The following is a 57,025-nucleotide window of genomic DNA, read 5'->3' as shown; positions in this document are numbered from 1 at the left end:
GCCATTGCCACGATCAAACCCAGGGCGACCACCGAAGCAAGGATCGCCGGCTCGACGAAGGGCAGGGGCGCTCCAGTGATGGCGAGCGCGAAGCCGAGCGTCATGGTTGCGACAAAGGCGACCGGAACCGCCCAAAGTGCCCGCCCGCCGGTCTGCGCCGCCCAAAGCCCGACGGCCACCATCGCGAGAACATGGTCGGCACCGAAAAGCGGATGCGAAAGGCCCGCCACCAGCGAACCGTGCGCGGTCGGGTCCAGATGGGCGAAAGCCGGTGCGGCGGAGGCCGTGAGCGCGGCGGCGGCGATGACAAGCTGTTTCTTCATTCTGGTCCCCTGTCGACAGGCCATCGGAGGCAGCCTGCCCTGTTTTCCCCGAGCGGCAAGGCGAACGGCACTCGCCACGATTGCTGACGCGCTGATCTTATTGGGCTTTTTTCCGCTGTCCATACGACATTTGCCGCCCGGCACATTCGCCGACCGCACAGCGGCAGCTGGACCCGGCGTGCTTCGCCCGTTTCATTGCATTGTTTTCGCTGTCGAGTCGCATTATCTGACTTTGAGACATTTCACGAGGAGTCCGGAGAATGCGGATGAACGACGACGAACAGGAAGAGAAAAAGACCGAATTGCCGCTTGGCAAAGAAACGGAGGCGAACCTTTTCAAGTCGCGTTCGATTTTCATTTACGGAACGATCAACCAGGAACTGGCGCAGAAGGTCTGCTCGCAGCTCGTGGCGCTTGCCTCGGCCAGCGACGAGGATATCCGCATCTTCGTCAATTCGCCGGGCGGCCATGTCGAATCGGGCGACAGCATCCACGACATGATCAAGTTCGTGAAGCCGAAGGTCTGGACGATCGGCACGGGCTGGGTCGCCTCGGCCGGCGCGCTGATCTTTGTCGGTCCGCCCAAAGAGCGCCGCCTGTGCCTGCCGAACACCCGTTTCCTCTTGCACCAACCGTCGGGCGGCACTCGCGGCATGGCCTCCGACATCGAGATCCAGGCGCGCGAAATTATCAAGATGAACGAGCGCCTGAACAAGATCTTCTCGGAGGCAACCGGCCAGCCGGTCGAAAAGATCGCCAAGGACACGGATCGCGACTACTGGCTCGGAGCGGAAGAGGCGAAGGCCTATGGTCTCGTCTCGCGGATCATCACCTCCGTCAACGAAATCTGATGTCGAGCTCCCGGCCGGGATGAGCAGGCGACTGCCCATGACCCGGCCTGCCGTCCAGCTTCTCCCCGCAAGTGGACGAAGGAGACTTGCAGCGCCCGCTCAGGTCCCACTCCCCGCCTGCGGGGAGTGGATCTGAGGGCAGCCATGTACGCAAGCCGCACCGGAATTGCTCGGCATCCTTGTCCTCAGGCAACTTTCTTCTCCTCTTGCCCCGGCACGTCGAGCCGTGTATAGGCACTCCCATGACCCAGGCGAAGGTACACAAGATCGCTCAGATCTTCTCCGGACGCGATGACAATCGCGCATCCGCTCGCGCTTTCGCCTCGCTTCTTCTTCTCGGCCTTACTCGCGGTTGCCGGGTCCGTTGAGGAGCGCCCGGCGGCCGAAAAGCCTTGCCGGCAGACAGCTCCTCGGAAATCCCAAAAGTTGCAACAAGAGTGAAACAGAGCGCGGTCCCGCACTGCATCGGCCATCGCAATATTCCCGCTGATCGGCTATTTGATGCGGCACGCGACATTCCAGTGACGAAGAGAAGCTGCACATGATCCTGAAATCGCACACCATCAAGCACGGCATGGCCGAAGCTGCGGTGAAATATCAGCCCTATCCGCAGGTGGCGCTGCCGGACCGCACCTGGCCCTCCAAGAGCATTGCCAAGGCGCCGATCTGGTGCTCGGTCGATCTTCGCGACGGCAACCAGGCGCTCGTCGACCCGATGGGGCACGACCGCAAGGCGCGCATGTTCCATCTGCTCCTGGACATGGGCTTCAAGGAAATCGAAATCGGCTTTCCGTCGGCTTCGCAGACTGATTTCGATTTCGCCCGCTGGTGCGTCGAGGAAGGCGATGTGCCGGAGGACGTGTCCCTGCAGGTGCTGGTGCAGTGCCGGCCGGAGCTGATCACGCGCACTTTCGAGGCGCTTGAAGGCGCACACAGGCCGATTGTCCACTTCTATAATTCGACGAGCGAGTTGCAGCGCCGCGTCGTCTTCAGCAAGGACGTAGCCGGCATCAAGCAGATCGCGACCGATGCCGCCAAGATGATCACCGACATGGCGGCGAAGGCCGGAGGCGGCTACCGATTCCAATATTCGCCGGAAAGCTTCACGGGCACCGAACTCGAAGTGGCGCTGGAGATCTGTAACGCCGTCACCGAGATCGTCAGGCCGACACCGGACAACAAGCTCATCATCAACCTGCCCTCGACGGTCGAAATGGCGACGCCAAACGTCTACGCCGACCAGATTGAATGGATGTGCCGCAATCTAGACGACCGCGAGAACCTGATCATCTCGCTGCATCCGCACAACGACCGCGGCACCGGCATTGCCGCCACTGAGCTCGGCCTGATGGCGGGCGCGGATCGCGTCGAGGGCACGCTCTTCGGCAATGGCGAGCGCACCGGCAATGTCGACGTGGTGACGCTGGCGCTGAACATGTTCACCCAGGGCGTCGATCCGAAGCTCGACTGCTCAGACATCGAGCGGATCAAGGAAGTCTACGAATATTCCAACCAGATGGTCATTCCGGAGCGCCATCCCTACGTGGGCGAGCTCGTCTACACCGCCTTCTCCGGATCGCACCAGGACGCGATCAACAAGGGCATGAAGGCGCTGAAGCAAGCGAACAAGGAGCTGTGGGAAGTGCCCTATCTGCCGATCGACCCGCGCGACGTCGGCCGCAGCTACGAGGCGATCATCCGCATCAACTCGCAGTCGGGCAAGGGCGGCATCGCCTATATCATGCAGGAGGATTACGGCATCAACCTGCCGCGCAACCTGCAGATCGAGTTCCGCGAGGACATCCAGCGCATCACCGACGAGGAAGGCAGGGAACTGCCTTCGAAGCGCATCCACCAGCGGTTCCTCGAGTGCTATGTCGAGCAGCCCGGCGCCCGCATCAAATTCGTCGATCACCACACCTATCCGGCAAGCGAGCACAAGGGCCTGCGCGTCGTCGCAGCGGAGATCACCGATAGGGGCGAGGTAATGCGGATCGAGGGCAAGGGCACCGGCCCGATCGACGGATTCATCAATGCACTGTCGATCTATCTCGGCATCGAGCTTTCGGTGGCGGACTATTCCGAGCATTCGCTGCAGCACGGCTCGAACGCCGCCGCTATCGCCTATGTCGAAGTGGAGTATCCGGGCGGCACGCTCTTCGGCGTCGGCATCAACACGAACATCGTCGCCGCCTCGCTCGAGGCTATCGTATCGGCCGCCAACCGCGTGCTGGAGACGATGGGGAAGTGAGGCCCTTTTCGGCCGGGTGAGCTCGCGACTGCCCCTCACCCTGTCCCCTCTCCCCGCAGGCGGGGAGAGGGGACAACGAGTTCGTGAGCCCCCTCCCCAGTCACTGAGAACCATGGGAGGAAGCGGGAAGCGTGCCGCTTGTCCCTTCGCCCCGCTTGCGGGGAGAAGTGCCGGCAGGCGGATGAGGGGCTTACTCGACGTCAGATAACCGCCGCCGCCGTCTGAGCGATGTCCTGCAATGCGGGATCAGATGACGGTCCGATCAGGACGAAGGAGGCTTTGTCCTTCTGCCAGGTGACAAGGCTTAAATCCCCGCGGATCGTCTCGCTGAATTGATCCGGCTGTTCGCTACTGCCGTTCCTTTGGAAGCAGATGGCGAAGATGTTGCCGTCGCGGTCGCGATAGACCAGCTGGGCGACCGGCTTGCCATTGGCGACGAGCAATCTTGCGCCTTCGAAGGTCAAGCCCTTGGGCGAGAGATCGGGGATATTGAAGGCGACGCCGACGCTCGAGGCAAGCCAGGTTTCGATCTCCGCCGCTTGCGAAGCCGGCACCTCGACCAGGTGCCGCTTCTGGCGCGCGTAGATGCGGTGATAGTCGGCGATCTCCTGAACCCATGGGCGCTCGGCCGCTTCTGGTCCGGGAACATAAGTGTTGACCGTGCTGCCGAGAATGAAGCCGGAGGCGCCGCCCAGAAAGAGGAGAACCACCGATGCGGCGGCCAACCGCGGCCAGACGCGGGCGTTTCGCTGCGGCAGGTTCGCCGTTGCAACGCGTGCGAAACGCGGTGTGATGCCGGGTCCCTGCTTGATCTGACGGACGAGCGCCAGCGGCACCGGATCGTGAAGGAAATCCTCGAACGCTTTGTTGCCGAACGCGCTGCCCGCCCTCAGCGTCTGCAACAGCGCCCTGGCTTTTTCGTCACGCGCAAGCAGCGCGTCCAGCTCCGATTTCTCCGCCTCCGGCAGTTCCCCGTCGATATAGGCAGACAGCCGAATTTCGAGAGCCAGTCCCTTCGTCTGCTGCAACGGTCAAGCCCTCCTTTCCGAATCCTCGGACAACATCGCTGCGAGCCTTAGGCGCGCTGTCGAGAGCCTGCTCATGACCGTGCCAGCGGGAATCCCGAGTATGTCGGCAGCCTCTCGATAGCTGTAGCCGTCGACGTTCACGAGCAGGAATGCGCTCGCCAATCCCTCCGGCATGGAGAGGATCATCTTCTGCAACTGATTGGCATAAACTGCCCTCTCCCTGGAGGGCTCGGCGCTGAGCTCGTCCTCATCGAAGATGTCGACCATGCTGCCGCCGCCGCAAACCTTCCGTTTGCGGACTTCGTCTACCCAAAGATTGCGTGTCATGGCGTAGACCCAGCCCTCCAGCCGACCCTCCCCGTTCCATAGCTGGCTGCGCGTGATCGCCCGCTCGCAGGCCTCTTGCACGAGATCGTCGGCGTCCTTGGCATCGCGCGTCAGCGTCAGGGCGAAGCGGCGCAATTTGGGCAGCAGGCCGACCAAATCGCGTCTGAAATCCTTCATGTCTGCCGCTGGGCGCATGTCTTTCCTGATGAGAGGCGGGCCACACGTCTTTCGCCGCGGGAACGCACTGCTCATGATATGAAACTTGATCCGAAGTCTGCAAGGGAAGAGCCGGAACGCGAAGAGCTTTTTGCGTCCCGGCCCCTGTTTTCCCTAGGCGCAGATTTCCCTGGGCACAGAATCGCCGTTCTCGCCGGCAACGATGACGGACCGCCCTTGCCGGAGCGCTCCGTCAATAGCCGCGCAGACCTCCAAGAGACTGGAGCAGCGCCTGGTAGGCCCAGCTGTTCTCGCCGCCGCGGTCGCGGATTTCGATGAGCTGAACTTTCGCTTCCTCGATACGGCCCTGCTCGACCAACGCCTGTCCCATATAGGAGCGGGCGAGGAGGTAGTTCTCGTCGGCCTGCAGGGCGCGTTTGTAATACTGCATGCCGAGCTCCATGCGCCCGGCCTTACGGTTGGCATAGCCGAGGTAATTCAGGACACGCGCGCTCTGCTGCTCCTTCATGGCGCCGAGAACCTTGATCGCGTTTTCGTATTGGCCGGCATAGGCGAGTTCGCGCGCCGCGTCGAACAGGATATCGTCGCCAAGATCGCTCCTCTTCGCCTCGACGCATCTGTTCCTTTTCGCGTTCCAGACATGGCCGTTCTTGCACTGGGTGGTCGTCTTCGTCTTCTTCGGTGGCGTGCTGGTGTTATCGCCGACGGCCATGGCCGGTTGGCCGGCGAGCGAGGCCGTGAAAGCCGCAAGGGCGAAGAGAATGATCTTCCGGTTCATCTTGGCTGTCTCCTGAAAGCATCGTGCGGTCGCAGGTGAACCGACGACGCAAATACGCCCCGGCGGCTGGCCGGCTCAAATGACTAAGACTCGCGAAGCTTATCGTTTATTCGCCGGCCTGTGAATTATCCTTAGAAACGGGTCACTTCCGCAAGCGTGGCGGCGCTGGCATCGGCATTGAGCGCGAAGCGCTCGCGCGTCAGTTGCCAATTGCCCGGCGCGCCGGCGATTGAAAAGAGATTATAGGCGGCGACGGGCTTGCTGCCGCCGGGGGCTTGCGAGGCCGAGGCGATGCCGACGACCGGCACCGGCCCCGCATGGCCCCTGAGCCAGTACACCGTATTGAGATGGGTATGCCCGTGCAGCACCAGTTCGGCACCGCCAGACGAGATCGTCGCGGCGAAACGGCGGATGCCGATCATGCGCTTGTGCATCGATGTCGCACCGCGGATCGGCGGATGATGGATCATGACGACCCGGAAGAGCCCGGCCTCGCCGGCGGCGCGCAGGAGGTTCACCGTGGCGCGCGCCTGCCGTGGTCCGAAATAGCCGCTCGCTGCGAAAGGAGGCGTAGCGACGGCGGTCGAACAACCGATGAGCGCTACCTGCCCGCGCACTCGCATGAAGGGAAAGCAAGAATGCCCCTTCAGCCAGCCAGCCGGGCTGACGTCGCCGCGCATATAGGGGTACCAGGCGTGGGACATTTTCTCGTAGGCACCCGGTACATAGGCGTCGTGATTGCCGGGCACGACCGAGATGTCCTGCGGGTCGCCGGCCTCCGCCAGCCATTCCGTCACCGCCTTGATCTCGAGCGTGGAGGCGAGGTTCACGAGATCGCCGGTGATCACCAGGTGGTCGGGTTCGCGTTTCTCGATATCCTCCATCAGGCACTGCAGCGTGCCGGGAAAGAGATGGCGCGCGCGATTCCTGTGCCAATTGACGAAACCGGTGATCCGCTTGGAAGCGAGTTCGCGCAGCGTGAGCTCCGGCAGGGGCCCAAGGTGGACGTCGGAAATATGCGCGAGTTTGAACATTACCCTCCGTCTAGCGCATATTCGATGGAAGGGGAATCGCTTGAAAGGATTATCCCATAGCACCGCGCATCTTTTGAGGCGCCAAAATCTGGCCCTGGTTCGACAGTTCACGTGAAGGGAGTAGTGAGATGCAAAATTGGCGGCTCCGCCTGCTGACGCGGTTCGCCCATGTCTATTTCGCGTTCTCCCGCGGCATGACGCTTGGGGTGAGGGCGGCCTGTTTCGATGACGAGGGGCGGGTATTCCTCGTTCGGCACACCTATCTGCCCGGCTGGCATCTCCCCGGCGGCGGTCTCGATCGTAATGAAACGGCCGTCGAAGGGCTCGTCCGGGAGCTCAAGGAGGAGGGCAACCTTCGCCTAACGACGCCGCCGGCACTCGTCCATGTCTATTACAACCGCGGCACCAGCCGGCGCGACCATGTGATTTTCTTCCGCTGCGACCGCGTCCGGCAGGAACAGCCGAAGCGCGCAGACATGGAAATTGCCGCGGCGGAGTTCTTCGCAATCAACGAGTTGCCGGAGGACACGACACCGGCGACGCGGCGTCGGCTTGCGGAGCTGGCCGGAACGTCGGCGCCGGATGCGTTCTGGTAGATTAGTCTAGGTGAGGGCAAGCCTACCCCACGCTTTTATATCTAAACCCATCACGCCCGTGCGGAGCCGCAAGGTCGACCTCCGGACCGACCGGCACGATGCCGGTCGGATTGATCATCCGGTGGCTCTGGTAATAGTGCTGTTTGATGTGGGTCATGTCGACCGTCTCGGCAACGCCGGGCACCTGATAGAGATCGCGCAGATAGCCGGAAAGGTTCGGATAGTCGGCAATGCGGCGGATGTTGCACTTGAAGTGGCCGACATAGACCGGATCGAAGCGGACCAATGTCGTGAACAGGCGCCAGTCGGATTCGGTGATGCGATTGCCGAACAGATAACGCCGCGAGCCTAGCCGGTCTTCGAGTTCGTCCAGCATCGCGAAGAGGGTGGTGACAGCCTCGTCATAGGCTTCCTGCGTTGTCGCGAAGCCCGCCCTGTAGACGCCATTGTTTACCGCGTCATAGACGCGCGCGTTGAGTTCGTCGATCTCCACCCTCAGTTCTTCAGGGTAGAAATCCGTGGTCGAGCCGGTCAGATCATTGAAGGCCGAATTGAACATGCGGATGATTTCCGCTGACTCATTGGAGACGATGGTGTTCTTCTGCTTGTCCCAAAGGACCGGCACGGTTACGCGACCCGTGTAGTTCGGATCGGCGCGCACATAGACTTGCCACAGGGTTCTTGAGCCGAAGAGGTGGTCGGGCGTGCCGCCGTTCTCTCCCTTGAATTCCCAGCCATTGCTCAGCATCAGCGCATCGACGACGGAGAGCGAGATCAAATCCTCGAGCTTCTTGAGCTTGCGGAAGATCAGTGTGCGGTGTGCCCAGGGACAGGCGAGCGAGACGTAAAGATGGTAACGCCCCGCCTCGGCCTTGAAGCCGCCTTCGCCGGAGGGGCCTGGCGAACCATCGGCCGTGAGCCAGTTCCGGAATTGCGACACGCTGCGCTTGAAACGTCCGTTCGTCTCGACTGTGTCGTACCAGACGTCCTGCCAGACACCATCCACCAGCCTGCCCATGACCGATCTCCTTCCTGACCCTTGGTGTCGTCAAAGATAACGCGGGAAGCCGCCGCAGATAGGTCTCAAATCGTGAACGCTGCGTTTTTGCTTTGACGGGAGATAATTTTCTGCTATCGGCGACGGAACGCTTTTCATTTGGGAAACGACGATACCCATGATCCTGTCGGGAAGCCTGCGACGACGCTGAAGCTGCAAACGCCCTTCTTGGGCGAGCCATCTCATTTTGTCCGTTCGTATGCCGGTTCTCGATATCCATGAAAAAGCACGATCTCGTCTACTTGACAGAAGACGCGTCCCACGACGCAGCCATCGAAATCATCAATGAGGAAGCCTTCGGCCCCGGCCGGTTCGCCCGCGCGGCCGCGCGGATTCGCGAGCAGGGGCCGCACGACCGGTCGCTTTCCTTCATCTGCACTGATGACGGCGAAACGATCGCGTCGGTGAGGATGACGCCGGTGATCGCCGGTTCCGTCCGGGGGCACTTGCTCGGGCCGCTTGCCGTGCGCCCGTCGCACAAGAACATAGGCATAGGCCGGGAACTCGTGCGCATCGCGGTGGAAGCGGCGCGGCGGAAGGGCTCCGAAGCGGTGATCCTCGTCGGCGATCCGCCCTATTACCAGCCGCTCGGCTTCGAGAAAGTGCGCTACGGCGCGCTCGAATTCCCCGGGCCGGTGGATCCGGCGCGCGTGCTGGTCGTGCCGATCGCGGCGGATGCTCACGCGCGGCTCGAAGGGGTGATCACCTGGCGGGACGACAGCGTTGCGGCAGCCCGCGAGAGTGAAGAGCCGGCCACGGGGGCGGCCGCCTGAGCCGACTTGGTCAGGTGGACAAGTAGGCCGCTGCGATCCCGTGCTCTGGTCATGCAGGGACATGCCAAACCCTAAAGGACTTCCGCCATGACAAAGGGGAGTTGAGCGCTGTCTGTGAAATCGTAGACGACGCGTCGTAATCTACCTTGCGGCGCCTCATTTGGAGTGCACGCATCTCCCAACTCGTCATCCTCGGGCTTGACCCGAGGATCCACACGCAAGCATTGGCTGACTTTGGGGACTTACGCCCCAGCCGGGACTGTAACCAGGCTTGGCATGGATCCTCGGGTCAAGCCCGAGGATGACGACTGTGTGGAGATGGCCAAATTCCACTTGTCCGCCAGACGATGCCCGCATAGTCGCGAGAAGGCGCCAGAAACTGAGATCTCGATGTCCCGCTACCGGCCCTCGCGATACCAGGTGGCGGAGAGGATCAGGAGCAGGGCGGCGAGGCCGAGGAGGCCGGAGAACAGCGACAGGGAATTGACACCCTTGAGCACCGTCTCATCTGTCATCTTCAGCGACAGGCGCTGGTCGTCGGCGACGCGCACGGCGCCTCGAACCGGCAGGACCGAGGGGAGTTCGACCGGGCCGTCGGCATTCGCCAGGCGGCGCAGCGTCCCCTTGGTCTTCTCGGCCCAGGGCTTCAGCTTCTCTTCGGTCGAGATCGCTGCCTTGAATTCCGGAGCATCGACATTGCCGACATGGACGAGCGTCGTCAGTTCGTCGTTGGCGATCTCGAAGAGGCCGATTTCGTCGGCCTTGACTTCCGCCTTGTAGAGTCCGGGCTCTCTCTCCGCCAGCGTCACCTCCTGCGTGCGGCCCGAGGGATAGGTGAGCGTCGCCTGGCCCGGGTCGCCCTCGATCGTCTGGCGGGTGATTTCGAGTGTCCGGCCGGAAGCCCGTGCGGTCAGGGCTTCTTCCTCGAGGGCAGGCTCCTGCATCAGCCAATGGGCGGTGCGGCGATAGAGCGAAACATGCGGGCCGCCGCCCTCGAAATTGCGTGCCCAGAGCCAGCCTTGGTCGGAGAGCAGCATGGCGACGCGCCCCTTGCCGACCCGGTTCAGGACGAGCAATGGCTTGCCGTCCGCCGCCTCCATCACCGACTGGCCGAGCGGCCTGTCGACATCGACGGTGCGGAACCAGCGTCCCCAGGCCGGGGGCTCGCTCGATGCGCCTTCGAGGCCACGGGTGACCGGATGTTTCTTGCCGTCGTCGGACAGGCGCGGGAAAAACGCCTTCTCGTTCACGACGCCGGTGGGGTTTGCCGGCAGCACGGCCTCCAGCGGCGTTGCCGCAATCGAATCGTCGCCGGCATGTTCCGGCCCCGCCGCGATCAGCAGCGCGCCGCCGTTCTGCACGTATTGGGCGATGTTGTCGTAGTAGAGGATCGGCAGCACGCCGCGGTGCTGGTAGCGGTCGAAAATGATCAGATCGAACTGGTCGATCTTGTCGACGAAAAGCTCGCGCGTCGGAAAGGCGATCAGCGACAGCTCGTTGATCGGCGTGCCGTCCTGCTTTTCCGGCGGCCTGAGAATGGTGAAATGGACGAGGTCGACGGCGGCGTCGGATTTCAACAGGTTGCGCCAGGCCCTTTCCCCCGCATGGGGTTCGCCGGATACGAGAAGGACGCGGAGATTCTCGCGAATCCCGTCGAGCACGTGGACGGCGCGGTTGTTCGCCTCCGTCACTTCACCGGGAACCGGATCGACCGCGAATTCGAGAATATTGTTGCCGCCGCGCGGAACGGTAAAGCTGAACGGCACCTCGGTGCCGGGGTCGGCGATTTCGGTGGCGATCTCGTTGCCATTGAGCCGGATCGTCACCTCGGCGCTGCCGCCCGGAGCGGCTCCCTCATCGACGACGCGATAGGTGAGGTTCTGTTGCTCGCCGACGATGCCGAAGCGCGGTGCGCTGACGATCTCGACGCGGCGGTCGAATTCGTCCGGCCTGCCGGTGATCAAGGCATGGATCGGCGCTGCGAAGCCGAGCGACTGGTTCACGTCAGGCACATCGTGGACCTGGCCGTCGGTGATGAAGATGGCGCCGCCCACGCGGGCGGGCGGCACGTCGGCAAGAGCCGTCGTCAGCGCTTCGAAGAGCTTCGTGGATGGTGCTTCGCTCTCCTCGCCATCCGCCGCCTCGACGATGCGCGTCTCGAACTGCGGAAAGCGGGCGAGGCGCTCCTTGAGGTCGGCAAGCGCCCTGTCGGCCTGTTCGCGCCGGCCGGAGTTCTCCTGGCTCTGGCTGCGGTCGACGACGACGGCGACAATGGTCGAAAGCGGTTCGCGCTCCTCCTGGAACAGCACGGGATTTGCAAGCGCCAGGCAGAATGCAGCAAGCGCCGCGGTCCTGAGAAATGCGCCGCGAACGCGCTGCAGGATGCCAAGCGCGGCCAGGGCAGCCGCAGCCAGCACCAGCGCCGTCAGGTAAGGCCAGGGGAGGAGCGGTGAAAAATCGATGGTCATCGCCGCCTCACTGGCCAAGCCGCTCGAGCAGAGCGGGAACATGCACCTGGTCGGCCTTGTAGTTGCCGGTCAGCATGTACATCATGATGTTGACGCCCGAACGATAGGCATGCTCGCGCTGCATTTCGTCCGGCGGAACCGTCGGCAGCACAGGCACCCCGTTCGGATCGACCGCCCAGGCACCGGCGAAATCATTGCCGGTGATCATGATCGGCGTCACCCCGTCGCCGGGCCGGGCAGGGCGGTTGCTCGGTTCCTCGCGGCTGTCGAGCTGCGCCTCTATCCAGAGGGGACTGCCGCTGTAGCGGCCGGGAAAATTCGTCAGGAGGTAGAAGGCCTTGGTCAGGACATGGTCGGTCGGGACGGGCTCGAGCGGCGGAATGTCGAGATTGGCGAGGATCGCCTGCAGCCGCTCCGTGTTCGGGCTCGTTCCGTTCGAGGAGGCGCCGAGCGAGGAAAACTGGTCGCGCGTGTCGAAGAGCACCGTGCCGCCGGCGCGCATATAGGCGTCGATGCGGCTCACCGCCTGCGGGCTCGGCATCGGCGCGTTTGCCGAGATCGGCCAGTAGATGATCGGATAGAAGCTGAGCTCGTCCCGCATGATGTCGAGGCCGACGGGGGTGCCCGGCTCCAGCGTCGTGCGGTAGGTCAGGAAGTTGGTGAGCCCCTGGAGGCCGCTCTCCGAAAGCCGGTCCACGTCGCCCTCGCCGGTGACCACATAGGCGAGATGGGTCGTGTCCAGCCGCTCGAGAATGCGGTCGTCGCCCGCACGCACGTCGTCGGCGCGGGCATCCGGCGGCAGGACAAAGGCGGCGCCGGCGATGAGCCAGACAAGCGCCGCCGCGGAGCGCGCCAGGCGGATGCGCGAGAAGGCGCCGCCCATGAAGAGAACGATGGCGGCGTCGGCGAGCAGCAGCAGGGCCGCAAGCGTCATCAGCGCGGGCTTCAGCGACCAGCTCTCCGCCTCGGCGAGCCGCTCGAAGGTATAGGGGCCGGCGGCGGTCATGTCGATGCGTTTCAGTTCGGCGTCGCGCGGCAGTAGATTGAGCGCCGTAAAGCCGTCCTCCGAGCCGTAAAGCCCAGGCGGATTGTCCGGCGTTGCGATCGGCGTCCTTCCCGGCATGATCTCGAGCGGACGGGCATTGCCGGTCTCGGCGACGAGAACGCCATCGGCGTTCAGCAGCCGGTAGGGCGGGAGCGCTTGCGCCTTCACCGCCTTGCCTTCGCCGGCGACGCCGCCGCTGCGCGAAAGCTGGACGCCACGGCGCAGCATTTCCACGAAATGTCCCGAAATCGGCAGGTTCGACCAGGTCGCCTCGGCGCTGACATGAAAAAGAATGATACGCCCGGCGCCCTCGGCCGCCGTCGTGACGAGCGGCGTGCCGTCGGCGAGGCTTGCCCAGGTTCGCTCCACCAGGTCGGCGGTCGGTTCGGCGAGCACCTGCCGCTTGACGAGGATGTCGGTCGGCCGCGGCAGGCCGGCGAAGGGGCTCGTTGCGGGATAATCGGCAAGCGGCTGCGGTTCGGACCAGGACAGGGCGCCGCCGAGCGCCCGTTCGCCCTGCCGGAGCGTCACCGGGACGAGCGGGTCGTCCGCCGGTGCTGCGGCAAGCCGCGGGCCGGCGAAACGGATCAGCATGCCGCCATTGTCGATCCATTTGGTCAACCGCGGATAGATCTCCTCCGGCAGCCGGCCGATATCGGCCATGATCAGCACCGATGGATGCTGCTCGAGCAGTTCGGGTATGGCAACGGCGAGATCGGTGCCGCGTGGCTCGACGAGGTCGGCGTAAGGGGCGAGCGCCCGTTTGATATAGTAGAGCGGCGACAATAGCGGCTGCGACTGGTCGCGCGTCTCGCCACTCAGCAAGGCGACGCGGCGCCGACGGAAGCCGTCGTCGAGGAGGTGCATCGCACCGGCCGTGGCGGCGCCTTCAACGCCGATGCGGGCAAAATCGTTCCTCAATTCGAAGGGCGCTTCGATCGTCCCCTTCGCCACACCCTCGCCGGCGGCGAAATCGACCGTGCCGTCGGCGATCGCGAGACCGCGGCTGTCATAGGCGACGATCGGGAGAGACCGCCGCTCGTCCGTCCTCAGACGGGTTGCCGTCACCGACATGCCGGCGGAGTCGTTGCTCGTGTCGGTGATTGCCACCGCCTCGCCGCCATCGGCTTCGACCACTCTGATTTCCGCCGCGCCGAGCTCGCGCAGCGCCTGCATCGCTTCGGCGTCGGCTGTCTCAATGCCATCGGTGATGAAGGCGATCGTTCCGGGCGGGGCGTCCTCGAAGGCGGCCCGGAGCGCCGCGAGTGCCGTTCCGCGATCCGCCGGAAGCGGCTGAGGCGAGGCGGCGGCGAGCCGGGTGCGCGCGGCGGCCGCCGATCCCGGCGTCGCGTCGTGCTGCCGGTCGCCCGTGAGCACGAAGGTGACCGCAAGGTCCTTCGCTTCCGCATCGTCGATCAGCGCCGAGGCGGCCTCGACCCGCCGCTCCCAGTCCGGGGCGGTCGCCCAACTGTTGTCGATCACGAGTGCCAGCGGGCCGGAAGAGGCGAGCGTGTTGCCGCGCGGATTGAAGACCGGGTTAGCGATCGCGAGGATCACCGCGGTCGCCATCAGCATCCTGATGAGCGTCAGCCACCACGGGCTCTTCGACGGCGTTTCCTCGCGCTTGATCACCGAAGCGAGGATCCTCAGCGGCGGGAAGACCTCCGCTGCCGGTCGTGGCGGCGTCATGCGCAGAAGCCACCAGATGACCGGCAGTGCCACGAGAGCCGCCAGCATGGCCGGATTGGCGAAAGCGAAGGAGAGGGCGCCGATCATAGGAGTCCCCCGTGGGTTGCCCGGCCGGGCATGCCCGAGAGATACATGTGCACGGCGACCAGGGCCTCTGAAGCCGGCCGGTCGGTTCTGTGGGGCGTGAAGGTCCAGCCGAGATGGCGCAGGCCCTCGCCAAGGCTGTCACGCCGCGCGCGATAAGCGCGCTGATAATCCTCCCTGATGATTTCGGCACGGCCGGCGGTCAGCTTCTCGCCGGTTTCCGGATCGGTGAATTCCGTGCGACCGGCATAGGGGAAGACTTCTTCGGCCGGGTCGGCGATTTCCACGACATGACCGCGCAAGCCTCGACGCGCGAGCGGCCCGAGCCGCTCCATGACCTTGTCGGCCGGATCGAGAAAATCGCCGATCAGCACGAGGTCGCTGGAACTGCGGATCATCCCGGTATTGGGAAGACCTTCGGCAAGCGGGCTCAGCATGATTGCCGTCGCCAGCCTTTCGGCGGCATTGCGCGCCGAGACGGGCTCCATGACGCCGGGGCAACCGATCCGCTCGCCGGAGCGGGCGAGGATTTCGGCGAGCGCCAGCATCAAGACGAGCGCGCGGCTTTCCTTCGAGACCGCGCCAAGCGTCGACTTGTACATCATCGAAGGCGAGAGATCGGCCCAAAGCCAGATCGTATGCGCCGCTTCCCACTCGCGATCGCGCACATAGGTGTGGTCGTCGCGGGCGGAGCGGCGCCAATCGATGCGCGACATGCTTTCGCCCTGGCTATAGGGGCGGAACTGCCAGAAATTCTCGCCAATGCCGCGTTTGCGCCGGCCATGCCAGCCGGAAATCACGGTGTTGGCGATCCGTCGCGCCTCGACGAGGCAGTCGGGAACGAGCATGGCGCGCTGCTGCGCGCGCGACAGGACCTCGCCGGAGGGCGTACGCGCGACTATCTGCCCGATCGAGGCCATCAGCTATCCTTTGGCTCGTTTCACCAGGTCGGCGATGACATCGCGCACCGTCATGCCCTCGGCGCGGGCGGCGAAGGTCAAGGCCATGCGATGCTGCAGCACCGGTTCGGCAAGCGCGAGGATGTCGTCGATCGAGGGGGCGAGCCGGCCGTCGTACAACGCGCGCGCACGGGCGCAGAGCATCAGCGCCTGGCCGGCGCGCGGTCCCGGCCCCCAGGCGACATTCTTGTCCGTCGTCTGGTTGCCGTGGCCCGGCCGGGCGGAGCGGACGAGCGCGAGGATGGCGTCGACCACCTTCTCGCCCACCGGCATCTGGCGGATGAGGCTCTGGATCTGCTGCAGGCGCTCGGCATTGATGACGGAGCGGGCTTCCGGCTCCATCACGCCCGTGGTCTCCAACAGGATCCGCCGTTCGGCGGAAAGCTCCGGGTAACCGACATCGACCTGCATCAGGAAGCGATCGAGCTGGGCCTCGGGAAGCGGATAGGTGCCTTCCTGCTCGAGCGGGTTCTGCGTCGCGAGCACGTGGAAGGGCTGCGGCAGGTCCTTGCGGGCGCCGGCGATGGTGATGTGGTATTCCTGCATGGCCTGCAGGAGCGCCGATTGGGTCCGCGGCGACGCGCGGTTGATCTCGTCGGCCATCAGAAGCTGGGTGAAGATCGGGCCGGGGATGAAGCGGAACGAGCGGTGGCCGGCCGGATCCTGATCCATGACCTCCGAGCCGAGAATGTCCGAGGGCATCAGGTCCGGCGTGAACTGGATGCGGCTGTTGTCGAGCCCGAGAACGGTGCCGAGGGTAGCGACCAGCTTGGTCTTGGCAAGCCCGGGCACGCCGACGAGCAGCGCGTGACCGCCGGAAAGCACCGCAAGCAGCGTCTGCTCCACCACGGCTTCCTGGCCGAAGATGACCTTTCCGATCTCCGCGCGGATGAGCGCGATTTCACCGAGCGCCGCTTCCGCGGCGGCGACGATGGCCGTCTCGTCGGTTAGCTCGGCCGCACCTTTCATTACACTCATCCCGCTCTCCCGCGCCTGCGCTTCGAACCGAATCGTCGAACCTCGACATTCGGCTCCGGTTTTTCCAATTTAGACTGTGGCAGACGGCTGACAAGCCGCCGTCGACGCACTATCTCGTGAGCCGTGAACCGCTCCGCTTCGTTCTGGCACGGGCGGAATGCGGACGAGATGCTTTGGAGCAAGGCGATCGGACATTCCACGCGCTTCGACGGACGCGTCAGCTTCAGGTTCAAAATCGGGGCCAAACGGGACAGAACGATGGCAGAGGCCAAGATTCAGCGGACGGGCGATGCGGCGGGACTTGCCGCATTGATCGCCCGTGCTGCCGGGCAGACGGGCGAAGCAAGGGAGCTCCCGCCGGTCGAGCGCTGGAACCCGCCGTTTTGCGGCGACATCGACATGGAGATTCTAAGCGACGGCACCTGGTTCTATATGGGCACGCCGATCGGGCGCCAGCCGCTCGTAAGGCTTTTCTCGACGGTGCTGCGCAAGGACGAGGACGGTAAGACCTATCTCGTCACCCCCGTGGAAAAGGTCGGGATCCGCGTGGCCGATGCGCCCTTCGTCGCCGTCGAAATGAACGTGACCAGGAGGGACGGCGAGAATGTGCTGACATTCCGCACCAATGTCGGCGACGTGGTCGAGGCGGGGCCTGAACACCCGCTGCGTTTCGTCATCCACGGCGAAAACCGCGAGCTGAAGCCCTATCTGCATGTCCGGGGCCGCCTGGAAGCGCTCGTTTCCCGGCCGGTCATGTACGACATCGTCGAGCTTGGCGAAACGGTAGCGGTCGATGGAGCCGAGACGTTCTGCATCCGGTCGGCCGGGGCCGTTTTCCCGATCATGCCGGCGGCGGAACTGGAAGCGCTCTCCCGATGACTCATCCGCTCTTTTCCGCCGACGAGTTCCGCCGCCGCGCGCGGGCGCAGACGGGCGGTCCGATCGAGACCGCCTGGCGCGATCATGGCGATTTCCTGCTCAATCCCGGCATCGTGCCCTATCTCGAGACCCTGCATCTGAAGGATGCGGCGGTGCTCGTCCCGGTCGTCGACGACGGCGACGATGCGAGCGTGATCTTCACGCAGCGCACCTCGACATTGCGCAAGCATTCCGGCCAGGTGGCCTTTCCGGGCGGCGCCGTCGATCCCGAGGACCACTCCATCGAGTTGGCGGCGGTGCGCGAGGCCGAAGAGGAGATCGGGCTCGATCCGCGCTTCGTCGAGCCCGTCGGCCGCCTGCCGCACTACATGGCGCTTTCCGGATTTCGCATCACGCCGGTCCTCGCGGTGGTGCAGCCGGGCTTCGAGCTCGTGCCCAATCCGGTGGAAGTCGAAAGCGTGTTCCAGGTGCCGCTCTCGTTCCTGATGGACCCGAAGAATCACGACCGCGGGAGCCGCCATTGGGAGGGCGCCGAACGACATTTTTACCGGATGCCCTATGGCGAGCGGAACATTTGGGGCATTACGGCGGGGATCGTCCGCATGCTCTATGAAAGGCTTTACGCATGACCTCGATTGCCGCCGAGCCGTGGTTCCGGGCTGCCGCGCTGCGCCGCGTCTTCGACCTCCTGAATGTCGAGGGGGGCGAGGCGCGGGTCGTCGGCGGCGCCGTTCGAAACAGCCTCCTCGGCCTTGCTGCCGGCGATGTCGATCTCGCGACCACATGGCGTCCGGACGAGGTCGCCGAGCGCGCGAAGGCCGCCGGCATCAAGGTCGTGCCGACCGGGATAGACCACGGCACCGTCACGCTCGTCGTCGACGGCAAGCCTTTCGAGGTGACCACGCTGCGCCGCGACGTGGCGACGGACGGCCGGCGTGCCGAAGTCGCGTTCGGCACCGGCTGGAAGGAGGATGCCGAGCGCCGCGACTTCACGATCAACGCCCTCTACGTCAACAGCGACGGCGAAATCTTCGACGATGTCGGCGGCCTCGCCGATATCGAGAACCGGACGCTGCGTTTCATCGGCAATGCCGCCGAACGGGTTGCCGAGGATTATCTGCGCATCCTGCGCTTCTTCCGCTTCTTTGCCCATTACGGCAGCGGCAGGCCGGATGCGGAGGGCCTCAAGGCGTGCGCGCAGGCACGCGCAAAACTCTCCACGCTGTCGGCGGAGCGCGTCTGGGGCGAGATGAAGAAGCTGCTATCGGCCGAGGATCCCGGCCGCGCGCTTCTCTGGATGCGTCAGGCCGGCGTGCTAGCCGAGGTGCTGCCGGAGACGGAGAAATGGGGCATCGACGCCATTCCGGGTCTGATTGCCGCGGAGAAGATCTTTTCCTGGGCGCCGGATCCGCTGTTGCGGCTCGCGGCGATGGTTCCGCCGGACACCGACCGGCTCGAGGCACTCGCGGAACGCCTGCGGCTCTCGAAGGCGGAAGCGGCCTTTCTCGTCCGCTTCGCCGAGGCGCCCGCGGTCGCGCCGACCCTGCCGGACGCGGCCCTCGATCGTGCGCTCTATCGCTCCGGCAAGGAGGGCATCATCGCCCGCCTCAAGCTTTCGCTTGCCGCCGCTCGCCGCAAGTCGGAGACCGATCCGGCCTTCCTCGCCGAGACCGCGTCGTTTCAGCGGCTGCTGGCGCGAGCGGAAAAGTGGCAACGACCCGTCTTTCCCCTGAACGGGGCCGACGTGCTGAAGGCGGGCATCGCCCCGGGACCGCAGGTCGGGGAATTGCTTTCTGAGCTCGAGAATTTCTGGGTCGAGCGCAATTTCGGCGTCGACCGGGCGACTCTCGTCGCCCGGCTCGAATTGCTCGTTCGCTCTGGTTGAAGCGCGTCGCCCGTCAAGCAGCCTGCTCGTCGACGATGCGCGCCTTGATGTTGTCGACCATGTTTTCGCGGATGATCGTCTCGCCATGGGTCTCGCGCATATGCTCGACGGCCCGGCGCACGATTTCCGCGTCATTGTCGGCGCGGGTGTGCCATTCGCAACCCGGAACGAGCGTACCGCATTCGAACAGGCGCATGGTGTTCCTCCTTCCTTTGGGCCGTGACGCTCCGGTTGGGCCAGAAGCATCGGCCTCATTCAAGAAGTTGGAGCGGGACGCGAGCGAAAGAGCCGTTCCCGCCCTGCTTCGCTTTTGCATGATGGGCAATGCCGCGCGCGGCTCGACCCAAGCGAGAAGAAGCCTAACGCATCGGCCCGAAAATCGGAACCGATTTTCGGACAACTCGATGCGCAGATTCCAAGAGTTACAGCGACCTTTGCGCGTCTGAAAAGACGCGCGGCGCTAAAACATCAACGGCGGGTTCGGCCAAATTCTTACGGCTGGTTGCTGCGTCTCACGAGGCGGGGCAGAGGGGGTTTCAACACCCGCTCACCCACTCCAAGCCGATCACAAGGCCAAAAGAAATCCCTGTAACCTTGCGCTTTGTTGATGCTATGGCTTTGCGGCTCTCATACTCGTGAAAGGCATTCTCCAAACATGACGTCTGTTCAATCGGAACTGATTTCCTCGATCCGCAGCATTCCGGACTATCCGAAGCCGGGCATCGTGTTCCGCGACATCACCACGCTTCTCGGCAATCCGAAGACGTTCCGCAGGGCGATCGACGAACTCGTCCACCCCTATGCCGGCACCAAGATCGACAAGATCGCCGGCATCGAGGCTCGCGGTTTCATCCTCGGCGGCGCCATCGCGCACCAGCTTTCCGCCGGCTTCGTGCCGATCCGCAAGAAGGGCAAGCTGCCGCACGAGACCGTCAGGATCGCCTACAGCCTCGAATACGGCGTCGACGAAATGGAGATGCACAAGGATGCGATCGTGCCGGGCGAGAAAGTGATCCTGGTCGATGACCTGATCGCCACCGGCGGCACCGCCGAAGGGGCCGCCAAACTCCTGCAGCAGATGGGAGCGGAGATCGTCGCCGCCTGCTTCATCATCGATCTGCCGGAACTCGGCGGCCGCCGGAAGCTCGAAGCGCTGGGCGTCGATGTCCGCACGCTGATCTCGTTCGAGGGACACTGAGGTCGGCTGATTTTCCCGTTCTCCGGCCCGAAGGAGGGCAAATTGCCTGGGAAGCGCTATTTCAGGGAGAGTACCGACACCACAATAGCGTGGGGTGAGATACGGCAAGGCTTCACCTGTGACCCTCATTCCTGTGCTTGTCACAGGAATCCAGCCAGCCAAGTCCTTGGCTGAAAAGACTCTTCCGCGCCGCAGACGCGGCGCTGCTGGATCCCTGTGACAAGCACAGGAATTGTCTGTGAGAAAACTGCTTTAAGTTCAGGTGCCGGTTGCCGGCCCCCGGGGTGGCCACCCCGGAAGCCGTGGCGGCGAGGCGCCCGTACAGGAATGGGTCTTGACGACCGACCTCATCTTGGGACCTTGTCGCCCCGGCTTCGCATCGCTTGTTGACTTGAATGGGCCATCGGTCCGATGCGCCCGCAGACAATGCAAAGCATGGAGCCCATGATGACCAAAGAACTGGCGAAAATCCAGTCCGCGCTCGGCCTCGACATCTCCCGCGACGGCATCACACTTTTCGAAAGCCGCTCTGGCCGAACGCTGACGATCGCCAATAACGCGGAAGCGCTCCGCACGGCGCTCGCATCCTTGGACCTCCAGGTGCCCATGCTGGCAGTCTGTGAGACGACCGGTGGCAATGAAGACAAGGCGCTCAGCGTTCTTTTCCAGTTGGCCATTCCCGTCCATCGCGCCGATGCCGCCAAGGTCAAGCCTATATCCGCTCCTTCGGCAAAAGGGCCAAGTCCGATGCAATCGATGCCCGCTGGCTGGTTCAATACGGCCTTGACCGGGACGCCACGCTCACCCGCTGGCAGCCTGCCGCTGCCGCCCAAGCCCAGATCCAGCTTCTCGTCGCCCGCCGCGCCGACTTGGTCGCCGTGCGGGTTCAGGAGAAGAACCGCCTCAAGGCGCCACGTGCCTCAGCGATCGCCGCGGACATTGAAGGCCATACCGCCGAACTCGATCGACGCATCGCCACTCTGGAGAGGAAAATTGCCAAGTTGATTGAAAAGGATGAGGCGCTCGCCGCGCGCGAAGCGGTGTTGCGTTCGGTCCCCGGACCCGTTCTCGCCGCGTTGCTCCTCGCCCTCATGCCCGGACTCGGCGCCGTCAACCGGCGCCAGGCCGCAAGCCTTGCCGGCTGTGCGCCTCATCCCCGCGACAGCGACAAGGCAAGCCGGCATCGATCAACCGCCGGCGGACGGCGCCAGATCAGGCCGGCACTCTTCGTCGCCGCGCTCACAGCCGTGCGAGGCGACAATCGCCGCGCAGCAGCCTTCAAAGCCCTCGTCAAAGCCGGCAAACCCAAACGTCTCGCTCTGGTCGCCGTCATGCGAAAGATCATCACAATCGCCAATGCACGCCTAAAAGATGTTCAATCCCACGCGCAGCAACTGATTTGATGAGGATCACAGGTGAAGCTTGTCTTACCGCAACCGACGAGGCGCAGCAGGCTGCTGTCGTGTACTGTGAGGGACAAGGCGCAAATGTTCGCCCAAGGCTGATGTTTTCCAGGTCCAGCTCACCATGACCGAACCACTGACGTTCCCGTCCGAAGATGCCGCTTTCCACTTCTTCGACGGACTGCAGCCGGTATCCACCCGGGAACTGGTCGGGCTCTGGAAGGGAAGCGGTGTCCCGACCGGCCATCCCTTTGACGGCGTTCTCGAGAACCTCGGATGGCACGGCAAGCGCTTCCGCCCTGAGATGCGCGCCGATGCACTGTTGTTCAGGATCGGCGACAACCGGCTGCTGCCGATCGATCCGTCTTTGATCCCGCTTGCCCTTGCCCTTCGCTTCCATCGTTTCGGGCGCACCGAAGCCGCAAGAAACCTGTTTTCCCATCTGGCGAGGCATCTGCGTGCGAAAGGCCCGGTCGCCTCCTTGCGCTCGATGCCCTTCCGCAACGCGATGAGCGCGGCGATGGTCTACGACAGAAAACCGATCATCGATTATTTCCGCAAGATCGGCCGCGATCGAGTGCTGGGCGTGATGCAGGTCGAGGGAGACGACCGGCATTATTTCTTCGAGCTCGAGCGCGTGGCGGAGCCCGCCGGTCGCGTGGGCGGAAGCATCTGAGATCACAAAGAACAAAGGGCGAGAGCGGCGGCGCCCTGCATGTGGACGCATGCCGCCCTGGCGAGCACAGGCGCGGAGTCAGTGCCTCAGCCGTCCCGGCCGGCCGGCTAGCCCTTCGCAGAAGATGATGCTAGTGGTACCGCCCCATGAAGGCGTTGCCCCTCACCCTAGCCCTCTCACCGCCGCCGGGGAGAGGGGACGCGTTAGCGCTGTCTGCTCCGTTTCCCTTCGCCGCCTCATGCTGCTGACGACCTCGATGCGGCAGATCCGGGAGGATCGGGTTTAGGATGTCCCGCCCAACCGCGATCTTCTTCGGCTTCGGCCCGTGGTAAGCCTATGTTCCGGGCTGGTTTCCCGACCGGAATTGCAAGGTGGTGAGCCGCAAGCCCTGGCTGATGCTCCTGCAGGCTGGCCGCTTTCGCTTGCTTCTGTACCGGAACGTCGCAGCCTCATTTCGGGCTGAAATATCTCGCGTTGGCTTGCCAAAAATCTAAGTATTTGACCTTCGATCAGTGAGTGCGTAAGCACGTGCGTAGCTGTGGAAGAGGAAGAGTTGCCACGCCATGCAAGGAAAAGTGGAGCGGCGATAAAATCGCGCTTTTTTCGTGATCTAGATTTGACAGGCGACAGCTGACGGAGACGAGGTGGCCCGATCGGGATGCCAATAGGAGCTGAAGGCGTTCGACGATGGATTTAAATGAACTTTTGCCTGAGCTCGAAAAGGCCACAGGCCCAAGCCGAATTCTCGACGCCGCCATCGGCAGGCTAGTCGGTTATAAGCGCAAAGTCGAATACCGTAAGAGCAACCGAACTGGCGGGACGGTCCGTAGAGTATTCTGGATCGTGCCCTCGGGTGACGATTTTGTACGAATGCCTCACTTTACCGATTCCTTGGATGCGGCGGTCGAACTTGCATCAATAATCGTCGCGGATCGTCTGCGTGGGGTTAGTTGGGTGAACGGCACGGCAACCGCCTGCATAGACGACGGCGCGTATTATCACGGCGCGACCCCAGCGTTAGCAATCTGCATAGCGGTGCTTAGCGCTCGCGCAGAAGCGGATGCGCAGGGTGGCGAGGTACACGACTGAAAGAGATCTAATGGACCTGGGAAAACTCGCTGGATACCTCGAAACGGCCACAAGTGCGGACAGAAAGCTCGACATCCTGCTCGGGATGCAGGTCGGATATGAGCCGCACTTGCCTCCTGACGACAGGGCTCAGTCACTGGAGTCAAGTTGGAAGAAGCCGAACGGGGACATTGGCAAGATGCCCGCATTTACAACATCCCTCGATGCTGCTTGGGAGTTTGTCAGGACCTTCTGTCCACACGCGACGCAAGTTGCGGTGACATTTGACCAACACGGGCGGGGAAATGCCGACGTTGATAGTCAAAGAGTACTACAATGTGCCACCCCGGCTCTTGCCTTATGTGCGGCCGCCCTGCGGTGCAGGCTGCGAGAAAGTGACATGTAGTTATGGCTGAGGTACCAAAAGAAATAATCGGTTTACTTATGTGCGAAATCTCGATCGAGACACGCATCCACGGGGAGCAGAAAATGGTCGCTAACTAAGCGCGACGGGCTAGGCATGGGCAGTTGGTGCCCACATCATTAAGGTTGTTATTCCAACCAAGGCGCTTTCATAAAATAATTCCTTTTCTCAGCAAAGTATAACATTCCGCCGTATAATTATACTTCTGAGTTGGCGCCTACGCCCGATCACGAACATTGTAATAGCTCATCACTCCAATTGCCCAAACAAATAGAAGGGCCAAGCTCATTAGAAGCGCGTTGAAGAATCGGCTCGGATACTGAGCCAATTCGGAAAGCGTCGGCTCGATGAACAGGGCGAGATAGCGCTGACGGTTGTTAGCTTCGAGTCGCGCCTTTTCGAGTGACGCCAGGGCAGCCGTATAAGCACGTTCGGCGAACTCGCGCTCGGTCTCCAGCTCCTCGAACTGGGCAATGCGGCCAGCGACGTCGCCTGCTTGCGGATCTCTTGCGGCTGTCCTTTTTTCTCCGGTGCCCAGCCGCTGGCGCTCGACGGCGAGTTGCTGTTCCAGGCTTTCGATACGCGTTTTCAAGACGCGGATACGTGGCGTATCTTCACTCATCTGGCTTTTTGCCGTTGCAAGGTCGGCGTTGAGCTGCGTCAGTTGTTGCTCCAGCGAGCCGATGAGCTGAACGGCGAGCTTGGCACCTTCCACGGGGCTTATTTCCTGCGATTTGTCGCGATAAACGCGGAGCGCCGCGCGCGCTTTTGAAAGCCGCGCTTCAGCCGCCAGCACCTCGTCCTGCGCGGCACTCAGCACGTCATTGCGCGCCGAGAGTGAGAGACTGTTGACGAGTCTGTCGCTCTGGTCGACGATAAATTGCGCGATCTCCTGCGATTGCTTCCGGTCGAACGCCTTCACCGTCACCTGCATGATGCCGGAGGCGTGGTCAAAGTTGACGGTCACCATGTCCCGCCAGTAGGCGAGCTTCTCTTCGATCGGCAGGCCGGAGCCGATGCCGTAGAAAAAATCGAACCCCCGGGTGGCGTAGACCTTCTCAAGCTTGAACTTGCGGTCAGCGTCCGCAGCCATCCGCTCGCTCAGGATGTAATCCATGAGAATGTAGCTGTCGGAAACCGTGCTACTGCCAGTAGCTTGCGTGAACATGCCCAGGATATCGCTTGACACGCCACCTTCGATGCTGCGCACAGCGAAGGATGTCGTGCTGTGATACTGGTCGGCGGCGATGAAGGCCATATAGAGGGAGGCGAGCGTTGCCGGCATGGCGACGAGCCCGAGAAAGGAGGCGCCGATGAACGCATGTCGCAGGCGCAGGTTTTTAAGCCACGCGGGCCTCCAATCAGGCTTCTCAACTGGCTTGATCCTGTCTTGCCGCTCCCGCAGCGGAATGACAGGTGCACTTTCTCTCCCAAGCAGCCCCTCCAGAACGGCAATCCCCCTGCCTCTGCTATCGGCGGTGGCGGTTGAGATATTCTTGTCGGCGTGAGCGGTACCAATTCTGTTGACCACGGCGTCTTTGCTGACCGCCATCTAGTTTTCCCTCATATTTCTGTCGTGGGCCAGTATCGCGTCTTCGATATCTTCATAATAAGTTAGCTTGCCTTTTTCCAGCACGACGCCGCAGTCGCAATAGTCGCGGATCGTTTTTGTGCTGTGCGAGACCATAATCACATCGGAATCCCGAAGCTTGGTCTCGAAGACACCTTGGCACTTTTTCTTAAAATTTGAGTCACCAACCGCGGTGATTTCGTCGACAAGATAATAGTCGAAGTTGACGCCCATGCTCAAGCCGAAGGCGAGCCGCGCCTTCATGCCGGAAGAATAGGTACCGACGGGCGCCTTGAAGAAGGGGCCGAGCTCGGCGAAATCCTCGACATAGGCGATCAGTTCCTCGGTATCTACGCCGTAGATACGGGCGACGAAGCGGACGTTCTGTTCGCCGGTCATTGTGCCTTGGAAACTGCCGGCAAAGCCGAGCGGCCAAGAAATCTTGCCGCGGCGGATGATTCGCCCCTTGTCGAGTTTGATCGCACCGGCGATCAATCTCAGAAGTGTCGACTTGCCGGCGCCGTTGCGACCGAGCAGTCCGACGCTCTTGCCCCGGTTTAGGGCGAGCGAGGCGTCCTCGATGATTGGCTTTTTGATGCCCTTGGTGCGGGCATATTTCGTCGCCTGCTCAAACTGGATCATTCGTTTCTCAGCGCTTTTTTGGAAATGGTGAACACCAGCATTCCGGCAAACAATGTCAGAAATGCGATTCCGTAAAGGTAGTTCATGTCGAGGCCCACCGCCCGATATTCCGGATAGAAACCCCGGCGGAAGCCCATGATGATATGTACGAGTGGGTTAAGGAGCACGAGGTCGCGGTAGGGCCCGGGTATTGAATCTGGCAGGAAGAAGACGCCGGAGATCAGGAAGAGCGGGCGGTTGACTATGCCGAAGACCTGTTCGTAAAGCGGATATTTGAGAAAGAGCACGCAATTGATCATCGCCACGCCAAGTCCCAAGAGGCAGGCCATGGCGACCGCTTCCAAGATAAAGGGCCAGTGCATGTTCGTATCGGTGCGTATGCTAGCGATGATTGTGCCGAGCACGATGCATGCCACCAGCGTGGTAGTGCATAACTGGAGTACAAAGCGGGCGACGACCGTATCGATGGGGGCGACGTTCGGATAGCTGAGCAGCGCCTTGTTCGCCCGCACCGCACTGTTCAGGTACGACGCCATCGCCTGGTAGAACTGAAAGGCAATGTAGCCGGTAGCAAAAAAAAGGGCGAAGCTCGTGCCGAGCGCCGGCGCGCGGGCGATGGCCCGGAAGATCAGCGTCAACAGCAGGATGTGCGCTGCCGGGTCGAGCAGCGCCCAGACATAGCCGCCGGGCTTCGAGCCGAAGCGCGTCGCCATCTCGCGCACGAGGAGTGCGCCGACGACGCGAATATGGATCAATAGATGGCTCACGTCAGCCCCCAAACGGATAGAGGATGCGGCCGATGATCCTGAATCTCGGGTCGGAGAGACTGCGGAAGAAACGGATGGGATCGGCCCCGAAATCTTAGACATCGCGGTTCGCGCCCATTACAGGTGTTGCGACGGTAGTCAAGAGGTGGCGCCAAAGGCAAACGCCGTAAGGCCTCCATATGCGCGATGCCGGCCACGGGCGCGACAGCGCCTGTGGTCCTTCGAGTTGCCTTCTGAATGCGGCTACGTTTGCTAAGAATGACGTTGGCTCTCTTGGGTTCGCGACCTTGGCGAAGATAGATGAGATGTGCGTCAGCGAAATGTGCCCCGGCGCTGGTCAGATTCGCAGCGCCGAGCAAAACAGCCGATCGCCCCAGCTCGATCCGATCGAATTTCGAGCGATGATCATTCTCGAGATTTGCTAAAGACTGCATTGTCGCGCTGCTCCAGCATCATTTCCTTTAGACGAGCTGCATCGTACCGGATTTTCGCGAGGACTTGGGGATTCGCCATAGCTCGCTTCATGGCTTTGCGGTAACCAATGTAACGTTTCGCCCGAAGAGAGTGGGACGGCCTGATACGGAAGTACAGATAAAAGAAATATTCTAGTGAATATCTAAAGTATAGACTAGAGCATACGTAGTTTGCAAACGATTTAGCTAGGTAGATATCCGCCTTCTTTTGCTCGCCAACCTCCTGATAGGCTTCAGCTATATTTTTGTAAATCACAGAGCAAGACGATTTGTTTATGGTATGATATTTTTGGAGAATGTGAATGTGCGCGCGAACTCGATTTCGGTGATTCAATGAGATACGGTCGCTATCGTGATCCACGTAGACACAGAGTGTATCTGGAACTCCTACGAATTGGACGTATTCTGCCAGTCTGATAAAAAAGTCCCAATCCTGACACGCGGGTAGTCGCTCATCAAAACCCCCGATCCGTTGAGCGATGGAAGTGTCCACTATCACCGAGGAGAGCGTGCCGATAACGTTGGAGCCTCTGATAATCGCCGGATTGAACGGGCGCGCGCCCGGCTGCCGCGCGATGATATCCCCCTTGCTATTGACGCGGTAACGTCCAGTAGATGATAGGATCGGTCGTTTGTCGCGCTGCCTCGCTACGTGGATTTGCTCCATCTGTGTGGCGAGCTTTTCAGGTAGCCACAGGTCATCGCTGTCCAGAAACGCAATGTAGGCGCCTTTTGCTTGAAAGATGCCCCTGTTACGAGAGTAATTGGCGCCGCGGTTTATCTCGTTTATCAGAAGACTAATGTGCAAAGTCTCAGAGAATTTCGCGATAATAGATCTAATTTCTGCCAGATCCTGAACGGAAGAGCCGTCGTCAACCACAATTACTTCTCTTGGGTGCTGAGTCTGAGCGATGACCGACGTCAAAGCGCGGAGCAAAGTGTGACTGCGATTGAAAACGGGAATGACGACCGTCACGTCTATTGGAAACATGTTGCTGCCTCGGTAGATTCTCTACAAATGCCTTGCCGTCCGCCAAGAGGGCAATGGTCAGAGGGCTACTGAGAAACATTTTGTGCTGCTGATGAATGCGCAATCGGGTATCTCACGTGGACTGCCTAAAATCTTAAAAATGCTCTTAGGAGCTTGCCCAATCCAAATCATGCGTTTATCTGACGTCGCCTCGTAGGCATAGCCAATGCTATGCGTTTTTTCCGCATGTGTCCTCATGATATGTCTTTAAGTTGCATTAGGTAGTCATATGAAAGTGCTGAGTGTCTTTGGAACGCGTCCCGAAGCCATAAAGATGGCTCCACTTGTGAAGGCGCTTGAGGCGGATAACAAATTCGAGTCCCGGGTTTGCGTTAGTGCCCAGCATCGTCAGATGCTCGATCAAGTGTTGAGCCTTTTTGCGATCGAACCCTTCTATGATTTAAACATCATGAAGCCAGGTCAGAGCCTTGAAGGCATCGTAAGCGGGATCCTGACCGGACTCTCTCCTATCCTGAAGGAATTTTGTCCAGATCTCGTGCTTGTGCATGGAGATACCTCCACAACGTTTGCTACTGCATTGGGGGCTTTTTACAACCAAATCCCAGTGGGTCACGTTGAGGCGGGATTGCGCACCGGAAACCTATACTCCCCCTGGCCAGAGGAGGCGAACCGGACATTAACCGGCAAGCTTACGAGGCTGCATTTTGCGCCGACAGAAGAAGCTCGGGCAAATCTTGAGAGAGAGGGAGTCCCCGTTGATGCTATCACGGTGACTGGTAACACGGTGATTGATGCGCTCCTTCAGGTTCAATCTCAGATAGAAACGGATGGCGCGCTGAGTGACCGCCTGGCGTCGCTTTTTCCCTTTTTGGATCAGCCGAATAGAATGGTGCTTATAACTGGTCACCGGCGTGAAAACTTCGGTGCTGGTTTCGAGCAAATATGCCAAGCAATTAGACAGTTGAGCGAGCGTTACCCTCTGGACATCTTTGTCTATCCTGTGCACCTTAATCCGAACGTGCGCGAACCCGTCAGCCGTTATCTTTCAGGTTTGCAGAACGTCTATTTGATTGAACCTCAAGAATACTTGCCATTTGTCTACCTCATGAGCGCTTCTGATATTATTCTGACAGACTCAGGCGGAATCCAAGAGGAAGCCCCCTCACTAGGCAAGCCAGTGCTTGTAATGAGAGAGACAACGGAGCGTCCGGAGGCGGTCCGGGCGGGTACTGTCAAGCTCGTTGGAACTGATAGGGACCGGATAGTTCGCGAGGTAAGCCGACTTCTGGACGATCAGGATGCCTACAATCGTATGGCATTCGCCCACAATCCGTATGGTGACGGCGCGGCCTGCGAACGCATCCTAAATGCGATCTACCAAGCATTTTGACCTTAAAGAGGGAATGCAATGGCCAGTAAATGGTTGAACAATACGATTTCTGTTGTGGGGCTTGGTTACATTGGCTTGCCCTCAGCCGCGGTTTTTGCTGCGCGCGGTGTGAAGGTCATCGGCGTAGACATCAGCCAACGGGCAGTTGATATTATCAATTCCGGTGGAGTCCACATTGTAGAGCCGGATCTTGACATCGTCGTGCGGGCAACGGTGACTGACGGGCGTTTGAGAGCGGTCACGGTTCCCGAGCCGGCAGATGCATTTCTAATAGCTGTGCCGACCCCTTTCAAAGATGACCATGAGCCTGACCTAAGCTTCATCGAGTCTGCTTGCAAAGCGATTGCGCCTGTACTTAAAAGAGGCGACCTAGTGATTCTGGAGTCGACTTCTCCCGTCGGAACTACCGAGAAAGTTTCGAAATGGCTTGCCGAGGCACGTGCGGATCTCTCATTTCCCCATGAACATGGCGAGAATTCCGATATACGGGTCGCTCATTGCCCTGAGCGCGTGCTACCTGGGCACGTGTTGCGAGAACTGGTCGAGAATGACCGAATTGTTGGCGGAATTACTGCAAAATGCTCTGCGGCGGCGGTTGAGTTGTACAAGGTTTTCGTTGAGGGCGAATGCTTGATAACGAATGCCAGAACAGCAGAAATGTGCAAGCTTACCGAAAATGCTTCACGCGATGTGGCAATCGCATTCGCCAATGAGCTCTCCGTCATATGCGAAAAGCTCGGCATTGATGTCTGGGAACTGATCCGTCTGGCAAATAGACATCCTAGAGTGAATATTTTGCAGCCTGGGCCTGGTGTAGGGGGGCACTGCATTGCAGTCGATCCCTGGTTTATCGTGCATTCAGCGCCTAGCGCTGCGCCGCTGATCCGTACTGCCAGACTCGTAAATGATGAGAAACCGAACTGGGTCGAAAGGAAAATTCTGGATGCGGTTTTTGCAGTAGAGCAGGTAAAAGGCAGGGGTAGTGCCATAATCGCCTGTGTGGGATTGGCATTCAAGGCGAATATCGATGATCTTCGCGAGAGCCCCTCATTAGAGATAACGACCAGATTGGCACAACGGTTCACCAATAGAGTTATTGCTGTGGAACCCAATATTGAGGAACTGCCCGAAGACTTAGCGGCTCTTGGGGTTCGCCTGGAAGATCAGGATACGGCACTTGAACAAGCAGATGTTGTTGCGGTGCTTGTGGATCACCGGGAGTTCATAGAGCAGGTGCCAGAGATTAGGGAAGGAGTGGCTGTTATCGATACGAAGGGCATCTGGCGCAGACTGTCATAGAGCCGCAGGGTTCTTGGGCTTCCACGTTCTTTTATAGGTCAGGTCAATGGTGACAGTTCGTGGATTGTTGCGCTCTAACGCTCCTCGAATAGCTCTGATTGCGGACGAACTTACTGCAACGTGTTTGTCGCTTGAGGCTTCGACATTCAATGTGACTCCGTTGAACTACAAATGGGTGCTGCGGTTCTGGCGTCCGGATTTTCTGTTCGTCGAGTCGGCATGGCAAGGCGCCGGAAATGCCTGGAAGTATAAAATAGCAACCTACCCCGATAAGCCAAGAAAGTCGAACGATGAGCTCAAGAAGGTAATAGCCTTCGCGCGAGATCGTGGTATTCCGTGCGTTTTCTGGAATAAGGAGGACAGTGCTCACTTCGATAGATTCATAAATAGCGCCTCCCTCTTCGAGTACGTCTTCACAGTAGACGAGAATTGCCTGCCGAAATATCGTCGGCTGTTGCCTTCGTCCGCGCAACTGGGTGTATTGACGTTCCCTGTACAAACAACGATCCACAACTTTACTGGATTTCAATTCAAGTGGAATAGTGCAAATTTCGTTGGAAGCTATAGTCGCCATATCCATGATCGCCGTCGTCAATGGCAGCATATGATGTTCCAAGCCTGCGCTGCTGCAAAGATGGACATTACTGTGTTCGATAGGAATTCGGGTAGGAGGTCCGAATATTATCAGTATCCGGCGGATCTTGGCATCGAAGTGAGGCGCGCCGTGCCTTATCAAGGGACGGCGCGAATATATAAAGAGTATCTGGTTTCCTTGAACGTGAATACGGTCGACGACTCACCTTCGATGTACTCACGAAGGCTCGTAGAGATTCTTGCATGTGGTGGGATAGCCATAACAAACCCCAGCCCTTCGGTTACAAGGTTTTTTAAAGACTATTGCTATGTGGTCGAGGATGAGGCCGAATTGATCGAACAAGTTAGGCGCCTGACAAAAGGCCCCTCTGCCAAAGATCTGGATCGCGCAGCCGCGGGTGCGCACTATGTGAGAGAAGAACACAACTGGGCGAAGCGTTTGGGCACGATTATGTCAGTTTTGGGATAGGACTTAAGCATCGTTCTACTTAGCTCAGTAGGCGCTGCCTCGAACCCTGATCACGAACGCTTCGGCGCGCAATGTGCGATGTTCACGTCGGAGCAGAATGTGCACGACTTGACTGAGAAAGTCTTGTGCATCGATTTGCTCGCTCCCGCTCCAAGCTTCAGCGAATATGTCGGGAGGTTATGGTCTCGCTGTGATCTTCAAAGAGCCAACTGAGCGGCATACTCGATATTCCTGTGGACGGAGGGTCTAGAAGCCGAGGGGAGCACTGAGCATTCGCCGTCGAGCGATGTTGCAGTGACGAAGTAGGTCCGCTAAGGAAACACTCGTTTGAGCCAACGTGAGTTGAAATCTTTGCCTGGTTCAATGGCGGAAGTTAGAGGCGATTTTTGGATCTTCAACCTTGGGTGCTTCGGCGAAAGTTGAAGGTTGCGAAAGGGTCTACGGCAGGAAGTTAGAATGAGTGACAAAGAGCTTCAGCACGGCGATGAACTTGCGGCGAGCGACTGCGATGACCGCATTTCTGATGTGTACAAAGGGGGCCTCTGGTCTAGGAGATTAACGCTTATAGCGCAAAGACGCATAGATTGGATTTGCGATCAAGTGCAGGGGAATTCCGTTCTCGATGTGGGTTGCAGCCAAGGAATTGCCAGTGTGCTGCTTGCACGGCGTGGCTTCACCGTCACCGGGATAGACGTTTCAGAGAACGCGATCGAGTATGCTCTAGAAGATAAAGCGAAGGAGAGCGCCGATGTGCAGGCTCGGCTCGACTTCGCTCTTTGCGCGATAGAAGATTTCAAGAGTGATGTCCGGTTCGATAATGTGATCCTCGGCGAAGTCCTGGAGCACCAGATCGACCCTGCTGCATTCATTGAAGTTGCCGTACGTCATCTCGAAGTCAACGGGCGCCTGATTGTCACGACCCCTTTTGGATTCCAGCCTTATCCAGATCATAAATCCCAGCTATTTCCCGCGTGGTTCGCACGGCTGCGAGAGCATTCACTAAGTTTTCAAAGCGTAGACGTTCAAGCGAACTACATACGGGCCGTCGGTACGAAGCTGCCGGAGGGGCAGACAGTTGGAAGTCCAAGCTTACGAGAACTTCTCCGTGTCACCGAGCGGGGCGCGCTTAATGCGCAGAAAAGACTGTACTCAATCATTGATAGCAAGACTGCTAAGCTAAACGACGAAGTGGTGTCTCTAGAGAAAATCATACTAGGGAAGACCAATCGAATTGAAGAGCTGGAGGCTCGGTTGGCAGACGCTCAGTCTCAGCTTGCTACAGTCGAGAAGGAAGCTGAAGAGCGTTACAATTTGCCAGCTTTGGAGGTCCTCAGAAGATATCAAAAACTCCACTCAAGATATGAGGGCCTGTCTCGCGATATTGATAAACTTAAGCAAGGTCTTCCGCATTTAATCGGCAGAGAGTTAATTTCTTCCAGAAAGAGCATTGCTCGGATTATCAAGCTCCCTTACACAATTTATCGTTTGGTGAAGTGGAGTGAGGAAAAATTTACCGCTCACGATGCTAATTTTATTAAGCCCCCGTTCAATGAGAACTTCGATATTTTTCTCAAGAAGGATCCCAAATGGATCAGGCTTGAGGTGACGCCGGGGCATGAATATGGATTGAGCGGAACGATAACTAGCTTCCGGAAAGAGAATATCAAAGGTGCGCTGCTAACTGTATGCTTTGAGGACGATCAGGGAAAAGCCATTCCGTTTAGGGATCGAAAATTCATTCTAACCGACGGAAAAGCACAGGCGGTATCTTACCTCGCAACCGGCTTGGATATTCCCTTCGAATACTTCCTGTTAGCGCCTCCAAGAGCGTCCGTTATGCTCGTCGGATTCTCTCGGTTCGCGGAGCAAATTCCTATCCACGTTACGGTCAATCCGATTGGCGTTATTGAGGGTACTGGCAAGCTAGGGCAAGATGCGCCTGATCGGCCGAGAATAGCCTCTATATTCGACGAATTCACGCACGAGTGCTTTGCGCCCGACGTGGACCTCCTCCCGGTGACGAAGGCCAGCTGGTCGGCACAATTGAAGCGGCGGCCGCCGAAAGCATTTTTTGCCGAGTCTGCATGGCGCGGAAACAATAACGAGTGGAAGTATGCCATGACCAAACCCGAGAAGTGGGGGAGGGAGATTGGCGAGATCTTGAATTACTGCCACTCTATCGGAATTCCGTCACTTTTTTGGAACAAGGAAGATCCGGTCAACTTCGATGTGTTTCGCGAGACAGCAAAGAAGTTCGACTTTGTTTTCACAACTGATAGCGGGTGTGTGAACGCATACCGGGAACTGACAGGCAAGGATAACGCCTTTGTCCTCCCATTCGCCGCGCAGCCGGCGCTTCACAATCCCATTAGGGATGCCGAAAAAGTAAATCGGGTTGCCTTCACAGGCAGTTGGCGTGGGATCAAGTATCCACGCCGGGCAGAGTGGCTTGATCTCCTCTTGTCTCCAATTATGGAAAGAGGGCTCCTTGACATCTATGATCGCTATCTGGACGAGAAAAAAAATCCCGACCTGATATTCCCCGACAAGTTCAAGACATCGCTTAAGGGGTCTCTGGAATACACTCATTTGGTTGAGCAGGTTTACAAACGGTATCACACGTTTGTGAATGTGAACTCGGTAGAAGGCTCCGAGACGATGCTGGCGCGGCGGGTGTTTGAGATTCTCGCCTGCGGTGCACCGGTAATAAGTTCGCACTCCGAGGCCATTGAAAAGACTTTTGGGGACATTGTCCTGATGCCTCGCACCTCAAAAGAGGTGGAGGCGGCGGTTGATCGCTTGTTCAACGCGCCTTTCTATCGCGATCGGCTTGCCGTGCGAGGGGTCCGCCTAGTGCATTCACAGCATACGTACCGCCACAGACTGGAGCAGATAGGAGGTATATTAGGTACGCCCCTCATCACGACGAGCCGTCGTAAGGCGTCCATCATCATGTGCTCCAAGCGACCAAACTTCCTCAAACACGCTGCAGAACAGGCTCGCCACCAAACATATTCCGATCGCGAAATCATATTCGTCAAACATTCGGACGAATACAATGATGATGCTATTGCGGAAGCATTTGCAGGCGAAAGCAAGCTCATCATCCTGGAGATTGGCCGCGACCAAGTCCTCGCGGACGGCTTGAACTTGGCCATGACGAGAGCAGAAGGCGACGTTTTTGCAAAGTTCGATGACGACGACCACTATGGGCCTAACTATCTAACCGACGCCATGCTCGCGTTCGATTATGCTCCCGCCGCGGCATTGGTTGGTAAGCAGGCGTTCTTTGCTTACGTGGAGAGCATGGACAAGACGGTCCACCGTTTCCCAGGTAAGTCTTATCAGTTCACGAATCGGGTCCATGGCGGCACGCTCGTCTGGGATCGCCGCAAAACGGAAGGTGCAACTTTCACTCGCGTCCCGCAAGGGACAGACACGTTGTTCCTCAAGACTCTCGCTGAACAAGGAGCTCTGATTTTCTCCACGGACCCATTCAACTTCATTCACGTCAGGCATGCAGACCTCTCGAAGCATACTTGGAAGATTGGAGATCACGAATTTGTGTCGAAGGCGAAGGCAGTCGGTAGAGGTCTGATAACAAATGAGGTTTTTGTTTAATCCAGTGACAACACCCGCGGCTGAGCTGCAGCCGGACGTTGGTGAGTGATATGAGTAGCTCTTCGCACCTTAAGCTGCGAGAGGAGTGAAGTTTGACTTTCGGAGCTTCGCCGGCCAGCACGTCCAGTAGTGGTGATCGTTTTTCCTTCAGATGCGTCGGAATAGAGAGCACCGGCAGATGTTCGGAGCGGACTAAAGCTTTAATCATGTATGGTTTAGACAGTTGCACTCGACCAGAGAGAGGGAAATCACTGTGCCGGATTTCGAGATCAGCGATGTGAACGATCCGCAGACCGAACAGGCTGCCGCACGCGAATATTGGGGGACGCTCGACAACTTCAAGAGTTACGCCAAACCCAAGCCGTGGTCAGCATTTATGGCTGAACGCATTCTTTCGTTTTCGCCGTCCAGCGTTTTCGAGTTTGGTTGTAATGCTGGCAAAAATTTGGCAGCGCTGCGCAAGCAGAATTCCAGTGTTTTTTCTGCGGGAATCGATGTCAATTCTTCTGCTGTTGACTACGGGAGGCGAGAAGGGCTTCGCCTGGCGGCCGGGGACGAAGGTATATTAAACATCTTCCCCGACCTGACTTTCGACATCACTTTCACAGTGTCCGTCATCGATCATGTGGCGACGCCAGGGGAGGTGTTATCGGCCCTCGCGCGTATCACGCGCCACAAGTTGCTGCTTCTTGAACCTTGGTTGGGGGAAGAAGGAAAGGTTGATCGAAATTTCAACTTGGCTACCGGCGAAATGATTGACACAACACCCTTTTCCTACTCATGGGATTACTTTCGAATTGCCAGAACTTACTTGCCTGAATGGTCCCTCGAGGACGAACCTTACCCATTGCAATCCAATCTTGGCCGCTTTTATAGGCTGTACACTTTGACCCGATAGCGCAACTCATCGGAAAGTGCGCAGAGATCATAGCTTACCGGCGTGCTTCTTTTTCAATACCATTGCAGAAAGACAAGTTTTGCAGTGGGCCACGAACATCGCTCCGTTGACCAAAACAGCTGACAATCGTGAATTCGTCGCGCTGGCGAACCCTAGAAGTTGTCTACGTTGCAATAGGATTTGGGTGTGGTATTTGCGCGGTCGGGGTGCTATCGACGCAACGGTGGTTGTTGCCGCGAACCGCGACCACGAAGGTTGCTTTTTCTGTAAGTCCATGGTGTTGGATGTTTGAGAAACCTCTGCAAGTTGACCCAAGATCCAAGGGAATGGCTCCCCTAGTTGAGCAGCTTCTTGAACAGAGTAGGCTGCAGGCACATCAAGAGAGAGTCATTGAAGTTTTGAGAGGCCGTCGGGATTTTGGTGCATTGAGTCGCATTGCCTCTTTGCTCCCAAAGAGAAGCGGACTTTCTTATACGCCCGACGCTATGGATATGAGGTCGCGACAAAGGCTGGCAAAAGCATATCGAGCCACGGAACGGCATGCGCGTATCGAGACCAAAACGGTGCTGGACGTGGGCTGCGCTAGAGCCGAAAACGCCCACCATCTCGCCGATTACGGAGTGACTCAGTATATTGGTCTAGATATCGATGACACGCATTTCCCGGCGGCGGAAAGTCTGAACGCGGATTCCAGGTTGCTCAAGGCGTCGGCGGAATCGATCCCGCTCGACGACAACTCAGTTGATCTTGCGATTAGCTTCAATGTGTTCGAGCATATCCCGAATCCCTCGAACGCCCTGTCGGAAATAGTGAGAGTTCTTCGACCAGGCGGCGTGTTTTTTACTGTTTTTGGTCCAACTTTCAATGCCGCGAGTGGTCCGCACCTGACGCGGATTGTTGATCTCCCGTTTATGCATCACCTCTTTCCCGAAGGAGTGGTCGCGCAGATGGCGGGACGGGAAGACGCTTACTATACGGTGAACAGACGCCCATTGGGGTTCTATCGGGAGACCTTTTTTTCAGAGCAAGATTTCACCCTTGCGCGCTACCGTGAGCAGGTGGACGGACGAGGTTTCTGGGTGCTGAAATCATTCCCTCACCTCCTCGAGGAAATCGGCCATGACGAACTGGCGGTTAATGCAATCACGGTCGTCTTAGTCAAGAAGTAGGCTCGTAAGTGGGAGGAGAGTGCCGATTTGGTTGAGATCGCCAATCTTGAACTTGCCTTGCGGATTGCAGGCCTCAACGTTCTTGCAAAGAGAGAACTGGGCGATAATAGGAATCGGATGATCTGTGATCGCTGAAATCTCTACCTGAACAAGGCTTGAACAATTTTCTTCCATCCCTCAACCAGACACTGCCGGTAGTCGCTACCAGGCCAAGAGCCATAAACACGAGAGAGCCGTATGACTTCGTTACCCACCGTGAACCTTCCGACTATGTCAGATCCGTTGATGGCCGATATCCGTGCTCAGTTTCAAAGGGCTTACGAAGAGAAATTCGGCCGTTCGACAGGAAAGGGACTTTACTCGAATGCCGATTGGCGAAGGCTTGAGTTTGCCGTATCTCGCATACCGACCTATACGAGATCCGTCCTCGACATTGGCGCAGGCCCTGGCGCATTGCTCAATTATCTTACGCTGTCCGATCGCTTTGAGCGTGTCACGGCGATCGATAAAGCTCCGTACACCAAATTCGTCCCGCTAACGGAGGTCGATTTGCGGATCATGGACGTGACCGCCATGTCTTTCGAAGATAGCGCCTTCGATACCGTCTTCTGCATGGAGGTCCTTGAACACCTCACTCCGGACGCCTTCGATAAGGCCGTTGCAGAGCTGCGGCGAGTCACAAAGCATAAACTCATCATGAGTGTACCGTTTGAAGAGCCGGAACCGATTCCAGCCTACCACAAGCAGCGGTTCGATGAGGCCAAACTTAGAGGATTGTTTCCGAACGCCGAGATTGAGCGCCTCTCGAAAGGCAAGTCCGCTGGTTGCGATTGGGCCGTCATCACCGAAAGCTATAGCGTTTGATCCGGGTTTTGATCCTGCATCGTGTTGGCCGGCGCTCCGTCTCCACGGCCCAGTCGCATGAAGCATCGGCGAGAAGGTCGTCGCTGCCGCAGTCGGCAGGACACTGACCTGAGGGGTGATGGGGCAATGGTACGTTCCGCCGCTCGCTCGGGCCTACCCCTGCGACGGGCATCTTTGCCCAGCGAGAATTAGATCAATGGCATCAAAAACATCTATTGGCTTCCAATTGGAAGGATTGCGATACATTGGATACAGTGAAAACGCTGCGGCTGCGAGATGATCCACTCGGCGCACCACCTGACGACGTTGCGCGATCGCAGCCTTCCCCCTTCGGCCCATACGATCGTCAGTCAGTCCCCAACCCGCATAGAACGGTGCAGCGTAGCAGCGCACAGGAATGCCTCGGAGCAAGGCGTCAAAACCAAACTGGCTGGATACGGTCCAAACTTCGTCAACGACGTCTAGCATGGAGGCAACAGACACCGGCTCGGCGGATAGAATGACGCCGGTTCTTATAGCCGCGGCCTCGGTCATATACCCCTTGCGATAGCCCGCCAATACGTCCGGATGCGTACGGACGACGCACTGAGCACCACTCGAAAGCGCGTCATCGAGCATCCGCTCGAAAGAGGCCGCCGAGCCGAGCGCGCGACCTACCGACACGTCGCCGACAACCTGATCAATGAGAAGCAGACGACGCTTGAAGGTTCTTTCTAGAGACGGCGGATTGTGTGGAAGATGGTTGTACTTCGACAGTCTATTCTGAACGACTGCATCCCGAATGAGCGCACCACTTTCGACGTCTGCTGCGCCAGCCTCTGCAATCAGTCGCTCCAACCGCGATGCCCGAGCAGCATTGACCGATAATCCAAGATCATCTGCGACAATGGAAAGCGGCAAGGTACCTGTCTTCCCTAACCCCAGTGAACGTAAGAATCCGTCCTCTAGGTGCCAATGAGGCAAGCCCCGGGCAGCAGCTATTGCTTTCGTCAGCTTCGAGCCCAGGCGGCCTCCCCATGCAATCGTGCCACCGATTTCGCTGGAGAAGGCAGATGATATCTCCGGCAAGTCAAAGTAGTACTTAAGCCAAGGTATGCCCTTGCGAACCCACGTTGTGGCGCCCAAGGGCGTGCCAATCCGAGGTGACCAGCTCTTGCCGCCGATGTGATTTGCGAATTCCGGAAAAGTCACGCGATATCCATTGCTTCCAGGCACTTGGCTCTGCAAATTGACGCACAGAATCCATTCAACTCGATTTGCTCCCCAAGACGGCGCCGGACCTCCGCATGCCAGTAACGGCACCCTGTTTCCCCGGCTGCCGCATCAACGACGTAACTTCACTGCTTTCAAAAGTTCAAGCATTAAAGCGTCGTCCACAGGACGCTACCTCGGAGGTCTACCCTCGATCTCCCATGCTCGATCGTGTCACGATGCTCGCCTCATTGCTGGACCCTCACCACGGGCTCCCCGTGCCACGCGAGCGGCTTCGTCCCAGGTGCGAAAGGAGACCTGTGTCTATCATCGAGCCCGCCGATGATGCTCGCGCACTGGACTAGTCCACTCGAACTGGCCGACCAAACCATCAGGCCGAATTGAGAATTTCAGCGATCGATCAGACATTACGCCGGCGTTTCCAGCCCCGGGCACGGTCGTGGCGGTGGGCTGGCCTGACTACAATCACGATGATCTGGAAGAACGATGCCTGCAACGACGACATATGCGCTGACCGGTAACCCCTATATCGACGGAATCCTCGGCGACTGGAAATGGGCGGTCAAGAACTTCACCTTCAGCTTCCCGACGAGCGCTTCATTCTACGGCCATGACTACGGCTACAGCGAGCCCCTGAAGGGCTTTGCCGCGTTCAACGCTGCACAGAAGATCGCTGCTCGCGCTGCCTTCGATCAATTCTCCTCGGTCGCCAATGTGACCTTCACCGAGATCACCGAGAGCGCGACGAGCCACGCCGATCTCCGCCTTGCCTCCTCCGACGCTCCGAGCACCGCTTGGGCCTACTTCCCTACGACCGCGGCAGAAGGCGGTGACGCGTGGTTCAATACGTCGTCCGGCTACTACAGCGCTCCGCGAAAGGGGAACTATGCCTACATGACTTTCCTCCACGAGATCGGCCACGCGCTTGGGCTGGAGCACGCCCATGAGGGCAACGTGATGCCGGCGAACCGCGACTCGATGGAGTACACCGTCATGAGCTACCGCTCCTATGTGGGCGGCTCGACCACGACGGGTTATACCAACGAGACCTGGGGCTATGCCCAATCGCTGATGATGTACGATATCGCCGCCCTGCAGCATATGTATGGTGCGGATTTCACCACGCAGAGCGAGAATACGACCTATCGCTGGAGCCACACGACCGGCGAAATGTCCATCAATGGCGTCGGCCAGGGCGCGCCGGGCGGCAACAAGATCCTTCTCACGGTCTGGGATGGCGGCGGAATCGACACCTACGACTTTTCCAACTACGCGACCGCGCTGAAGGTCGATCTGCGCCCGGGCGAATGGACGACGACCTCGGCGCAACTTGCGAAGCTGCGCTATGACGGCTCGAAAGTGGCGGTCGGCAATATTGCCAATGCCCTGCAATACAAGGGCGATGCGCGCTCTCTCATCGAAAACGCCAAGGGCGGGGCAGGCAACGACACGATCACCGGCAACAACGCCGCAAACGTGCTTTGGGGCAATGCCGGCAAAGACACGCTGTCCGGCGGCAACGGAAACGACAATCTGGTCGGTGGCGCCGGCGGCGACCGGCTCGACGGCGGCAATGGCAGCGACCTGGCGAATTACTCCAACGCCGCCGCCGGCGTAGTTGCCGATCTCCACTCGCCCGGCGTCAATCGTGGGGACGCGGCCGGCGACACCTATGTCTCGATCGAGCGGCTCTACGGCTCGGCTTTCGCGGACAGTCTGCGCGGAAACAACGCCGCCAACCTTCTGAATGGTCTCGCTGGAAACGACGTGCTCTATGGGCGGGGTGGCAACGACACCCTCATCGGCGGCAACGGCGCCGATCGGCTGGTTGGAGGAAGTGGCGCGGATACTTTCGTCTTCCAGGCCACCACACAGTCGCTGCCGTCCGCAAGGGATATCATCGATGACTTCGCCTCCGGCGTGGACCGGATCGATCTGCGCTCCATCGATGCCAACAGCAATGTCGGAGGGGACCAGGCATTCCAGTTCATCGGTGGCAGCGCGTTTCACGGCAAGGCGGGTGAGCTCAATTTCAGAAGCGGGGTCATCTCCGGCGACACCAATGGCGATGGCCTTGCGGATTTTCAGGTCAGGGCGCTCAATGTCTCGGTGCTTTCGGGCGGCGATTTCCTCCTCTGACGGAGCAAAGCCATGAGCGAATGGATCGATTTCGAGCATTGGCCAGATTGCGCAAGCATGGAGCGTCCCGGAATTGTCTTCGAGGTCACGAACGGCGAGCAGACGCTGTTGACCAGTTGCATTGTTCCCCTGCCGCTGCCCTTTGACTGGAAGGCGCAGCCCACGCAATTTCGTGCCGTGCCCGAACGCCGGCCGAGGCACTCCTCGCCGCTACCGAGGCCGCTCGATCCATAGTCGGCGAGTTTGGAAACGACGGCCGCTCACCTTGGTGTATCGCAGTCATAAAGCGACGAACCCAAGCTTACCCCCGGCCAGATCTTGCCCTGCCGGACAATAATCTTGTGAAAAAACCGATACTGGGGCACACTTTCCCGGTGCGGCTCGATCTCGGGGCCGGCCGTTCGCGCCCGGAGAGAGGTCACGTCGGAGGGGCGGCGTCGATGGCTCAGGGGTTCTTTCTTCTGTTCGCTGCGGTGTCCGTGATCACGGCCCTGATGCTCGTGCTGGCGCGAAATCCGGTTCACAGCGCCCTGGCGCTGATGGCCTGTTTCCTGCAGATCTCCGCGATCTTCGTCCTGCTCGACGCGCCGCTGCTCGCGGTTATCCAGATCTTCGTCTATGTCGGCGCGATCATGGTCCTGTTCCTGTTCGTCATCATGATGATCGACGTCAGGGAAGCGGTGGCGGAGCGGTTTTTGCCCAGCGGCAACCTGCCGGCCATGGCGCTGCTCGGCCTGCTCGGGGTCGAAATGATGGTGCTCGTGTTCTGGAGCGACCGCTTTTCGCTCGCAGCGCCCGTCGCCAGTCGCGGTGGCGACCAGATCAGGGATTTAAGCACGACGCTTTTTTCGGATTATCTCCTGCCGTTCGAGGTCGCCTCGGTCATCCTCCTGGCTGCGCTCGTCGGCGCCATCGTGCTGGCACGAAAGGAGTCCGGCTGATGGTTCCGCTCTGGTGGTACATCGCTCTCGGGGTGGTCCTGTTCGTAATCGGAGCGGCGGGCGTGCTTTTGCGGCGCAACATCCTGGTTGTGCTGATGTCGCTGGAGCTGTTGCTCAACTCGGTCAACATCAATTTCATCGCCTTCGGGCACTATTACGACGACTTCCGCGGCCGGATCTTTGCGATCTTCGTCATCGCCATCACCGCGGCGGAGGTCGCCGTCGCCCTCGGCATCCTTGTCGCCCTGGTGAGGAACAAATCCACCCTCAAGGTCGATGACGTCACGATGATGAAAGGATAGCGGCTTGGACCCCGTGGTTTCGATCCGGCCGCTCATCGCCATCGCCATCGCGGGCCTCGCAGCTCTTTTCGTTCTCCTCCTTCACAAGCATGAAAAACTCCGCGATCTCGTATCGCCCGTGGCAGCGGTCTTGATGTTCGCGATCGTCGCCTCGATGGCGCCCACGGTGCTTTCGGGCGGGAGCGTCGAGTTGCGGCTTTTCGAGATCCTGCCCGGCGTCGATTTCGCCTTCCGCGCCGATGCGCTCGGCATGGTCTTCGCCACGGTCTCGTCGCTCCTGTGGATCGTCGCCGCGATCTATTCGATCGGCTACATGCGGCACCTGAGGGAACACGCCCAGACCCGGTTCTACGCCTGTTTCGCGCTCAGCCTCGCGGCGGCCGTCGGCGGCGCCTTCGCCGCCAACCTGTTCACGCTGGTCATATTCTACGAGGTGCTGAGCCTCGTCACCTACCCGCTCGTCTATCATCACGAGGACGAGGAGGGATGGCTGGGCGGGCGCAAGTACATCGTCTATCTGATGGGCGCCTCGAAGAGCGTGCTCCTCGCCGCATTGGCGCTGACCTACCAGATAGCGGGCTCGCTCGATTTCGTCGCGGGGGGATTGCTGGCGCGCGTCGAGGCCCCGGCGGCGCTGCTCACCGTCGTCTATTTCTGTTATCTCTTCGGTTTCGCAAAGGCTGCGGTGATGCCGATGCATGCCTGGCTGCCGGCCGCGATGGTGGCGCCGACGCCGGTGAGTGCGCTCCTGCATGCAGTGGCCGTGGTCAAGATGGGCGTCTTCTGCGTTTTGCGCGTCGTCTTCCATGTCTTCGGCGTCGGGCTCGTCGGGGAACTCGGCCTCGGCATCGCCACCGCCTACCTCGTCTCCTTCACGATCCTGATGGCGTCCGTCTACGCGCTGACGCGCGACGACCTGAAGGCGAGGCTCGCCTATTCGACCGTCAGCCAGCTTTCCTATGTCGTGCTCGGCGCGGTTTTGTTGTCGCCGGTGGCAATGGTCGGCGGGATCGTGCACATTGCGGCGCATGCCTTCTCCAAGATCACGCTGTTCTTCTGTGCGGGGTCGATCTATTGCGCGTCGGGAAAACGCAATATCAGCGACATGGCGGGCATCGGCCGGCGGCTGCCCTGGACCATGGGGGCCTTCTTCGTCGCCTCCCTCAGCATGATCGGCCTGCCGCCGACGGCCGGCTTCGTCAGCAAATGGTATCTCGCGCAGGGCTCGGTCGAGGCGGGGGAGATGGCGTTCCTGACGGTGCTCCTCATAAGCTCGGTGCTGAATGCCGCCTATTTCCTGCCGGTGAGCTACGCCGCCTTCTTCGAGGCCGAGCCTGAGGAGAGCCGGGCTGCGGTCCGCGAGATCCCGATGGTGACCATCCCGCTCGTCGCGACAGCCATCCTGTCGGTGCTGATGGGCATCTTCCCCGATTATTTCCTGACCCTGGCAAGCGGAGTGGTCGGATGATCAAGCGCATCGTCGATTTCTTCGGTGACGACGAATACCAGCAACAGCGGCGCCGCCTGTTCTACGTGGTGCTCGTTCTGATCGTCGCCGCCGACTTCCTGGTCCCCCGCGAGCATGCCGAATTCCCTTGGGACCGCCTGCCGGGCTGGCCGGCCGCCTACGGCTTCGGCTCCTGCGTGCTCCTTATCTTCGTTTCCAAGTTTCTCGGCCATCGCGGGCTGATGCGGCGCGAGGACTATTATGATTGATTTCGTCCATCCGGCCCTGATCTTCATCGTCGGCGCCCTGGCGATCCCCTTCCTCGGCGGCCCGGTCCGCAAGGCCTATCTGGTGACGATCCCGGTTCTGGCGATCCTCGCCGTGCTCGCGATCGAGCCGGGCAGCTATGGCGAGGCGCGCTTCATCGGGCAGGGGCTCCTGCTTGCCAAGGTCGACAAGCTCAGCATCGTCTTCGCCACCGTCTTCACCATCATGGCGCTGATCGGAATGGTCTATGCTTTGCACCTTTCGAGCGCCGGCCAGCACGTTGCCGCCTTCGTTTATGTCGGCTGCGCGCTCGGCGTGGTGTTCGCCGGCGACTACCTCACCCTTTATCTGTTCTGGGAGGGCATGGCATTCGCCTCTGCCTATCTCGTTTTCGCTGAGCGCGGCAGGCCGGCGATCCGCGCGGGATTTCGCTATCTGATGGTCCACATCGCCGGCGGCCTTGCGCTTCTCGGCGGAATCGTCCTGCACGCGTCCGCCACCGGTTCGCTGCTCTTCGGTCCGATCGAAGGAGAGATCGGCAGCGGCGCCTATCTGATCCTCGTCGCCTTCCTGCTCAATGCGGCGGTGCCACCGCTCAATGCCTGGCTGACCGACGCCTATCCGGAGGCAACCGTCACTGGCGCCGTGTTCATGAGCGCCTTCACCACGAAAACGGCGGTCTACGTGCTGGCGCGGGCGTTTCCAGGCACCGAACTGCTCGTCTGGCTCGGCACCGCCATGGCGCTTTACGGGGTCATCTACGCGGTCCTCGAAAACGACTGCCGGCGGCTGCTTGCTTATCACATCGTCAGCCAGGTGGGCTACATGGTCGCGGGCATCGGCATCGGCACCGAGATGGCGGTGAACGGCTCCACCAGCCATGCCTTCGCGCATATCCTCTATAAGGCGCTCCTGTTCATGGGCGCAGGCGCGGTGATCTACGTCACCGGCCGCCGCAAGCTCACCGAATTGGGCGGGCTCTACAGGACCATGCCGCTGACGGTGGCGCTCTACATGGTCGGCGCCTTCGCGATCTCGGCATTTCCGTTCTTCTCGGGCTTCGTCACCAAATCCATGGTGGTTGCCGCCGCCGGCGAGGATCACCGGGCGCTGGTCGCGCTGGCGCTGACGATGGCATCCTCGGGAACCTTCCTGCACACGGGGCTCAAGCTTCCCTATTACATGTTCTTCGGCACGGACCGAAAGCTCGAGGCGCGCGAGCCGCCGGGAAACATGCTGGTCGCCATGGGCATGGCGGCAGCGCTCTGCATCGCCATCGGGCTCTTCCCCGGCCCGCTTTACGCGCTGCTGCCGCATCCGGTCGATTTCGAGCCCTATACCGGCGCTCACATCACCGAGAGCCTCGGCATCCTGATGTTCACGGCCTTGGGCTTCGTCGTTTTCCTCAAGGCGCTCGATCCGGAAAACACAATCAGCATCGATACCGACTGGTTCTACCGCAAGGGCGCCCGCTGGTTCATGTGGTTCGCCGAAAGGCCCGTGGCACGCTACGAAAAGGCGGTGAGCGGCGTCTCGGAAACGGCGGTGCTGCCCTTCCTGCATGGCTCGGCGCGGGCGGGGCTGCGGCTCGATCTTCATGGCGTGGATGGCGTCGTAAACGGCGTCGCCCGTTCGATCCTGGAGGGTGGCGGAGTGCTGCGGCGGCTCCAGACCGGCGTCGTCACCCATTACGTGCTGGCGATGATCGCCGGCCTGATCGCGGCCATCGTCGTTTTCGCCGTGGTATGGCGATAGGGGGTGAGATGGAATTGCCGCTTCTCAGCCTCATCGTTCTGACGCCCGCTGCCGGGGCGGCGATCCTGGCGCTGCTGCCGAGCGACGATGCGGTGCGGCGCGTGGCGCTCGGTGTCACGCTCATCGACCTGGCGCTCTCGATCGTCATGTTGGCGAATTTCGATACCACGACCCACGCGATGCAGTTCACCGAGATCCGCCCGTGGGTGCCCTCGCTCGGCATCAATTATGCCCTTGGCGTCGACGGGATCAGCGCGCTCTTCGTGTTCCTGACCGCACTGCTCGGCTCCGTCTCGGTGCTTGCCTCCTGGGTCGCGATCGATCGCAAGGTGAAGGAGTTCATGATCAACCTGCTGGCCATGCAGGCGCTGATGCTCGGCGTCTTCTCGGCGCTCGACCTGTTCCTGTTCTATGTGCTTTGGGAAGCAATGCTGATCCCGATGTACCTGATCATCGGCATCTGGGGCGGCGAGGGCCGGGTCTATGCGGCCTTCAAGTTCTTCCTCTACACGCTGGCGGGAAGCCTGCTCTTCCTGATCGGCGTCATCGTGCTCTATTTCGAGGGCGGCGAAACCTTCGACATCCTGGCGCTCACGGCGCGGGATCTGCCTTTCGGGGTCCAGTCCTGGCTGTTCTTCGCCTTCCTGATCGCCTTTGCCGTGAAAGTGCCGATGGTGCCGGTCCATACCTGGCTGCCGGACGCCCATGTGCAGGCGCCGACGGCCGGCAGCATCATTCTCGCGGGCGTGCTCTTGAAAATGGGCGCCTATGGTTTCTTGCGCTTCTCGCTGCCGATGCTGCCGGAGGCGTCGGTCTATTATTCGACGCTGATGCTGGCGCTTTCGGCGCTTGCAATCGTCTATGGCGGGCTCTTGGCGCTGGCGCAAGACGACTTGAAGAAGCTGGTCGCCTATTCCAGCATCAGCCATATGGGTTTCGTGACGCTCGGGATCTTCTCGCTGAACCTTCACGGGCTCGAGGGCAGCATCCTGCAGATGTTCAATCATGGCGTGACGACCGGCGCATTGTTCCTGTTCGTCGGGCTGATCTATGAGCGCACCCATACGCGCAGCATCGCCGCCTATGGCGGGCTGATGAAGGCTGCGCCGATCTACACGGCGTTTCTGGCGCTCTTCACGCTGTCGTCGATGGCGCTGCCGGGCACCAATTCCTTTATCGGCGAACTGCTGGTGCTGTCGGGCGGCTTCGCCGCCAATCCCGCCTTCGGCGCGGCCGCCGTGCTCGGCGCGGTGCTGAGCGCCGCCTATCTGCTCGGCATGTACGGGAAAGTGGCGCTCGGTCAGGCGAGCGTCGGCGATCGCTACGCAATACACGATGTGAACGCGCGCGAAATGGTCGCGATCCTGCCGCTTGCCGTCTTCGTGTTGTGGGTCGGTCTCTATCCGAAGCCCTTCCTCGAGATCATCGACGTTTCGGTCAAGCACCTGCTGGTGCAGGTCCACGGAACCGGGGGCGGCCCATGAGCGCGGCCGAGCTTCTTCGATGGGTGCTTGCAAGCCTTCCGGAAATCCTGGTGATCACCGGAGCCTGCGCCCTGCTGATCCTCGGGCAATTCGTGCGGAGGGGACAAGAGCATGTGCTCGTCTGGGCCTCCGTCGCGGTGGTCCTCGTCGCCGCGCTCGCGACAGTCTTGCTTGCGGCCGAGGTTCGGCCGGCCTACACGGGCATGTTCGTCGCCGACCGCTTCGCCGTCTTCTTCAAGATGGTTTTTTATCTCGCCACCGTGCTGACCTTCCTGCTTTCGCGCAAATATGCCGATATCGAGGGCATCGCGATCAGCGAATACTATGTCCTGCTCCTCTTCGCGCTCACGGGAATGATGATCATGGCCTCGGCCGTCGATCTCCTCTCCATCTATGTGGGCCTCGAACTGATGGCGCTCTCGACCTATGTGCTGACCGGATTCCTCAGGCGGGAGCGGCGGTCCAACGAGGCGGCGCTGAAATATGTGATCCTCGGCGCGGTCTCGACCGCGATCTTCCTCTATGGCGTCTCGCTCGTCTACGGGCTCACCGGCACGACCGCGCTCGCCGGCGTCGCCGCCGCTGTGACCGGCAAGCCTCTCGATCCGGCACTGCTGCTCGCGGTCGTCTTCATCGTCGCGGGCCTTGTCTTCAAGATCGGCGCCGTGCCGTTTCACATGTGGGTGCCGGATGTCTACGAAGGCGCGCCGACGACGATCACCGCCTTCATGTCGGTCGGGCCCAAGGCGGCGGGTTTCGCCATCATCCTCAGGGTCTTCCTCAACCCGCTGATCGCCGGGTCGGATGCCTGGGTCATCGTCGCGGCCATTGCCGTGGTGACGATGGCGCTCGGCAGCTTCGTGGCGCTGGTACAGGACAACTTCAAGCGACTTCTCGCCTATTCCAGCATCGCCCATGCGGGCTTTGCCGTCTTCGGCGTGGTCGCCGGCGGCGCGGACGGCATCGCCAGCGTGATGCTCTACCTGCTGATCTACGCCTTCATGAACCTCGGCATATTCAGCATCGTGATCATGATGCGGAGCGGCGACTTCCTGGGCGAGACGATCGAGGACTATGCCGGCCTCTCGAAATGGCATCCCGGGTTGGCGCTCCTGATGCTGCTCTATCTCTTCTCGCTCGCCGGCATTCCGCCGACGGCGGGGTTCTTCGCCAAGTTCTACGTGCTGGTCGCGCTCGTCGAGCGGGGCTTCGTCGCGCTTGCCGTAATCGCCGTGCTTTTGAGCGCCGTCGCCGCCTATTTCTATATCCGGGTCGTGATGGTGATCTACATGCGCGAGCCGACAAGGACCTTCGAGCCGGCGCTGACGCCGGCCGTCCGCACGACGCTTGCCGTCACCGCGGCCGGCACGATCGGCATCGGCCTCTTTCCGGCGTGGTTTCTGAGGCTTGCGCAGACGTCGGTGTTCGGCGGCTAGCGCGGGATCTGCAAAAGCGTCGCGGATTGCGAGTGGCGATCCATGAGCGCAATATAGCCCCAAGAATATCTGTCTGATTGTCTGGGGGAACTCGGCGATCATGTTACGACATCGCTTAATCTTCCCCGTCGCCTGCGTCGCTCTCGTTCTAAGTCTCGTACTGGCGGGGATGTGGATCTGGACCGGAAACGTCATCGTCTCGATCATGTCCGAGCGCCTGATCCGAGAGGTGACGCAGGCCGTGCATCGCGATGTCGACCAGATGATGCGCGGCGCCGACAACGCCGTGTCGCGATTGGCGAGCGACCTTGTGCGACGCGACCTGTCGCTTGGCGACCAGCAGGCCGTCGCGCGAGAGCTCCATGCATTGCTGGCCGAAGATCCCGACGTCGATTGGATGTTCTTCGGCAACCAGGCCGGCGGGCTCGTCTCGGTCGGGCGAATGGCCGATTCAAGCGTCGTGTTTCTGATGACCGATAACTTTCGCGCCGGCGTCCTGCGCGAGTTCGAAGCCTTGCCCGGCGGCAGGATCGGCCGTTTGCGGAAGGCCGAAGGCACGTTCGATGCACGCGAAAGGATCTGGTACCAACAGGCGAAAGAAACGGGCGAGCGGTACTGGACCGAGCCCTACCTCGGCGCAGCCGAGCCGGTCCTCGGCGTCTCGCTCGCCGCCCCGGTGTCGGATCAGAACGGCAATTTCATCGGGGTGGGCGGCATTGATCTCATCCTGACCGAGCTTTCCAGATTCCTGCAGACACTTGAAATCGGCGAGAACGGCCGGGCCTTCATCATCGATGCCAACGGAGATCTGATCGGCGCGTCGGGAGGAGTTTCACCCGTCACGATTGCTGCGGATGGCGGGCATCTGCGCCTGCAGGCATCGGACTCCGCCGATCCGATCGTTGCCGAGACCGCGCGCTACCTTCGTCGGTCCCCCGGGATCGTCGGGTCCGCGTCATCCGAGCCGGCAGCATTTTCTTTCAATGACCCTGCGCAGGGCAGGATCTATGCGGCCGTCGACCGCGTCGTAGGACCGGGCGCACTCGAGTGGACCATCATCTCGGCGGTGCCGGCGGCGGATTTCCTGAGCCCTGTCTATCGTGCAGCCTATCTCTCGATCGGCGTCGGCGCGGTGATCGTCACCGTCTTCGTCCTGCTCGGACTGGCGCTGATCGGACGCATGTTGCGGCCGCTGACAACCCTCACTCGGGCAGCGAACGCGATCGCAAGGGACGAATGGCAGGATGTGCCCGAGTTTCGCCGGAACGACGAGGTCGGCCTGCTCGCCCAGGCGTTCACGCTCATGACTTCCCGCCTCAAGGAGACATTGGAGGGTCTGCGGCGAAGCGAGGCCAACTTTGCCGAAGCTCAGCGCGTAGCCCATGTCGGCTACTGGGAACGGGATCTCGGCACCGACAGTCTGATGTGGTCGGAAGAGACATTTCGCATTTTCGGGATGGCGCCGCGGCCCGGCATGGTGGTCAGTCTTGCCGAGGCGGTCGAGCGGATACATCCTGACGATCGATCATACTGGAGCCAGACCGCAACAAAGGCCGTGAGTGGCGAAGGCCGCTACGAACTCGAGTACCGCATTGTCAGGCCAAGCGGCGAGTTGCGCATCGTCCACAGCCAGGGCGATCTGACAAAAGACGCCTCTGGCCGGCCGCGCAGCATGTTCGGCACGATCCAGGACATTACCGAGCGCAAACGGGTGGAGGAGGCGCTGCGAGACAGCGAGGAGCAGTGGAGGGCCGTATTCGAGAACAACCCGACAATGTACTTCATGGTGGATGCGACCGGCACCATCGTGTCCGTGAATCCGTTCGGCGCGGAACAGCTCGGCTATGCGGTCGGCGAGCTGATCGGCCGTCCCGTGCAGGACGTTTTCTACGAGCCGGACCGAGACGCCGTCCAGAGGCATGCGGCCGCCTGCCTCGAGCATCTCGGCCGCGCCATGAGCTGGGAGCTGCGCAAGATTCGCAAGGACGGATCGATGCTCTGGGTCCGCGAAACCGCCCGAGCGATGCTTATCAAGAAACGACCCGTCATCCTGATCGTGTGCGAAGACGTCACCGAGCGCAGACGCGCCGAAGAGGCTGCCCTGCGGAGCGAGGAGGAGCTGCGCGAAGTGATCGAGACGGTTCCGGCTATGGTGTGGACCGCGCTGCCTGACGGCGCCGTCGATTTCATCAACCGGCGTTGGCAGGAGTTCACGGGCCTCTCCCGGGAAGAAATGTCCAACGAAGGCTGGAAGCCGGAAGCCCGAATTCACCCAGACGACCTCGAGCAGTATAGGTCCAGATGGCGCGCCTCCATGGCTACGGGCCGCCCGTTCGAGGCCGAAGTGCGTGTCCGCCGCGCGGCCGACGGCGAGTATCGCTGGTGGTTGGAAAGCGCCGTACCGCTCAGGGATGATCACGGAAACGTTCTCAAGTGGTACGGATTTCTCGTCGATATCGAAGACCGGAAGCGGGCGGAGGAAGCACTGCAGAAGGCGCAGGCGGAGCTGGCACATGTCACACGCGTGACGACGATGGGAGCGCTGACCTCGTCGATCGCCCACGAGGTCAATCAGCCCCTTGCGGCCGTGGTCACCAACGCCAACGCGGCCCTGCGCTGGCTCGCAAGCCAGCCCCCCGACATCGACGAGGTTCGAGAGACGCTGCACCGCATCTTACGGGACGGGCAGCGGGCAGGGGAGGTGATCGGCCGGGTGCGCGCGCTGCTCAAGAAGACGCCCATTGTTTCCATGCAAGTGGACCTCAACGCCCTCATCGAAGATACGATAGCCCTCGTTCATGGCGAGGTGCGCCGCCATCGCATCCTGGTGAGGACGGAGCTGGCGCACGACCTCCCGCCGGTTACGGGCGACCGGGTGCAGTTGCAGCAGGTCGTTTTGAACCTGCTGATGAACGGCATCGACGCCATGAAGAAGGTGACGGACGGGCGACGCGAGTTGCTGATCAGCTCGAGCCTCGAGGCTGCCGGGTGCGTGCTGGTAGCGGTGCAGGACACGGGCGCCGGTCTGGAGCCCGAAAGTTCGGAGCGCGTGTTCGAGGCTTTCTATACGACGAAAGCGGAGGGCCTCGGCATGGGCCTGGCCATCTGCCGTTCGATCATCGAGGCGCATGGCGGACGGCTATGGGCTGGGGCGAACGATCCTTCCGGCGCTGTGTTTCAATTCCGCCTGCCTTCAGAGCCGGACGAGGGCGCCCCTGACAAGCAAGCGGGCTAGACTCCGGCCTGAATGAATCCCGTTGCGAAAAAATCCTGGCAACTGCATGTCTCCTAGTTAGCCCTGATCAAGGACAGACACATGCAGCAATTCAAAGTGCTGCGGCGACCTTTGCGCGTCTGATGAGGCGCTGTAGAGCGATCGTCATCAATCACTCTTGCCATCGCTCCTGCGCGCCAATGCAGACTGGATGCACTTCAGCAGGTCCTGTTCACTAAACGGCTTTTCCAGATAGCCGACAACGTCCCGGCCCAGGTCACGAGCGTGCACGGTCCAGTTCGGAAAGGCAGTGATCAGGACCGTCGGAATGCTTTCACCCAGAGCAACGAGTCGGCGATGCAGATCCAGCCCACTCATCCCCGGCATATGGATGTCAGTTACCAGGCAGTCCGTTCGGTGAAGATCACTCGATTTCAAGAAATCGGCGGCGGACGAAAACGCCTCCGCGTCAAACCCCAGGGATCTCATGAGACCCCTGGTAGCCTCACGCATCGACTGGTCGTCATCGACGATTGCAATCAGAGGCTTCTTTGTTGGCACTTCCGCCTCCAGTTCGCGGTCGGCGTTTTGCGAGAATCTAGAGTTGTAGCCAAGTGGTGACCTATACCAGCATGCAAGCTTGGCGAAGGCTCGGGTAGCTATACGTTGGTATAGCTCGCTTAAAACGGGTCGCCACGCGAGCGTTGAAGTGGCTTGTGGCTGATGTAATAATGGGCACGACTTCGTTTTGGGGCTCTGAAGAGGGCGGCTTGTTCGCGTGACCGGTGCTCTGTTACCGATCACCCCCCGACCAGATGCGGCCGCGAGGTCCTGCTTGAGGGTGCTGACATGACAGAAATGGCAGCCACAGTCATCGTGATTGATGATGATCCTGCGCTGCGCGACGCGCTGGGAAGCCTGCTTCGGTCCGTCGGTTTCGAAGTCAGGCTCCTCGCCTCGGTCGACGACTTCTTCCGGTCCGGCAGACCTCAGGGGCCGTCCTGCCTCGTCCTCGACGTCCGGTTACCGGGAAAGAGCGGCCTTGAATTTCAGCGAGAACTGTCTCGAGCCAATATCCAGCTCCCGATCGTCTTCATAACCGGGCACGGCGACATTCCCATGACCGTCCAAGCGATGAAAGAAGGCGCGATTGAGTTCCTGACCAAGCCCTTCCGTGACCAAGATCTGCTCGACGCCGTTCACGTCGGGCTGGCACGCGACCGCGCCTGGCTCGAGAATGAAAAGGCACTGGAGACGTTACGTGAAAACTTCGGAAGCCTGACGCCGCGCGAGCGCGAGGTGATGTCTTTGGTGGTAACGGGATTGTTGAACAAGCAAATCGCCGCCGACCTTGGCGTAAGCGAAATTACCGTGAAGGTTCACCGCAGCCAGGTCATGTACAAAATGCGTGCAAAATCTTTGCCAGAGCTCGCCCGGATGGCGGACAAACTGCAACTCACGCCGGAAAGGCCGCAGAGCGCTAAAAGCGCGCGCGATTGAACGAATTCCTGCTTCCCACTGTTTGTGCATGTCCTTGTCCTTAAAGCGAAGGCAATAGGGTCTGCAGATTTGTCCCTTTAATGAATGGTCCTGGAATACTCCGGAGGACAAGACTCGTCGAAATCCTCGACCAGTCGGACGAGCTCGAGCGAATACAGCGACAGACCGAACAGCGTCCCCGTCACGTAAAGCGTGAATGCAGACTGCCCGGCGAGCGATACCTGCCTCCCGCGAGACGCCGTTGTTTCTCGGGGCACGACGGAAAATGTCATCAGATGTTCCACGGAACCGGAATTCGGCTGTTCTTGATAGCCCGGCGATATTTGCACCGGGCTGCCCGGTACTATCGTCCAGCCCTCCGGCACGCGTTCGGAAAAAAGATTCAACGGGACCAGATCGATTTCAATACGGCTGAGTTCCTGTGTCATGGCGACTATCCTTCAGAAGGAACGTGGGGGAACGAAGAGACAAATGGTGCGACCGGTGGGCTCCCCTGCTACTGTGCAGTGGTGAAACTGTCCATCCGGGCTGTTCCTGATGCGAGTATCTCGTGACGTAATGAGCTCCCCGGTAAGCTTGATGACGTATCCGCGGGGGCCCTCGAGAACCGCCTGGCTGCGGATCTCGCGACAGTCCAGCCCGCTGCAGCACGAAAACGGATAAGTCCAGCCCGTCGGTTGTGCCGCAGTCGGCGTTGCATCATGCGCTGCTGCGGGGGCAGCGATCACGAGTGCCATAAGAGTAACCCCTCGCTTGCTCATCATCCGCACCTCGATGGTGAATAGGGCGACTTCGCTTTCGAGTTTCACAAGCGCCGTAACAGCGCCTCTCATTCCCTGCGGCTCCCGCACATTTTCGGAGCTACGGGTCCGCGGGAGATTGCAATAACAATAGCAACAGGCTTCCCGGCCTGACTATTGAGCAGGAGGAACGATCGGGTACCAACTGGATGGGGATGAACTATACGGAGGTTTAGGTCCCGGCCTAAACCGTTGTGGGTCCTCGAGGAGATGCCACTCGATTGGATTTGCAATGATCGGCTTGACGGAATAGAGTCCTAACCAAAGGATTGCCCAAGCCGCTTCCATGGGCGACGGCATTTTTCGCCCGGGATTGGGTCTGGTCGCGGCCTGAGCAAAGCCCTCGTTTGTCGGGGCGGATGCTATGACGGCAATGGAATTCCTGCCGGTTCTCATAATGGTCGCCGGGATCGTTCTGGTGGCGTTGGCGACCCTTTTTGTCTCCTCGCTGCTCCGCCCGTCCAATCCCTATCCCGCGAAGAACATGCCCTATGAATGCGGCATGGACCCGGCAGGCGAGGCCGCCGGCGGGCGCTTCAGGGTGCCCTTCTTCATTGTTGCAATCCTGTTGGTAGTCTTCGATGTCGAGGCGATGTTCCTCTTTCCCTGGGCCGTCGTCCTGAAGGACATCGGGCTCATCGGCTATGTCGAGATGTTCGTCTTCATTGTGCTGCTGCTCGTGGGTTTTGCCTATGCGTGGCTGAAGGGAGCGCTGGAATGGGAGGAGTAGGCGACGCGATCCGCGACAGCGTCCTGTTCACCACGGCCGACAGCGTCATCAACTGGAGCCGGAGATCGGCGCTGTGGCCCGAGACCTTCGGCATTGCCTGTTGCGCTATCGAAATGATCTCGGCCGGCTGCGCGCGCTACGACCTCGACCGGTTCGGCGTGGTGTTTCGCCCGTCTCCGCGGCAATCGGACGTGATGATCATCGCCGGCACCGTAACCCGGAAATTCGCGCCCGTCGTGCGCCGGCTTTACGACCAGATGCCGGAGCCGCGCTGGGTGATTGCAATGGGCACCTGCGCTATCTCGGGCGGGGTCTACAACACCTATGCCGTGGTTCAGGGTTCGGAAACCTTCGTGCCCGTCGACGTGCACGTGCCCGGCTGTCCGCCTCGGCCGGAAGCGCTGATGCATGGTTTCCTGCTGCTCCAAGAGAAGATCAAGAGGTCTCGGGCGCTCGCCGGCACGCCTCTGGATCGAGTCGCAGCGTCATGAGCGTGGTGGCGCCTCTCAACCCAGTTCTGATCATGGATCGCTTCGGGGGAGCCATCCAAGACCTCGGCGTCGCGCACGGCATCCACGTCTTCGTCGTTCCGCCGGACAAGATCGTCGAGTTCTGCCTCTTCCTGAAAGACCATCCGGCGCTTCGGTTCAATTTCCTCTCGGACATCTGTGGGGTTGATCGCTTTCCCGATACGCCGCGGTTCGAGACGGTTTACCACCTCTATTCGCTGCCGAACAAATGGCGGGTTCGCATCAAGTGCCGGCTTGGCGATCCCCCCGTGGTCCCCTCGGTCACCGGGGTGTGGCGCACTGCCAACTGGCACGAGCGCGAGGCCTGGGACATGTACGGCATCAGCTTTATCGGACACCCCGACCTGCGCCGGATCTACATGTGGGAAGGCTTCGAGGGCTTTCCCCAGCGCAAGGATTTCCCGCTGCGCGGTTACAAGGACAAGCTGAACCCGTTCGGTGCCGAAGGCCCGCCGCCGACGCAGCCCGACCTTGCCACCAAGGAAATTCCATGAGCGAGGCCGCTTTCACGTTGGACCGCTGAGATGACCGAGGTCACCGAACTCACGAGGCAGGAAGGCGAAGCGCTCA

General features: G+C 60.2%; 51 protein-coding genes and 1 pseudogene (2 of these 52 cut by a window edge). 34 read left to right on the top strand and 18 right to left on the bottom strand.

Annotation, left to right across the window (positions count from 1 at the left end; translation table 11 throughout):
• On the bottom strand, nt 1-323 hold the 5' portion of the coding sequence (locus tag J2Z31_RS00995; RefSeq protein ID WP_209600012.1) for a HupE/UreJ family protein. 259 nt of this gene lie to the left of the window's left edge; the window shows 323 of its 582 coding nt (coding positions 1-323); the start codon lies at nt 321-323; the stop codon falls past the left edge of the window.
• A 260-nt stretch (nt 324-583) separates the two neighbouring features.
• On the opposite strand from J2Z31_RS00995, the gene J2Z31_RS00990 reads away from it, so the two are divergent.
• Together J2Z31_RS00990 and leuA are read left to right on the top strand one after the other, a co-directional pair.
• Nucleotides 584-1,174, top strand: coding sequence for an ATP-dependent Clp protease proteolytic subunit (locus J2Z31_RS00990; RefSeq protein WP_408022002.1), 591 nt, complete (start codon nt 584-586; stop codon nt 1,172-1,174).
• Nucleotides 1,175-1,715: 541 nt separating this feature from the next.
• Nucleotides 1,716-3,425 carry a 2-isopropylmalate synthase gene (gene leuA, locus J2Z31_RS00985; RefSeq protein ID WP_209600010.1) on the top strand — a complete coding sequence of 570 codons (1,710 nt, stop codon included), beginning with the start codon at nt 1,716-1,718 and terminating at the stop codon, nt 3,423-3,425.
• A gap of 200 nt (nt 3,426-3,625) precedes the next feature.
• Here leuA and J2Z31_RS00980 read toward each other — a convergent pair whose 3' ends face one another.
• The 4 genes from J2Z31_RS00980 to J2Z31_RS00965 form a co-directional block, all read right to left on the bottom strand.
• Nucleotides 3,626-4,453: an anti-sigma factor family protein gene (locus J2Z31_RS00980; protein ID WP_209600009.1), complete on the bottom strand. Its 828-nt coding sequence runs from the start codon at nt 4,451-4,453 to the stop codon at nt 3,626-3,628.
• Between the two features lie 3 nt (nt 4,454-4,456).
• A complete protein-coding gene (locus tag J2Z31_RS00975; protein WP_209600008.1) occupies nt 4,457-4,975 on the bottom strand; it encodes an RNA polymerase sigma factor in 519 nt (172 codons plus the stop codon).
• A 214-nt stretch (nt 4,976-5,189) separates the two neighbouring features.
• Complete coding sequence (locus tag J2Z31_RS00970; protein WP_209600007.1) at nt 5,190-5,735, bottom strand: tetratricopeptide repeat protein; 546 nt, start codon at nt 5,733-5,735, stop codon at nt 5,190-5,192.
• A gap of 131 nt (nt 5,736-5,866) precedes the next feature.
• Complete coding sequence (locus J2Z31_RS00965; RefSeq protein ID WP_209600006.1) at nt 5,867-6,769, bottom strand: metallophosphoesterase family protein; 903 nt, start codon at nt 6,767-6,769, stop codon at nt 5,867-5,869.
• A gap of 128 nt (nt 6,770-6,897) precedes the next feature.
• Between J2Z31_RS00965 and J2Z31_RS00960 the strand changes: the two genes are divergently transcribed.
• Nucleotides 6,898-7,365, top strand: a complete 468-nt coding sequence (locus J2Z31_RS00960) for an NUDIX domain-containing protein (RefSeq protein WP_209600005.1) — start codon at nt 6,898-6,900, stop codon at nt 7,363-7,365.
• Nucleotides 7,366-7,387: 22 nt separating this feature from the next.
• Here J2Z31_RS00960 and J2Z31_RS00955 read toward each other — a convergent pair whose 3' ends face one another.
• Nucleotides 7,388-8,383, bottom strand: a complete 996-nt coding sequence (locus J2Z31_RS00955; RefSeq protein WP_209600004.1) for a glutathione S-transferase family protein — start codon at nt 8,381-8,383, stop codon at nt 7,388-7,390.
• A 257-nt stretch (nt 8,384-8,640) separates the two neighbouring features.
• Here J2Z31_RS00955 and J2Z31_RS00950 point away from each other — a divergent pair, with 257 nt between their 5' ends.
• A complete protein-coding gene (locus J2Z31_RS00950; RefSeq protein ID WP_209600003.1) occupies nt 8,641-9,195 on the top strand; it encodes a GNAT family N-acetyltransferase in 555 nt (184 codons plus the stop codon).
• 398 nt (nt 9,196-9,593) lie between these two features.
• Here the strand turns inward: J2Z31_RS00950 and J2Z31_RS00945 are convergent, their stop codons facing one another.
• From J2Z31_RS00945 to J2Z31_RS00930, 4 genes are read right to left on the bottom strand one after another with little or no spacing between them, the layout of a single operon-like run.
• Nucleotides 9,594-11,663, bottom strand: coding sequence for a hypothetical protein (locus J2Z31_RS00945; protein WP_209600002.1), 2,070 nt, complete (start codon nt 11,661-11,663; stop codon nt 9,594-9,596).
• A 7-nt stretch (nt 11,664-11,670) separates the two neighbouring features.
• Complete coding sequence (locus J2Z31_RS00940; RefSeq protein WP_209600001.1) at nt 11,671-14,484, bottom strand: DUF4159 domain-containing protein; 2,814 nt, start codon at nt 14,482-14,484, stop codon at nt 11,671-11,673.
• Nucleotides 14,481-15,401 carry a DUF58 domain-containing protein gene (locus J2Z31_RS00935; RefSeq protein WP_209600000.1) on the bottom strand — a complete coding sequence of 307 codons (921 nt, stop codon included), beginning with the start codon at nt 15,399-15,401 and terminating at the stop codon, nt 14,481-14,483. The genes J2Z31_RS00940 and J2Z31_RS00935 overlap by 4 nt, the downstream gene beginning before the upstream one ends.
• A 3-nt stretch (nt 15,402-15,404) precedes the next feature.
• The gene (locus tag J2Z31_RS00930; protein ID WP_209599999.1) at nt 15,405-16,418 is read right to left on the bottom strand and encodes an AAA family ATPase; all 1,014 of its coding nucleotides are present in this window, start codon (nt 16,416-16,418) and stop codon (nt 15,405-15,407) included.
• Between the two features lie 258 nt (nt 16,419-16,676).
• Between J2Z31_RS00930 and J2Z31_RS00925 the strand changes: the two genes are divergently transcribed.
• The 3 genes from J2Z31_RS00925 to J2Z31_RS00915 are packed head-to-tail and all read left to right on the top strand — an operon-like array spanning nt 16,677 to nt 19,182.
• A complete protein-coding gene (locus J2Z31_RS00925) occupies nt 16,677-17,297 on the top strand; it encodes a DUF1285 domain-containing protein (protein ID WP_209599998.1) in 621 nt (206 codons plus the stop codon).
• Nucleotides 17,294-17,926 carry a CoA pyrophosphatase gene (locus J2Z31_RS00920; protein ID WP_209599997.1) on the top strand — a complete coding sequence of 211 codons (633 nt, stop codon included), beginning with the start codon at nt 17,294-17,296 and terminating at the stop codon, nt 17,924-17,926. The genes J2Z31_RS00925 and J2Z31_RS00920 overlap by 4 nt, the downstream gene beginning before the upstream one ends.
• Entirely contained in the window at nt 17,923-19,182 is a 1,260-nt protein-coding gene (locus tag J2Z31_RS00915; RefSeq protein WP_209599996.1) for a CCA tRNA nucleotidyltransferase, read from the top strand. The genes J2Z31_RS00920 and J2Z31_RS00915 overlap by 4 nt, the downstream gene beginning before the upstream one ends.
• A gap of 13 nt (nt 19,183-19,195) precedes the next feature.
• Here J2Z31_RS00915 and J2Z31_RS00910 read toward each other — a convergent pair whose 3' ends face one another.
• A complete protein-coding gene (locus tag J2Z31_RS00910; protein WP_209599995.1) occupies nt 19,196-19,378 on the bottom strand; it encodes a DUF1059 domain-containing protein in 183 nt (60 codons plus the stop codon).
• A 459-nt stretch (nt 19,379-19,837) separates the two neighbouring features.
• Here J2Z31_RS00910 and J2Z31_RS00905 point away from each other — a divergent pair, with 459 nt between their 5' ends.
• From J2Z31_RS00905 to J2Z31_RS00890, 5 genes and pseudogenes are all read left to right on the top strand, one after another.
• Nucleotides 19,838-20,380, top strand: coding sequence for an adenine phosphoribosyltransferase (locus J2Z31_RS00905; protein ID WP_209599994.1), 543 nt, complete (start codon nt 19,838-19,840; stop codon nt 20,378-20,380).
• Nucleotides 20,381-21,096: 716 nt separating this feature from the next.
• A pseudogene (locus J2Z31_RS29695) lies at nt 21,097-21,231 on the top strand (IS110 family transposase); the annotation flags it as partial.
• A 150-nt stretch (nt 21,232-21,381) separates the two neighbouring features.
• Nucleotides 21,382-21,783 (top strand): transposase, encoded by a 402-nt coding sequence (locus J2Z31_RS29095; protein WP_234939217.1) that lies wholly within the window; start codon nt 21,382-21,384, stop codon nt 21,781-21,783.
• A 124-nt stretch (nt 21,784-21,907) separates the two neighbouring features.
• The gene (locus tag J2Z31_RS00895; protein WP_209599993.1) at nt 21,908-22,459 is read left to right on the top strand and encodes a DUF4334 domain-containing protein; all 552 of its coding nucleotides are present in this window, start codon (nt 21,908-21,910) and stop codon (nt 22,457-22,459) included.
• 687 nt (nt 22,460-23,146) lie between these two features.
• Nucleotides 23,147-23,548 (top strand): hypothetical protein, encoded by a 402-nt coding sequence (locus J2Z31_RS00890; protein WP_209599992.1) that lies wholly within the window; start codon nt 23,147-23,149, stop codon nt 23,546-23,548.
• A gap of 620 nt (nt 23,549-24,168) precedes the next feature.
• Here the strand turns inward: J2Z31_RS00890 and J2Z31_RS00885 are convergent.
• The 4 genes from J2Z31_RS00885 to J2Z31_RS00870 form a co-directional block, all read right to left on the bottom strand.
• Entirely contained in the window at nt 24,169-25,503 is a 1,335-nt protein-coding gene (locus tag J2Z31_RS00885) for an RkpR, polysaccharide export protein (RefSeq protein ID WP_209599991.1), read from the bottom strand.
• A complete protein-coding gene (locus J2Z31_RS00880; RefSeq protein WP_209599990.1) occupies nt 25,504-26,163 on the bottom strand; it encodes an ABC transporter ATP-binding protein in 660 nt (219 codons plus the stop codon).
• Nucleotides 26,160-26,930: an ABC transporter permease gene (locus J2Z31_RS00875; RefSeq protein ID WP_209599989.1), complete on the bottom strand. Its 771-nt coding sequence runs from the start codon at nt 26,928-26,930 to the stop codon at nt 26,160-26,162. Before J2Z31_RS00875 ends, J2Z31_RS00880 begins: the two co-directional genes overlap by 4 nt.
• Nucleotides 26,931-27,335: 405 nt before the next feature.
• Nucleotides 27,336-28,394: a glycosyltransferase family 2 protein gene (locus tag J2Z31_RS00870; protein WP_209599988.1), complete on the bottom strand. Its 1,059-nt coding sequence runs from the start codon at nt 28,392-28,394 to the stop codon at nt 27,336-27,338.
• A gap of 268 nt (nt 28,395-28,662) precedes the next feature.
• On the opposite strand from J2Z31_RS00870, the gene wecB reads away from it, so the two are divergent.
• From wecB to J2Z31_RS00835, 7 genes are all read left to right on the top strand, one after another.
• Nucleotides 28,663-29,784 (top strand): non-hydrolyzing UDP-N-acetylglucosamine 2-epimerase, encoded by a 1,122-nt coding sequence (gene wecB, locus J2Z31_RS00865; RefSeq protein ID WP_209599987.1) that lies wholly within the window; start codon nt 28,663-28,665, stop codon nt 29,782-29,784.
• Between the two features lie 18 nt (nt 29,785-29,802).
• Nucleotides 29,803-31,083 carry a UDP-N-acetyl-D-mannosamine dehydrogenase gene (gene wecC / locus J2Z31_RS00860; RefSeq protein ID WP_328243156.1) on the top strand — a complete coding sequence of 427 codons (1,281 nt, stop codon included), beginning with the start codon at nt 29,803-29,805 and terminating at the stop codon, nt 31,081-31,083.
• A 46-nt stretch (nt 31,084-31,129) separates the two neighbouring features.
• Nucleotides 31,130-32,146 (top strand): CgeB family protein, encoded by a 1,017-nt coding sequence (locus tag J2Z31_RS00855; protein WP_209599986.1) that lies wholly within the window; start codon nt 31,130-31,132, stop codon nt 32,144-32,146.
• Between the two features lie 456 nt (nt 32,147-32,602).
• Nucleotides 32,603-35,767 carry a methyltransferase domain-containing protein gene (locus J2Z31_RS00850; RefSeq protein WP_209599985.1) on the top strand — a complete coding sequence of 1,055 codons (3,165 nt, stop codon included), beginning with the start codon at nt 32,603-32,605 and terminating at the stop codon, nt 35,765-35,767.
• 253 nt (nt 35,768-36,020) lie between these two features.
• Nucleotides 36,021-36,665: a class I SAM-dependent methyltransferase gene (locus tag J2Z31_RS00845; RefSeq protein ID WP_209599984.1), complete on the top strand. Its 645-nt coding sequence runs from the start codon at nt 36,021-36,023 to the stop codon at nt 36,663-36,665.
• Between the two features lie 326 nt (nt 36,666-36,991).
• The gene (locus tag J2Z31_RS00840) at nt 36,992-37,834 is read left to right on the top strand and encodes a class I SAM-dependent methyltransferase (RefSeq protein WP_209599983.1); all 843 of its coding nucleotides are present in this window, start codon (nt 36,992-36,994) and stop codon (nt 37,832-37,834) included.
• A gap of 285 nt (nt 37,835-38,119) precedes the next feature.
• Entirely contained in the window at nt 38,120-38,698 is a 579-nt protein-coding gene (locus J2Z31_RS00835) for a class I SAM-dependent methyltransferase (protein ID WP_209599982.1), read from the top strand.
• A gap of 153 nt (nt 38,699-38,851) precedes the next feature.
• On the opposite strand, the gene J2Z31_RS00830 is transcribed toward J2Z31_RS00835, so the two are convergent.
• The gene (locus J2Z31_RS00830; RefSeq protein ID WP_328243155.1) at nt 38,852-39,889 is read right to left on the bottom strand and encodes a capsular polysaccharide export protein, LipB/KpsS family; all 1,038 of its coding nucleotides are present in this window, start codon (nt 39,887-39,889) and stop codon (nt 38,852-38,854) included.
• 507 nt (nt 39,890-40,396) lie between these two features.
• Between J2Z31_RS00830 and J2Z31_RS00825 the strand changes: the two genes are divergently transcribed.
• The 10 genes from J2Z31_RS00825 to J2Z31_RS00780 all read left to right on the top strand — a co-directional run bounded on the left by J2Z31_RS00825 (nt 40,397) and on the right by J2Z31_RS00780 (nt 52,916).
• On the top strand, nt 40,397-42,049 hold the full coding sequence (locus J2Z31_RS00825; RefSeq protein WP_209599981.1) for a M10 family metallopeptidase C-terminal domain-containing protein: 1,653 nt from the start codon (nt 40,397-40,399) through the stop codon (nt 42,047-42,049).
• A gap of 12 nt (nt 42,050-42,061) precedes the next feature.
• On the top strand, nt 42,062-42,283 hold the full coding sequence (locus J2Z31_RS00820; protein WP_209599980.1) for a hypothetical protein: 222 nt from the start codon (nt 42,062-42,064) through the stop codon (nt 42,281-42,283).
• A 206-nt stretch (nt 42,284-42,489) separates the two neighbouring features.
• Nucleotides 42,490-42,990, top strand: coding sequence for an NADH-quinone oxidoreductase subunit J family protein (locus J2Z31_RS00815; RefSeq protein ID WP_209601029.1), 501 nt, complete (start codon nt 42,490-42,492; stop codon nt 42,988-42,990).
• Complete coding sequence (gene nuoK / locus J2Z31_RS00810; protein ID WP_209599979.1) at nt 42,990-43,292, top strand: NADH-quinone oxidoreductase subunit NuoK; 303 nt, start codon at nt 42,990-42,992, stop codon at nt 43,290-43,292. Before J2Z31_RS00815 ends, nuoK begins: the two co-directional genes overlap by 1 nt.
• A 4-nt stretch (nt 43,293-43,296) precedes the next feature.
• A complete protein-coding gene (locus J2Z31_RS00805) occupies nt 43,297-44,760 on the top strand; it encodes a monovalent cation/H+ antiporter subunit D family protein (RefSeq protein WP_209599978.1) in 1,464 nt (487 codons plus the stop codon).
• A complete protein-coding gene (locus J2Z31_RS00800) occupies nt 44,757-45,008 on the top strand; it encodes a hypothetical protein (protein ID WP_209599977.1) in 252 nt (83 codons plus the stop codon). The genes J2Z31_RS00805 and J2Z31_RS00800 overlap by 4 nt, the downstream gene beginning before the upstream one ends.
• The gene (locus J2Z31_RS00795) at nt 45,001-46,761 is read left to right on the top strand and encodes a Na(+)/H(+) antiporter subunit D (RefSeq protein ID WP_209599976.1); all 1,761 of its coding nucleotides are present in this window, start codon (nt 45,001-45,003) and stop codon (nt 46,759-46,761) included. The genes J2Z31_RS00800 and J2Z31_RS00795 overlap by 8 nt, the downstream gene beginning before the upstream one ends.
• A gap of 8 nt (nt 46,762-46,769) precedes the next feature.
• Nucleotides 46,770-48,245 carry an NADH-quinone oxidoreductase subunit M gene (locus J2Z31_RS00790; RefSeq protein ID WP_209599975.1) on the top strand — a complete coding sequence of 492 codons (1,476 nt, stop codon included), beginning with the start codon at nt 46,770-46,772 and terminating at the stop codon, nt 48,243-48,245.
• On the top strand, nt 48,242-49,681 hold the full coding sequence (locus J2Z31_RS00785) for an NADH-quinone oxidoreductase subunit N (protein ID WP_209599974.1): 1,440 nt from the start codon (nt 48,242-48,244) through the stop codon (nt 49,679-49,681). Before J2Z31_RS00790 ends, J2Z31_RS00785 begins: the two co-directional genes overlap by 4 nt.
• Before the next feature lie 100 nt (nt 49,682-49,781).
• A complete protein-coding gene (locus J2Z31_RS00780) occupies nt 49,782-52,916 on the top strand; it encodes a PAS domain S-box protein (RefSeq protein ID WP_209599973.1) in 3,135 nt (1,044 codons plus the stop codon).
• A gap of 147 nt (nt 52,917-53,063) precedes the next feature.
• Here J2Z31_RS00780 and J2Z31_RS00775 read toward each other — a convergent pair whose 3' ends face one another.
• A complete protein-coding gene (locus J2Z31_RS00775; RefSeq protein ID WP_209599972.1) occupies nt 53,064-53,456 on the bottom strand; it encodes a response regulator transcription factor in 393 nt (130 codons plus the stop codon).
• Nucleotides 53,457-53,744: 288 nt separating this feature from the next.
• Between J2Z31_RS00775 and J2Z31_RS00770 the strand changes: the two genes are divergently transcribed.
• Complete coding sequence (locus tag J2Z31_RS00770) at nt 53,745-54,395, top strand: response regulator transcription factor (protein WP_209599971.1); 651 nt, start codon at nt 53,745-53,747, stop codon at nt 54,393-54,395.
• Nucleotides 54,396-54,472: 77 nt separating this feature from the next.
• Here the strand turns inward: J2Z31_RS00770 and J2Z31_RS00765 are convergent, their stop codons facing one another.
• Nucleotides 54,473-54,823 carry a hypothetical protein gene (locus J2Z31_RS00765; RefSeq protein WP_209599970.1) on the bottom strand — a complete coding sequence of 117 codons (351 nt, stop codon included), beginning with the start codon at nt 54,821-54,823 and terminating at the stop codon, nt 54,473-54,475.
• Between the two features lie 736 nt (nt 54,824-55,559).
• Between J2Z31_RS00765 and J2Z31_RS00760 the strand changes: the two genes are divergently transcribed.
• The 4 genes in view from J2Z31_RS00760 to nuoD are tightly spaced (at most 30 nt apart) and all read left to right on the top strand, a layout consistent with a single transcriptional unit that may run on beyond the window.
• A complete protein-coding gene (locus J2Z31_RS00760) occupies nt 55,560-55,925 on the top strand; it encodes an NADH-quinone oxidoreductase subunit A (protein WP_209599969.1) in 366 nt (121 codons plus the stop codon).
• Nucleotides 55,913-56,416: a NuoB/complex I 20 kDa subunit family protein gene (locus J2Z31_RS00755; protein WP_209599968.1), complete on the top strand. Its 504-nt coding sequence runs from the start codon at nt 55,913-55,915 to the stop codon at nt 56,414-56,416. The genes J2Z31_RS00760 and J2Z31_RS00755 overlap by 13 nt, the downstream gene beginning before the upstream one ends.
• A complete protein-coding gene (locus J2Z31_RS00750) occupies nt 56,413-56,949 on the top strand; it encodes an NADH-quinone oxidoreductase subunit C (RefSeq protein WP_209599967.1) in 537 nt (178 codons plus the stop codon). Before J2Z31_RS00755 ends, J2Z31_RS00750 begins: the two co-directional genes overlap by 4 nt.
• 30 nt (nt 56,950-56,979) lie before the next feature.
• Nucleotides 56,980-57,025, top strand: partial view of an NADH dehydrogenase (quinone) subunit D gene (gene nuoD / locus J2Z31_RS00745; protein WP_209599966.1) — the 5' end (the start) only. It continues 1,169 nt past the right edge of the window; 46 of the gene's 1,215 nt are visible here — the first part of the coding sequence; it begins with the start codon at nt 56,980-56,982; its stop codon lies off the right edge, out of view.

Source organism: Sinorhizobium kostiense (assembly GCF_017874595.1).
GTDB lineage: Bacteria > Pseudomonadota > Alphaproteobacteria > Rhizobiales > Rhizobiaceae > Sinorhizobium > Sinorhizobium kostiense.
The sequence above is the reverse complement of the archived record's forward strand: the minus strand, read 5'-3'. Positions and strand labels throughout refer to the sequence as shown.

Excerpts from the sequence above, each read along its gene's own strand:
- J2Z31_RS00990 (WP_408022002.1), top strand. The coding sequence starts at position 584 with ATGCGGATGAACGACGACGAACAGGAAGAGAAAAAGACCGAATTGCCG.
- leuA (WP_209600010.1), top strand. The coding sequence starts at position 1,716 with ATGATCCTGAAATCGCACACCATCAAGCACGGCATGGCCGAAGCTGCG.
- J2Z31_RS00975 (WP_209600008.1), bottom strand. The coding sequence starts at position 4,975 with ATGCGCCCAGCGGCAGACATGAAGGATTTCAGACGCGATTTGGTCGGC.
- J2Z31_RS00970 (WP_209600007.1), bottom strand. The coding sequence starts at position 5,735 with ATGAACCGGAAGATCATTCTCTTCGCCCTTGCGGCTTTCACGGCCTCG.
- J2Z31_RS00965 (WP_209600006.1), bottom strand. The coding sequence starts at position 6,769 with ATGTTCAAACTCGCGCATATTTCCGACGTCCACCTTGGGCCCCTGCCG.
- J2Z31_RS00960 (WP_209600005.1), top strand. The coding sequence starts at position 6,898 with ATGCAAAATTGGCGGCTCCGCCTGCTGACGCGGTTCGCCCATGTCTAT.
- J2Z31_RS00955 (WP_209600004.1), bottom strand. The coding sequence starts at position 8,383 with ATGGGCAGGCTGGTGGATGGTGTCTGGCAGGACGTCTGGTACGACACA.
- J2Z31_RS00950 (WP_209600003.1), top strand. The coding sequence starts at position 8,641 with ATGAAAAAGCACGATCTCGTCTACTTGACAGAAGACGCGTCCCACGAC.
- J2Z31_RS00945 (WP_209600002.1), bottom strand. The coding sequence starts at position 11,663 with ATGACCATCGATTTTTCACCGCTCCTCCCCTGGCCTTACCTGACGGCG.
- J2Z31_RS00940 (WP_209600001.1), bottom strand. The coding sequence starts at position 14,484 with ATGATCGGCGCCCTCTCCTTCGCTTTCGCCAATCCGGCCATGCTGGCG.
- J2Z31_RS00935 (WP_209600000.1), bottom strand. The coding sequence starts at position 15,401 with ATGGCCTCGATCGGGCAGATAGTCGCGCGTACGCCCTCCGGCGAGGTC.
- J2Z31_RS00930 (WP_209599999.1), bottom strand. The coding sequence starts at position 16,418 with ATGAGTGTAATGAAAGGTGCGGCCGAGCTAACCGACGAGACGGCCATC.
- J2Z31_RS00925 (WP_209599998.1), top strand. The coding sequence starts at position 16,677 with ATGGCAGAGGCCAAGATTCAGCGGACGGGCGATGCGGCGGGACTTGCC.
- J2Z31_RS00920 (WP_209599997.1), top strand. The coding sequence starts at position 17,294 with ATGACTCATCCGCTCTTTTCCGCCGACGAGTTCCGCCGCCGCGCGCGG.
- J2Z31_RS00915 (WP_209599996.1), top strand. The coding sequence starts at position 17,923 with ATGACCTCGATTGCCGCCGAGCCGTGGTTCCGGGCTGCCGCGCTGCGC.
- J2Z31_RS00910 (WP_209599995.1), bottom strand. The coding sequence starts at position 19,378 with ATGCGCCTGTTCGAATGCGGTACGCTCGTTCCGGGTTGCGAATGGCAC.
- J2Z31_RS00905 (WP_209599994.1), top strand. The coding sequence starts at position 19,838 with ATGACGTCTGTTCAATCGGAACTGATTTCCTCGATCCGCAGCATTCCG.
- J2Z31_RS00895 (WP_209599993.1), top strand. The coding sequence starts at position 21,908 with ATGACCGAACCACTGACGTTCCCGTCCGAAGATGCCGCTTTCCACTTC.
- J2Z31_RS00890 (WP_209599992.1), top strand. The coding sequence starts at position 23,147 with ATGGATTTAAATGAACTTTTGCCTGAGCTCGAAAAGGCCACAGGCCCA.
- J2Z31_RS00885 (WP_209599991.1), bottom strand. The coding sequence starts at position 25,503 with ATGGCGGTCAGCAAAGACGCCGTGGTCAACAGAATTGGTACCGCTCAC.
- J2Z31_RS00880 (WP_209599990.1), bottom strand. The coding sequence starts at position 26,163 with ATGATCCAGTTTGAGCAGGCGACGAAATATGCCCGCACCAAGGGCATC.
- J2Z31_RS00870 (WP_209599988.1), bottom strand. The coding sequence starts at position 28,394 with ATGTTTCCAATAGACGTGACGGTCGTCATTCCCGTTTTCAATCGCAGT.
- wecB (WP_209599987.1), top strand. The coding sequence starts at position 28,663 with ATGAAAGTGCTGAGTGTCTTTGGAACGCGTCCCGAAGCCATAAAGATG.
- wecC (WP_328243156.1), top strand. The coding sequence starts at position 29,803 with ATGGCCAGTAAATGGTTGAACAATACGATTTCTGTTGTGGGGCTTGGT.
- J2Z31_RS00855 (WP_209599986.1), top strand. The coding sequence starts at position 31,130 with ATGGTGACAGTTCGTGGATTGTTGCGCTCTAACGCTCCTCGAATAGCT.
- J2Z31_RS00850 (WP_209599985.1), top strand. The coding sequence starts at position 32,603 with ATGAGTGACAAAGAGCTTCAGCACGGCGATGAACTTGCGGCGAGCGAC.
- J2Z31_RS00840 (WP_209599983.1), top strand. The coding sequence starts at position 36,992 with ATGGCTCCCCTAGTTGAGCAGCTTCTTGAACAGAGTAGGCTGCAGGCA.
- J2Z31_RS00835 (WP_209599982.1), top strand. The coding sequence starts at position 38,120 with ATGGCCGATATCCGTGCTCAGTTTCAAAGGGCTTACGAAGAGAAATTC.
- J2Z31_RS00825 (WP_209599981.1), top strand. The coding sequence starts at position 40,397 with ATGCCTGCAACGACGACATATGCGCTGACCGGTAACCCCTATATCGAC.
- J2Z31_RS00820 (WP_209599980.1), top strand. The coding sequence starts at position 42,062 with ATGAGCGAATGGATCGATTTCGAGCATTGGCCAGATTGCGCAAGCATG.
- J2Z31_RS00815 (WP_209601029.1), top strand. The coding sequence starts at position 42,490 with ATGGCTCAGGGGTTCTTTCTTCTGTTCGCTGCGGTGTCCGTGATCACG.
- nuoK (WP_209599979.1), top strand. The coding sequence starts at position 42,990 with ATGGTTCCGCTCTGGTGGTACATCGCTCTCGGGGTGGTCCTGTTCGTA.
- J2Z31_RS00800 (WP_209599977.1), top strand. The coding sequence starts at position 44,757 with ATGATCAAGCGCATCGTCGATTTCTTCGGTGACGACGAATACCAGCAA.
- J2Z31_RS00795 (WP_209599976.1), top strand. The coding sequence starts at position 45,001 with ATGATTGATTTCGTCCATCCGGCCCTGATCTTCATCGTCGGCGCCCTG.
- J2Z31_RS00790 (WP_209599975.1), top strand. The coding sequence starts at position 46,770 with ATGGAATTGCCGCTTCTCAGCCTCATCGTTCTGACGCCCGCTGCCGGG.
- J2Z31_RS00785 (WP_209599974.1), top strand. The coding sequence starts at position 48,242 with ATGAGCGCGGCCGAGCTTCTTCGATGGGTGCTTGCAAGCCTTCCGGAA.
- J2Z31_RS00780 (WP_209599973.1), top strand. The coding sequence starts at position 49,782 with ATGTTACGACATCGCTTAATCTTCCCCGTCGCCTGCGTCGCTCTCGTT.
- J2Z31_RS00770 (WP_209599971.1), top strand. The coding sequence starts at position 53,745 with ATGACAGAAATGGCAGCCACAGTCATCGTGATTGATGATGATCCTGCG.
- J2Z31_RS00765 (WP_209599970.1), bottom strand. The coding sequence starts at position 54,823 with ATGACACAGGAACTCAGCCGTATTGAAATCGATCTGGTCCCGTTGAAT.
- J2Z31_RS00760 (WP_209599969.1), top strand. The coding sequence starts at position 55,560 with ATGACGGCAATGGAATTCCTGCCGGTTCTCATAATGGTCGCCGGGATC.
- J2Z31_RS00755 (WP_209599968.1), top strand. The coding sequence starts at position 55,913 with ATGGGAGGAGTAGGCGACGCGATCCGCGACAGCGTCCTGTTCACCACG.
- J2Z31_RS00750 (WP_209599967.1), top strand. The coding sequence starts at position 56,413 with ATGAGCGTGGTGGCGCCTCTCAACCCAGTTCTGATCATGGATCGCTTC.